47 protein-coding genes and 1 pseudogene are annotated in these 49,678 nt (G+C 28.0%); 7 read left to right on the top strand and 41 right to left on the bottom strand.

What is annotated here, in order from left to right; genetic code table 11:
- Positions 1 to 199: 199 nt before the first annotated feature.
- The 25 genes from rpoD to pssA form a co-directional block, all read right to left on the bottom strand.
- Positions 200 to 1,438, bottom strand: a complete 1,239-nt coding sequence (gene rpoD / locus ACRCZX_RS08785; RefSeq protein ID WP_438582553.1) for an RNA polymerase sigma factor RpoD — start codon at positions 1,436 to 1,438, stop codon at positions 200 to 202.
- A 43-nt stretch (positions 1,439 to 1,481) separates the two neighbouring features.
- A complete protein-coding gene (dnaG, locus tag ACRCZX_RS08780) occupies positions 1,482 to 3,263 on the bottom strand; it encodes a DNA primase (protein ID WP_438582552.1) in 1,782 nt (593 codons plus the stop codon).
- Positions 3,264 to 3,417: 154 nt separating this feature from the next.
- Positions 3,418 to 5,166, bottom strand: a complete 1,749-nt coding sequence (locus ACRCZX_RS08775; RefSeq protein WP_438582551.1) for a peptidylprolyl isomerase — start codon at positions 5,164 to 5,166, stop codon at positions 3,418 to 3,420.
- A gap of 30 nt (positions 5,167 to 5,196) precedes the next feature.
- The gene (locus ACRCZX_RS08770; protein ID WP_438582550.1) at positions 5,197 to 6,582 is read right to left on the bottom strand and encodes a sigma 54-interacting transcriptional regulator; all 1,386 of its coding nucleotides are present in this window, start codon (positions 6,580 to 6,582) and stop codon (positions 5,197 to 5,199) included.
- 158 nt (positions 6,583 to 6,740) lie between these two features.
- Positions 6,741 to 7,349: a TetR/AcrR family transcriptional regulator gene (locus ACRCZX_RS08765; RefSeq protein WP_438582549.1), complete on the bottom strand. Its 609-nt coding sequence runs from the start codon at positions 7,347 to 7,349 to the stop codon at positions 6,741 to 6,743.
- Positions 7,350 to 7,363: 14 nt separating this feature from the next.
- Positions 7,364 to 8,389 (bottom strand): M50 family metallopeptidase, encoded by a 1,026-nt coding sequence (locus tag ACRCZX_RS08760; protein ID WP_438582548.1) that lies wholly within the window; start codon positions 8,387 to 8,389, stop codon positions 7,364 to 7,366.
- Between the two features lie 13 nt (positions 8,390 to 8,402).
- Positions 8,403 to 9,098 (bottom strand): dTMP kinase, encoded by a 696-nt coding sequence (locus ACRCZX_RS08755; protein ID WP_438582547.1) that lies wholly within the window; start codon positions 9,096 to 9,098, stop codon positions 8,403 to 8,405.
- Positions 9,076 to 10,230 (bottom strand): 1-deoxy-D-xylulose-5-phosphate reductoisomerase, encoded by a 1,155-nt coding sequence (gene dxr, locus ACRCZX_RS08750; protein WP_438582546.1) that lies wholly within the window; start codon positions 10,228 to 10,230, stop codon positions 9,076 to 9,078. Before dxr ends, ACRCZX_RS08755 begins: the two co-directional genes overlap by 23 nt.
- A gap of 21 nt (positions 10,231 to 10,251) precedes the next feature.
- A complete protein-coding gene (locus tag ACRCZX_RS08745) occupies positions 10,252 to 11,064 on the bottom strand; it encodes a phosphatidate cytidylyltransferase (RefSeq protein WP_438582545.1) in 813 nt (270 codons plus the stop codon).
- Positions 11,054 to 11,746 carry an isoprenyl transferase gene (locus ACRCZX_RS08740; protein ID WP_438582544.1) on the bottom strand — a complete coding sequence of 231 codons (693 nt, stop codon included), beginning with the start codon at positions 11,744 to 11,746 and terminating at the stop codon, positions 11,054 to 11,056. Before ACRCZX_RS08740 ends, ACRCZX_RS08745 begins: the two co-directional genes overlap by 11 nt.
- Before the next feature lie 112 nt (positions 11,747 to 11,858).
- Entirely contained in the window at positions 11,859 to 12,425 is a 567-nt protein-coding gene (nadD, locus tag ACRCZX_RS08735; protein ID WP_438582543.1) for a nicotinate-nucleotide adenylyltransferase, read from the bottom strand.
- Positions 12,426 to 12,878, bottom strand: a complete 453-nt coding sequence (locus ACRCZX_RS08730) for a PTS sugar transporter subunit IIA (RefSeq protein WP_438582542.1) — start codon at positions 12,876 to 12,878, stop codon at positions 12,426 to 12,428. It lies immediately after the preceding gene.
- Positions 12,879 to 12,895: 17 nt separating this feature from the next.
- A complete protein-coding gene (locus tag ACRCZX_RS08725; protein WP_438582541.1) occupies positions 12,896 to 13,606 on the bottom strand; it encodes a hypothetical protein in 711 nt (236 codons plus the stop codon).
- Complete coding sequence (gene lpxK, locus ACRCZX_RS08720; protein ID WP_438582540.1) at positions 13,596 to 14,612, bottom strand: tetraacyldisaccharide 4'-kinase; 1,017 nt, start codon at positions 14,610 to 14,612, stop codon at positions 13,596 to 13,598. Before lpxK ends, ACRCZX_RS08725 begins: the two co-directional genes overlap by 11 nt.
- A gap of 15 nt (positions 14,613 to 14,627) precedes the next feature.
- Positions 14,628 to 18,143 (bottom strand): chromosome segregation protein SMC, encoded by a 3,516-nt coding sequence (gene smc, locus ACRCZX_RS08715; protein WP_438582539.1) that lies wholly within the window; start codon positions 18,141 to 18,143, stop codon positions 14,628 to 14,630.
- Between the two features lie 49 nt (positions 18,144 to 18,192).
- Positions 18,193 to 18,783, bottom strand: coding sequence for an XTP/dITP diphosphatase (locus ACRCZX_RS08710; protein WP_438582538.1), 591 nt, complete (start codon positions 18,781 to 18,783; stop codon positions 18,193 to 18,195).
- Complete coding sequence (rph, locus tag ACRCZX_RS08705; protein ID WP_438582537.1) at positions 18,783 to 19,514, bottom strand: ribonuclease PH; 732 nt, start codon at positions 19,512 to 19,514, stop codon at positions 18,783 to 18,785. The genes ACRCZX_RS08710 and rph overlap by 1 nt, the downstream gene beginning before the upstream one ends.
- Before the next feature lie 13 nt (positions 19,515 to 19,527).
- Positions 19,528 to 21,318 carry an ABC transporter ATP-binding protein gene (locus tag ACRCZX_RS08700; RefSeq protein WP_438582556.1) on the bottom strand — a complete coding sequence of 597 codons (1,791 nt, stop codon included), beginning with the start codon at positions 21,316 to 21,318 and terminating at the stop codon, positions 19,528 to 19,530.
- 25 nt (positions 21,319 to 21,343) lie between these two features.
- A complete protein-coding gene (gene lpxB, locus ACRCZX_RS08695; RefSeq protein WP_438582536.1) occupies positions 21,344 to 22,414 on the bottom strand; it encodes a lipid-A-disaccharide synthase in 1,071 nt (356 codons plus the stop codon).
- Entirely contained in the window at positions 22,411 to 23,214 is an 804-nt protein-coding gene (locus ACRCZX_RS08690) for an LpxI family protein (RefSeq protein ID WP_438582535.1), read from the bottom strand. The genes lpxB and ACRCZX_RS08690 overlap by 4 nt, the downstream gene beginning before the upstream one ends.
- Entirely contained in the window at positions 23,214 to 23,987 is a 774-nt protein-coding gene (gene lpxA / locus ACRCZX_RS08685; RefSeq protein WP_438582555.1) for an acyl-ACP--UDP-N-acetylglucosamine O-acyltransferase, read from the bottom strand. The genes ACRCZX_RS08690 and lpxA overlap by 1 nt, the downstream gene beginning before the upstream one ends.
- A 17-nt stretch (positions 23,988 to 24,004) precedes the next feature.
- Positions 24,005 to 24,430, bottom strand: a complete 426-nt coding sequence (gene fabZ / locus ACRCZX_RS08680; protein ID WP_438582534.1) for a 3-hydroxyacyl-ACP dehydratase FabZ — start codon at positions 24,428 to 24,430, stop codon at positions 24,005 to 24,007.
- Positions 24,430 to 25,266, bottom strand: coding sequence for a UDP-3-O-acyl-N-acetylglucosamine deacetylase (lpxC, locus tag ACRCZX_RS08675; protein WP_438582533.1), 837 nt, complete (start codon positions 25,264 to 25,266; stop codon positions 24,430 to 24,432). Before lpxC ends, fabZ begins: the two co-directional genes overlap by 1 nt.
- A 16-nt stretch (positions 25,267 to 25,282) precedes the next feature.
- Complete coding sequence (locus tag ACRCZX_RS08670) at positions 25,283 to 27,472, bottom strand: ATP-dependent helicase (protein WP_438582532.1); 2,190 nt, start codon at positions 27,470 to 27,472, stop codon at positions 25,283 to 25,285.
- A gap of 105 nt (positions 27,473 to 27,577) precedes the next feature.
- On the bottom strand, positions 27,578 to 28,288 hold the full coding sequence (gene pssA / locus ACRCZX_RS08665) for a CDP-diacylglycerol--serine O-phosphatidyltransferase (RefSeq protein ID WP_438582531.1): 711 nt from the start codon (positions 28,286 to 28,288) through the stop codon (positions 27,578 to 27,580).
- Positions 28,289 to 28,394: 106 nt separating this feature from the next.
- On the opposite strand from pssA, the gene ACRCZX_RS08660 reads away from it, so the two are divergent.
- Positions 28,395 to 29,171, top strand: coding sequence for a YlmH/Sll1252 family protein (locus ACRCZX_RS08660; RefSeq protein WP_438582530.1), 777 nt, complete (start codon positions 28,395 to 28,397; stop codon positions 29,169 to 29,171).
- A gap of 10 nt (positions 29,172 to 29,181) precedes the next feature.
- Positions 29,182 to 30,195 carry a molybdopterin-binding protein gene (locus ACRCZX_RS08655; RefSeq protein WP_438582529.1) on the top strand — a complete coding sequence of 338 codons (1,014 nt, stop codon included), beginning with the start codon at positions 29,182 to 29,184 and terminating at the stop codon, positions 30,193 to 30,195.
- A gap of 74 nt (positions 30,196 to 30,269) precedes the next feature.
- Here the strand turns inward: ACRCZX_RS08655 and ACRCZX_RS08650 are convergent, their stop codons facing one another.
- The 8 genes from ACRCZX_RS08650 to ACRCZX_RS08615 form a co-directional block, all read right to left on the bottom strand.
- Positions 30,270 to 31,157: an aldose 1-epimerase family protein gene (locus tag ACRCZX_RS08650; RefSeq protein ID WP_438582528.1), complete on the bottom strand. Its 888-nt coding sequence runs from the start codon at positions 31,155 to 31,157 to the stop codon at positions 30,270 to 30,272.
- Between the two features lie 22 nt (positions 31,158 to 31,179).
- Positions 31,180 to 31,722 carry a peptidylprolyl isomerase gene (locus tag ACRCZX_RS08645; RefSeq protein WP_438582554.1) on the bottom strand — a complete coding sequence of 181 codons (543 nt, stop codon included), beginning with the start codon at positions 31,720 to 31,722 and terminating at the stop codon, positions 31,180 to 31,182.
- Positions 31,723 to 31,848: 126 nt separating this feature from the next.
- Positions 31,849 to 32,502 carry a hypothetical protein gene (locus ACRCZX_RS08640; RefSeq protein ID WP_438582527.1) on the bottom strand — a complete coding sequence of 218 codons (654 nt, stop codon included), beginning with the start codon at positions 32,500 to 32,502 and terminating at the stop codon, positions 31,849 to 31,851.
- Positions 32,503 to 33,735: an NAD(P)/FAD-dependent oxidoreductase gene (locus ACRCZX_RS08635; protein WP_438582526.1), complete on the bottom strand. Its 1,233-nt coding sequence runs from the start codon at positions 33,733 to 33,735 to the stop codon at positions 32,503 to 32,505.
- Entirely contained in the window at positions 33,735 to 34,868 is a 1,134-nt protein-coding gene (locus tag ACRCZX_RS08630) for a THUMP domain-containing class I SAM-dependent RNA methyltransferase (RefSeq protein ID WP_438582525.1), read from the bottom strand. The genes ACRCZX_RS08635 and ACRCZX_RS08630 overlap by 1 nt, the downstream gene beginning before the upstream one ends.
- The gene (locus ACRCZX_RS08625) at positions 34,865 to 35,950 is read right to left on the bottom strand and encodes an AI-2E family transporter (RefSeq protein ID WP_438582524.1); all 1,086 of its coding nucleotides are present in this window, start codon (positions 35,948 to 35,950) and stop codon (positions 34,865 to 34,867) included. The genes ACRCZX_RS08630 and ACRCZX_RS08625 overlap by 4 nt, the downstream gene beginning before the upstream one ends.
- A 32-nt stretch (positions 35,951 to 35,982) precedes the next feature.
- Complete coding sequence (locus ACRCZX_RS08620; RefSeq protein WP_438582523.1) at positions 35,983 to 36,381, bottom strand: NusG domain II-containing protein; 399 nt, start codon at positions 36,379 to 36,381, stop codon at positions 35,983 to 35,985.
- Between the two features lie 8 nt (positions 36,382 to 36,389).
- Complete coding sequence (locus ACRCZX_RS08615) at positions 36,390 to 37,289, bottom strand: phosphatidylserine decarboxylase (protein WP_438582522.1); 900 nt, start codon at positions 37,287 to 37,289, stop codon at positions 36,390 to 36,392.
- Positions 37,290 to 37,357: 68 nt separating this feature from the next.
- Here ACRCZX_RS08615 and mgsA point away from each other — a divergent pair, with 68 nt between their 5' ends.
- On the top strand, positions 37,358 to 37,726 hold the full coding sequence (gene mgsA / locus ACRCZX_RS08610) for a methylglyoxal synthase (protein ID WP_438582521.1): 369 nt from the start codon (positions 37,358 to 37,360) through the stop codon (positions 37,724 to 37,726).
- Between the two features lie 34 nt (positions 37,727 to 37,760).
- Here mgsA and ACRCZX_RS08605 read toward each other — a convergent pair whose 3' ends face one another.
- Complete coding sequence (locus ACRCZX_RS08605; protein WP_438582520.1) at positions 37,761 to 39,269, bottom strand: nicotinate phosphoribosyltransferase; 1,509 nt, start codon at positions 39,267 to 39,269, stop codon at positions 37,761 to 37,763.
- Between the two features lie 97 nt (positions 39,270 to 39,366).
- Here ACRCZX_RS08605 and dtd point away from each other — a divergent pair, with 97 nt between their 5' ends.
- On the top strand, positions 39,367 to 39,819 hold the full coding sequence (dtd, locus tag ACRCZX_RS08600; RefSeq protein ID WP_438582519.1) for a D-aminoacyl-tRNA deacylase: 453 nt from the start codon (positions 39,367 to 39,369) through the stop codon (positions 39,817 to 39,819).
- Between the two features lie 45 nt (positions 39,820 to 39,864).
- Here dtd and ACRCZX_RS08595 read toward each other — a convergent pair whose 3' ends face one another.
- Positions 39,865 to 40,845, bottom strand: a complete 981-nt coding sequence (locus ACRCZX_RS08595) for a YhdH/YhfP family quinone oxidoreductase (protein ID WP_438582518.1) — start codon at positions 40,843 to 40,845, stop codon at positions 39,865 to 39,867.
- A gap of 146 nt (positions 40,846 to 40,991) precedes the next feature.
- On the opposite strand from ACRCZX_RS08595, the gene ACRCZX_RS08590 reads away from it, so the two are divergent.
- Together ACRCZX_RS08590 and tpx are read left to right on the top strand one after the other, a co-directional pair.
- The gene (locus ACRCZX_RS08590; protein ID WP_438582517.1) at positions 40,992 to 42,017 is read left to right on the top strand and encodes an alpha-hydroxy-acid oxidizing protein; all 1,026 of its coding nucleotides are present in this window, start codon (positions 40,992 to 40,994) and stop codon (positions 42,015 to 42,017) included.
- 36 nt (positions 42,018 to 42,053) lie between these two features.
- Entirely contained in the window at positions 42,054 to 42,560 is a 507-nt protein-coding gene (gene tpx / locus ACRCZX_RS08585) for a thiol peroxidase (RefSeq protein WP_438582516.1), read from the top strand.
- A 35-nt stretch (positions 42,561 to 42,595) separates the two neighbouring features.
- Here tpx and ACRCZX_RS08580 read toward each other — a convergent pair whose 3' ends face one another.
- The gene (locus ACRCZX_RS08580) at positions 42,596 to 43,339 is read right to left on the bottom strand and encodes a DUF368 domain-containing protein (RefSeq protein ID WP_438582515.1); all 744 of its coding nucleotides are present in this window, start codon (positions 43,337 to 43,339) and stop codon (positions 42,596 to 42,598) included.
- Between the two features lie 12 nt (positions 43,340 to 43,351).
- Positions 43,352 to 44,419, bottom strand: coding sequence for a helix-turn-helix domain-containing protein (locus ACRCZX_RS08575; protein WP_438582514.1), 1,068 nt, complete (start codon positions 44,417 to 44,419; stop codon positions 43,352 to 43,354).
- A gap of 166 nt (positions 44,420 to 44,585) precedes the next feature.
- On the opposite strand from ACRCZX_RS08575, the gene ptsG reads away from it, so the two are divergent.
- The gene (gene ptsG / locus ACRCZX_RS08570) at positions 44,586 to 46,058 is read left to right on the top strand and encodes a glucose-specific PTS transporter subunit IIBC (RefSeq protein ID WP_438582513.1); all 1,473 of its coding nucleotides are present in this window, start codon (positions 44,586 to 44,588) and stop codon (positions 46,056 to 46,058) included.
- Positions 46,059 to 46,078: 20 nt separating this feature from the next.
- Here the strand turns inward: ptsG and ACRCZX_RS08565 are convergent, their stop codons facing one another.
- The 4 genes and pseudogenes from ACRCZX_RS08565 to whiA all read right to left on the bottom strand — a co-directional run.
- A complete protein-coding gene (locus tag ACRCZX_RS08565; RefSeq protein ID WP_438582512.1) occupies positions 46,079 to 47,620 on the bottom strand; it encodes an Eco57I restriction-modification methylase domain-containing protein in 1,542 nt (513 codons plus the stop codon).
- Positions 47,610 to 48,302, bottom strand: coding sequence for a segregation and condensation protein A (locus ACRCZX_RS08560; protein ID WP_438582511.1), 693 nt, complete (start codon positions 48,300 to 48,302; stop codon positions 47,610 to 47,612). Before ACRCZX_RS08560 ends, ACRCZX_RS08565 begins: the two co-directional genes overlap by 11 nt.
- Positions 48,277 to 49,236: a bifunctional riboflavin kinase/FAD synthetase gene (locus tag ACRCZX_RS08555; RefSeq protein WP_438582510.1), complete on the bottom strand. Its 960-nt coding sequence runs from the start codon at positions 49,234 to 49,236 to the stop codon at positions 48,277 to 48,279. Before ACRCZX_RS08555 ends, ACRCZX_RS08560 begins: the two co-directional genes overlap by 26 nt.
- A 10-nt stretch (positions 49,237 to 49,246) precedes the next feature.
- A pseudogene (gene whiA / locus ACRCZX_RS08550) lies at positions 49,247 to 49,561 on the bottom strand (DNA-binding protein WhiA); the annotation flags it as partial.
- Positions 49,562 to 49,678: the final 117 nt, after the last annotated feature.

Here is a 49,678-nt window from a genome sequence, read left to right as displayed (position 1 = left end):
AAAGAATATTCTTTTTAAGGCATAGACAAGCTATGTCTTTTTGTGATATCATTTTTTTACAAAAATATTTCAAGTCGAAAATCTTTATCCCTTTTTTAGGAATTGGACCTATTTTTCATCTTTAGTTAACAGATTCTTTCTTTCTTTTTTTATTTTTTTTATAAAATATAAAATGGGGGCATAATTCTCCCCCATATTACTATACTTTAAAGTCTTCTAATTTCTTTCTTCTACTTGGATGTCTTAATTTTCTAAGAGCTTTTACTTCTATCTGTCTGATTCTTTCTCTAGTTACTTTAAATATTTTTCCAACCTCTTCTAAAGTTTTTGGAGCTCCATCATTTAAACCATATCTAAAGATTAAAACTTGTTCTTCTCTACTACTTAAAGTTTTTAAAACATCATTTAATTGCTCTCTAAGTAAAGTTCTGTTAGTTAATTCATACGGATTTTGCATTTTATTATCCTCTACGAAATCTCCTAATTCACTATCCTCTTCACTTCCAACTGGAGTCTCTAATGATATTGGATCTTGATTCATCTCTTGGATAGTTTTAATTTTTTCAACTTCCATAGTCAATCTATCTGCTAAAACTTCTGGTGTAGCATCTTTTCCTGTTTCTTGAAGATAAATTCTAGCTTCTTTTTTAATTTTATTTATTGTTTCTATCATATGAACTGGAATACGTATTGTTCTTCCTTGGTCAGCAATAGCTCTTGTTATAGCTTGTCTTATCCACCATGTTGCATATGTAGAGAACTTATAACCTTTACTGTATTCAAACTTCTCTACAGCTTTCATAAGACCTATATTTCCTTCTTGAATTAAATCTAGTAATTTTAATCCTCTATTTGTATGCTTTTTAGCTATACTTACAACTAATCTAAGGTTTGCTTCTATTAATTGTTGTTGTGAATACTCGTCACCCTCTAGAGCTGCTTTTGCATACCCTAACTCTTCTTCATGAGTTAAAAGTGGAATTTGACCTATCTCTCTTAGATACATCTTTATAGGTTCATCAACTTCCATTTCACCTGTGATGCTAAATAAATCATCATTTGACAAATCGTCTTCTGTAACTTCTTCTATTTCGTCTGGATTAAAATCGAAATCTTCTGAGTTTGTTTTAGTAACTTTTTCATCATCATCATCATCATCATCAGAATCAACATTAGGTTTTCTTACTATTGGAGTTATAATTTTTTTAGAATCTTTTTTTCCATCTGCACTTTTTTTTGTAGCTTCTTGCTTTTTAACATCTGCTAAAGAAACAATTTTAATTCCTTGCTCTGTCATTCCGTTTATTAAAAACTCTATTCTTTCTGGCGGAAAATCTGAACCTAATTTGCTATTTATCTCTTCATAGCTTATTACTTTAGTCTCCATTGCCTTTCTTAATAAAGTTAACACCTTTTCATTTTTTATAAACTCCTTCATTAGCTGAAGCCTCCTCTATTGAATAAAATTATCTCTCAAAATTTTACGCACCCATGTTTTTAAACTCAACATACAATGCTCGAAGGTTATTGAACTCTATATCTTGTTTCAATTTATCCTCTATTTTTTTCAACTTGATATGTTTTAATAAATCCCTTCTTTCTTTTAAAACATCTCTTAATTCTAGTATAAACCATGACATAAAAATAATTTGAAATCCTTTTTCAATATCTAATCTCTTAGAAAAATCATCTATAGAAAGCAAGGATATATTTACCAACTCCTTTTCCTCTTTATCAGTTAGATTTCCTGTTAAAATTATATCTTTTATTATATTAGTACTTTTTTCATTGTTTTCTTCTAGAAAGTCCACATAGTTGAATATTTTTTTCCCTAAACTACTTTTTATATCTTTATTTTTAAAGTCATTAAAATACTCGGGTTGAGAAAGAATTAAAGCTAAAGTCAACTTTTCTAAGTTATACAATCCTTTTTCGTCTAATTCCTTAGTTTCCTCTTTTTTCTCATAAGTAATTTTAACTCTTTTTTTATTATTTATTACCAAAATAGACTTTAATATATCTATATCTATACTTAAAGATTTTGATAATTTATCCATATATAAACTTCTTTCAAGGTCATTTTCTAAACATTGAAAAAATTCTTTAAACCTATTTATAAAGTTTTGTTTAGACATATGATCTTCTAAACTATACTCTGACGAATATTTAACATAAAGGTAATCAAATGCTTCGAGTGATTCTTTAACAACTTTTAAAAAAGCTTCTTTCCCATACTTTTTCAAATAATCATCTGGATCTTTTGCATCTTTATAAACTAAAACCCTTATATTAAAACCTTGTGATTTCAAAACTATTATAGCTCGTTCTGTTGCTTTTTGACCTGCATCATCCATATCAAATGATAAGATAACATTATTTGTATATTTTTTCAATAGTTTTCCTTGCTCATCTGTGAATGCTGTTCCTAAAGGAGCTAATGCTACATCAAATCCATAAGAATGAGCTGAAAGTACATCCATATACCCTTCCATTAGAATGGAATAATTTTTCTTTTTTATATTGCTACCTTTTTGAATAAAACCATACAAGTTTCTTCCTTTACTAAATATTGGATTTTCTTGTGAATTTATATATTTAGGTATATCTTTACGATCTTCTAAAGATCTTCCTCCAAAGGCTATTATTCTACCACTTACTGAATAAATAGGAAAGATAATTCTATTTCTAAATGAATCATAGATTCCTTTTTCAGTTTGTTTTGCTAATCCTAATTGAAATATCTTTTCTTTTGAAAAGCCTTTTATTAAAAGATGGTCATAAAGTGCTGTCCAAGAATTTGGTGCATATCCTATACCTGTATCTTTTATTAATTTTGGATTTATTTTTCTTTTAGATAGATACTCTAAAGCTTCTCTAGCTGTGTTTTTAAATACCTCTTCTTTATAATAGTTGTGAGCTTCTTCCATAATATCATAGTATTCTCTATCTTCATTGACATTTGTATTGCCTACTTTTTTTATTGCGACATTATATTTTTTTGATAATTCTTCTACTGCTTCAACAAAAGATATTTTTTTATACTCTGAATAGAATTTTATAGGATTTCCTCCAGCACCACAAACAAAACATTTACAAATGTTCTTACTTGGACTTACTACAAACGATGGATTATTATCTTGATGAAATGGACATAAACCCTTATAGTTTGCACCTGTTTTTTTCAAGTCTACAACCTCTCCTACAACCTCTTCAATATGTAATTGTTGCAACAATAAATCAACATCTTCTGATTTATATTTCATTAGTATTCTCCTGATCTTTAAGGCCTAATAAGTAAAAAATATTTGAGAGCAAAATGCTCTATTCTAAATTATATTATATTTCTAGTAAATATGCAATTTATTTTTTACAAAATTGAAATAAAAAAGAAGGATTTACTTATCCTTCTTTTTATATTTATTCTTTTATATTTTGTGTACTTAATTCTATTTCTCTTAATGCTTCTTGAGCTTTAGAATTTATATAGTCAGATTTTACTTTATCTTTAAAGTCTTCAAATTGAGCTTTAGTTTCATTTATTTCAAGAGTTTTCTTATAAAGAATAAAATCTTTCTGCTCTTTTATAAATTTAATTTCATCTAAATTAGAACTATATATTTCTTTTGCTAAAGTTTCGTTATATCCTAAACCTGGAATATACCCCTCTTCAGTTATCGAGCTTATATTTTCAGAGAACATAAATTTTTTGTCATTTTTTAGATCTTCAAAAGTTATTGTTTTGTTAGTTAAGTCTTTTATAATTTCTGAAACTTCTTGTGCTTTCTCATTTAAAGATTCTTCTAAAGGTTCAGGAACCATTAATATATGACTTGCTTTAACTGTTCCTTTTTCTTCGTTCTTATCTTCAACAAATATTATATGATATCCAAATTGAGTTTTAACAACCTCTGGGTATATCTCTCCTACTTTACCTGAGAAAGCTGCTTCTTCAAATGGTTTTACCATATCTCCTTTTTTGAAAGTTCCTAAAGCTCCACCAGTTGGTCCACTAGGTCCATCTGAATTAGTTTTAGCCATTTCTGCGAAATTCTGCGGAGTTAATTTTTTTAATAACTCTTCTGCCTTTAATTTCGTTCTTTCATTATCTTCTAAAGTTGGTTCTACTTTTAAGATTGCTATATCTGCACTAGCACTTTTTTGTACATCATAATTTATTTTATTCTCTTCAAAGAAAGCTATTAAATCTTTCTCTTCAAAAGTTACTTCTGATTTTAGTTTAGAGTATAAATCTTTTACTGCATTTGCAACTTGTAAGTCTAAAGGTAAAGTAGTTCCTATTTTTATTCCTTTAGCTTCAGCTGCTTTAACTAATTTTATTTCAGATTCGATTGAAGACTTTGCTAATTCTTTAGCAGCTTCAACTTCTCCTTTTGTCATAGCTAATGCATTTAATACTCTTTTAGCATATTCTACATTTGTAACTGTAACTCCATCAAATTTGAAATCTTCTTTTTCTAAATAATTTTCAAAACTTTTATCTAAATTTTCTAACTTCATATTTGATCTTGCTAGTGTCATTTCTTCAGCATAAACTTCAGCTTTTTTTTGTGTTTTTAACTCTTCTTCTATCTGAGTTTTAACTTTTTCTAAAGATTGTCCAGCAAATGTTGTGAACTTATAGTCATCATAGTATAGTGCTATCTCTTCAGCAGTTACTTTAACTTCAGCTCCTATTCCTTCTGAAACCTTCTGTAAAGTTAAGCTTTCTTTAATCTCTTTTTCTAAAGTTTTAGTTGTATAACCCTGACTTAAAAGAGCTTTTTGCAACTCTTCTTTTGTAGAGAACGACGCTTTAATTTGATCCATTTGCTCTTTTACTTCTGAACTTGAAACTTTTACTTTCAATTTTTCTGCTATTTCTAGTAAAAGATTTTTATTTATAACTTCATTAAAAGCTATTACGTTCATCATTTCTGAATCAACACTTGGCCCTAAATATCTTTTGTAATTTTCAGCCATCATCCCCATTGATCTATGTGTATCCATCATCGAAACTTTTTTTCCATTCAATTTAAAAGCAAGCTGTGAATTCATAGAATTGCTCTTAAATGACATTGAATAACCAGCTATCAAACTAATTAAGAATAATATTGTTATTATCCAAATAACAGGTTTCATATTTTTTCTAAATTTTCTAATTGCCATCTCTTTAACCCCTCCGAAAAATTTTGTAAATTATTTTGTATCTAGTCCATATTTTCTTATTTTCTCATAAAGAGTTGTTCTTCCAATTCCTAAAAGCTTAGAAGTTTCTTGCTTATTCCATCTTGTTTTTTGTAAAGCCATAGCTATTACAACTTTTTCAACTTCATCTAAAGCATAGATTTCTTGCTCTAATATATTTTTTAAAGGTCCTACTCCAATTACAGTTTTATTTTCTACTGTATCAGATTTCATTTTTATCTCTAGTGGTAAATCTTCTACATCTATAGTTCTATCATTACATAGTATTACCATTCTTTCAATCATGTTTTTTAATTCTCTAATATTTCCAGGGTATGAGTATTCCATTAAATACTTCATAGCATCTCCTGAAATTACAGGAATATCTCTTTTTAAATCTTTTACAATTTTATTTAAGAAGTAATTTGCTAACATAGGTATATCATCTTTTCTTTCTCTTAAAGGTGCAACCTCTATAGGGAAAGCTGTAAGTCTATGATATAAATCTTTTCTGAATTTACCTTTTTCAGTTTCTTCTTTTAAATCTTTATTTGTTGAAACTATAAATCTAACATCTACTCTTCTAGATTTATTTCCTCCAACTCTTCTGAATTCTCCATACTCAATAACTCTTAATACTTTAGATTGAGCTTTTAAATCCATTGCAGATATTTCATCTAAGAATACTGTTCCACCATCGGCTTCTTCTAATATTCCTTTTTTACTGCTTGTTGCTCCTAAGAAAGCTCCTCTTTCATATCCAAATAACTCTCTCTCTATTAAATCTTCTGGTAATGAAGCACAAGATATTGTAATATAGTTTTCTTTTCTTCTATCACTTTTTCTAAAGATCTCTTTTGCTGTTAACTCTTTACCTACTCCGTTTTCTCCAGTTATTAAAACTGTCAAATCACTTTCAGCAACTTTTTCAATTAGATTTTTTACTTCTTTTACTCTAGTTGATTGACCAATGATTTCATTTTCATCTTCACTGTCAGAAAGTTTTTCCTCTAATTTTCTCTTTTCTTTTACAATCTCTAAATTTCTTAAAGCTGGTATCATTATTCTGTTCATCTCTTTTATATCTACAGGTTTTAATAAGTAATTATAGATGTCTGCTTCTTTCATTTCTTGGATTAAAGCTTCATTTTCCTCATCTAATAATCCAATCACTACAAAATCCTTACCTATTCCATTTAATTTTCTTTTAGCCTCTGAGAAACTAAACCAAGTTAAGTATTCGTCTAATAACACCACATCAAAATCACTTTCTCTTAACATATCTAAAGCATCTAATAAATTATTAAATGTTATTATCTCATAAATTTCTGAAAAAGATTTTCTTACTTGTTTTAATGTTTCTTTTCTTTCTGAAACCACTAATATTGATTTTTTCATTTTTTCCTCCTGTTTTCTATTTTCGTTAACAATGTATTATAATTGATAAATTGTTTTTTTTCAAGACTTTTTTTAAAAACTCTGTTCTAGATTATTTCAAAGAGTTTGACTCTAAACATTTCTTCTAATTTTTGGAGTTTTTTCCTTTTTTATACACTTTATTTTATTAATGATTTTAAAAACATAGCATAGTATGTTTCTACTTCTGCTTCTATATCGATTTTCTTATAATTTTCTACCATTCTTTTGTAACTTTCTTCATCCGTTACTTCTACACCTGTTTTATTTATCAAGTATAACAATAAAGATGTTAACGAAGAACTTAACATTACTCTTATCTTCTCTATATCATCTCTAAACTCTTCTTTTATTTCATGTGAATTTGCATATAAAAATTCACTTAAAATAACGTCTCTTTTCATATAATCATCATAAGTTAAACTAATCTCACCATTTTCATATATTTTTGCAAATAAGAAAAGATTGTATCTATCATCTTTTAAGTTTATTCTTCTTTTTACTATCATTTTCATTTTAACTTCAAAAGGTATATCTAGATGCCCTACTTCTTCTAAAAATCCTTTTCTACTAATAACAGAGTTATCCATTATTTCTAGCAATAACTCTTCTTTACTTTTAAAATAATAATAAAACCCACCTTTTGCCATATTTAAAACATTTGCTATATCTTCTATTTTTGTATTTCTAATTCCTTTTGCAGCAAATAGTATCGTTGCCGTCCTTTTTATTCTTTCTTTTTTCGTCATTTTTTTTATCCTCTCTATTTAAAAATATTAAGCATATCATTTCCAGTTGCAAATATTATTAAACCAAATAATAATATCATTCCTGCTGTGTGCAACCTTTCTTCTAGCTTTTTATTAACTTTTATTCCTACTAATTCTAATATTACAAATAATATTCTTCCACCATCTAATGCTGGAAAAGGCAACAAATTAAATATTCCTACATTTATTGATAATAATGCTAACAACCATACTAATATTCCAGAACTTCCACTTTTACTAGCATCACCTACTACTTTCACAATTCCTACTGGTCCACTTATATCTTTTGCTTTAACTTTGCCTGTTACTAACATTTTTACTCCACCAAGAGTATTCTTAAAAATATCTCCAAATACTTTAAATGATTGATTCATTCCCTCACCGAAGTTGTATTTTTCAAATTTATATTGAGGAACTATTCCCACCATCGGTGCTCTGTCTGGGCTTATTTTTGTTAAAGGTACTATAACTGACAATAACTTTCCATCTCTTTCTATTAAAACATCTAAGATTTCTTTTTGAGCTGAAACTTTTGTTATTGTTTCGCCAATTTCAGACCACTTATTTATTTTAACTCCTGAAATCTCTTTTATAATATCATTTTCTTTTAATACTACTGATGCTTTCGCATCTTTCATTATATTTCCTATTACTGGATTAGTATTTTGAGTTCCTTTTCCAGAATAAAATGTAACTCCAATTATTACTAACAATGCTAGCATAAAGTTCATAAAAACACCTGCAAATAAAACAGTAAATCTTGCCAATGGAGATTTGCTATTAAAACCATTTTCAACTTTACTATCTATTTCCATTCCATCAATATTTACGAATCCTCCGATTGGTATTATCCTTATTGAATACAATGTTTTTCCTGTATAATATGAATATAATTCTGGTCCCATTCCTATTGCAAATTCTGAAACTGGCATCTTGAAAAATCTAGCAGCTAAAAAATGTCCTAATTCATGTATAAATATTATTACTCCTAATAGTAATAATGCTATTAATATATCCATTTTCCCCCTCCAATTATAAAGCTCTTTTTACAATTTCAAATATTTCATTTGAAATTTCTTCAATTGTTTTAAGCTGATTGTTTTCTACACACTTAACTTCTGCCCAAGAGTATTTTCTAGATATTTCTGTAGCATTTTTATGAGATTTTTTTAAATATTCAATATCTTTTTCATGTATATCTTTTTTTGATTCTCCAGTAATTTTATTTTTTCTTTCTGCCATAAGTATTTGAGCTGTTTCTGTAGGCATATTTAAAAAAATAACTAAATCTGGTCTCGGAATCCCCATTTTATTATATTCTAAATCTTCCAACCAATTTAAATAATCTTCTTTTTGAGATGGATTATCTATTTTTGAAGCTTGATGAACCATATTTGATGTTGTATACCTATCGGTTACAATAACTCCACCAGCATTATAGAAACTTCCCCAATCTTTTTTATAAGAAGCGTATCTATCAATAGCATACATTGTTGAAACTGGATATGGATTTACTGCAGTTGCATCCGTTCCAAACTCTCCAGCTAAATACATTTTCACTGGTTCACAAGCAGGGCTTTCATAATTTGGAAATGATATTTTTCTAATATTTTCAATTTTATATAATAATCTTTCAAATAAAAGTGCTGTTTGAGTTTCTTTTCCACTTGAATCAGTTCCTTCTATAACTATAAGTTTACCTTTTCTAATCTCTTCCATAATTTTCATAAACCCACTTTCTTGTTTCTTTATCTATATTTTTTATAATCTCTAAAGTTTCTATAGCTTTTAATTCATGTTGAGCCATAGCACTTTCTATAATTTCATATATATCTAAAAATTTAATTTTACCTTTTAAAAACAACTCCACTGCTACTTCGTTTGCAGAATTAAAAACACAAGGCATACTTTTTCCGATTCTTCCAGCTTTAAAAGCTAGTTGAACACCTTTGAAAACATCACTATTTATCTCATCAAAAGTTAATTCTTTTAATTTTTTTAAATTCAATTTTTCTAGTGCTGTGCTCGCTTCTCTATCTGGATACGTAAATGCATACTGAATTGGTAGCTTCATATCTGGAACTCCAATTTGAGCTATTATAGAGCTGTCTACAAATTCAACCATTGAGTGAACTATGCTTTGAGGATGTACTAAAACTTCAATGTTATCATAGTCTATATTAAACAACATATGGGCTTCTATAACTTCTAATCCTTTATTAACCAAAGTTGACGAATCTATAGTTATTTTTTTTCCCATAGACCAATTTGGATGTTTTAAGGCTTCTTCAACAGTTACATTTTTTAAATATTCTAATGTTTTCCCTCTAAATGTACCACCACTCGCAGTTATTATAAGTGTTTTAACTTCGTTTTTTCCACTTCCTTGCATACTTTGAAACAATGCTGAATGTTCACTATCAACTGGAATAACCTCTGCTTTTGGATATTTTTTTAAAAGCTTATTGATATATTCTCCTGCAGCAACCATTGTTTCTTTATTTGCTAAAGCTATTCTCTTCTCTTTTTTTATAGCTTCTACAGTTGCCTCAATCCCAATAGATCCACTTATCGCAGTTAAAACTATATCAGCTTCATCTAAAGCACCCATATTTTTCAATCCTTCATCTCCAAAATAAATAATTTTTTCTGGATAAAGTATTTTTAGTTCTTCTGCTGCTGATTTACTTCCAATGCATATATATTTAGGTTGGAACTCTTCTATCTGCTTTTTAAGAAGATCAAAATTTGAATATCCTGATATTCCTATAACTTTAAATTTATCTTTCTTCTCTTTTATAACTTTTAAAGCATTCGTTCCAATACTTCCTGTAGAACCTAAAATAGTAATATTTTTCATACTTTTCTCCTTACTTATTTTTTAGATTAATTTCAATAAATAGTACACAACTGGAACAACAAACAACATACTATCAAATCGATCTAATATTCCACCATGTTCTCCTAACAATCTTCCTGAATCTTTAACTTTAAATTCTCTTTTAAACATAGATTCCCCTAAATCGCCTATTTGGGCAACCATACTTATCAAAAATCCTACAAGTAATACTATAACGATATTTTTATCTTGAGAGAATAGTCCTAAAAATCTATTTAATAAATAGATTGCCAACATTGTAAATACTGTTCCGCCAATAGATCCTTCTATTGATTTTTTAGGGCTTATTGAACTAAATCCTCTCTTAAATATTTTTCTTCCTATTCCCATTCCTGTGAAATATGCAAATGAATCACAAACCCAAACTAAAATTTGAATTGTTAAAAGCCATTTACCTCCATTAGGAATATTTTTCATCAATAATAAATGTGAGAATAATCCAGAAATATAAATCACTCCTAAAACAGTGATTCCTATATCTCTACTTGAATTTTCAACTTTATTTTGTAAAACTCTTTTTCCTATTAAAAGTATTGTTAATAGAATAACTGGCATGAATATTAATGTTAAATTATCTACAGTTGAAAAATAAATTATATTTGGAATAGCCAATCCCGCTAAGTAACCTAATCTTACCTCTGGTTTTTTACCACCTATCTCCGCCATTTTAAAGAACTCAAAAAGTCCTACTAAAATTATAAAGTTTACAAACAATAATAGTAAAAACCCTCCTTTTAATAATATCATCATTAAAAGTGGTATTCCTATTAAAGCCACCAATATTCTATTTAACATTTACTCCTCCAAAACGTCTGTCTCTTTTTTGATAACTTTCTATTGCTTTTAATAATTCAGCTTCATTAAAATCTGGCCAATGAGTATCTGTAATATATATTTCAGAATAAGCTATCTGCCACAATAAAAAATTAGAAATTCTTATTTCTCCACTTGTTCTTATCAACAACTCTGGATCTGGTAAATGATTATATAAATATTTTTCTACAGTTGATTCTGTTATATCTTTTTCACCATTCTCTACAATTTTTTTTATAGCATCAACTAATTCGGATCTCCCTCCATAGTTAAAAGCTATATTTAAAGTTATTCCTGTATTTCCAGATGTTGCATCCTCCAACTTTTTAATTTCATTTAATAATCCTACACTAACCCCTTCTTTTCTACCTGAAACTATAAACTTCACATTTTTTTTCATCAAAACTTTTTTTTCGTTTTTCAAATAAGTTTTAAAAAGAAACATCAATGCGTCTACTTCTTCTTTAGCTCTTTTCCAATTTTCGGTTGAAAAAGCATAAACTGTTAGATATTCAACTCCTAATTCGCCACAAGAAGTCAATATTTTTCTTAATGTATCTGCACCAGCTTTATGACCGTAAGTTCTAGGCATATTTTTTGATTTTGCCCAACGCCCGTTTCCGTCCATAATTATAGCGATATGTTTCGGTACTAATAAAGTCATTTTTCTTTCTCCTCTCACTAAATCATTAAATTTTACCATATTTAGAAAGAAAATTCCATAAAAAATATGGCCTTTAAATGAACAAAAGAGGTAGTTTTTATTCTACCTCTTTTTAATCTTTATATAACTTTTTGTTTTTTATAAATTCAACAACATTTTTAGGAAGCATATTATCTACGCTTTCTCCTAATAAAATTGCTTTTCTAACCATTGTTGAAGAGTAATTTAAAAATGGATTTTTCAATTGAATTAAATTTCTATTTTTTAAATTTGTTTTGTAGCCTTCTCTTTTTAGAACTACTACTTTTGCTATTTTTAAAATATCCTTGTAGTTTTTCCATTTGTCAAAATATGCCAATGAGTCTTCACCAATAATTTCAAAATACTCTGAATCTGGATATTTTTTTACAATTTTTAAAAGAGTATCATAAGTATATGAAACTTCATTTGAATTTATTTCAATATCCGAAACTTCTATTTTTGTATTTTTTTGAAAAGCTATTCTGCACATTTCTAACCTTATATTTCCATCTAACAATATATTTTCTCTATGAGATGGCTCTCCTACTGGAATTATCAACAACTTATCCAACTCTAAATATTTTATCATCATTTCTGCTATATAAACATGCCCGTTATGGATAGGATTAAAGCTTCCACCATAAATACCAATCTTCATCTAAGACAACTCCTGAACAGCCTTTATTAGTGATTCACTCGTGCTACACTCCAAGATGCTTTCTCGATTTTTTTTATTTCTGAACATTTTAGATAAAGATGATAACAGCTCTAAATATTTTTTACTTTCCTCTTTTGGTGCTGCAACTAATATTACTATTTTGACTTTTTCACCATCTAAAGAATTAAAATCTATAGGATTTTTCAATATATAAATTGATACAATAATTTTTTTTACAACTTCAACTCTTGCATGTGGAATTGCAACTCCAACTCCAATAGCTGTCGAACCTATTTTTTCTCTTTCTAAAACCGCTTCATAAAAAACTTCTTTGTCTAAAATAAAATCTGAATTATGACATATATTTTCCACCATTTTTTTTAATACATCTTCTTTTGAAATATATTTATCATCTAACATTTTTATCATTTTCACATCAAAATATTTCAACAATTCCACAGCTCCCATTTTTAAAATTTTATATTTTTTAATATTTGTTTTTCTATTTCTGACATTTCTTTTTCTTCATTTTTTAAAATTTCTGTATTTAAAATATTTTTGTATTTTTTTTCATTTTTATAGCTATAAGCATTTAAAACTTTTTTATAAGCTACTAGAGATAAATTTTCAATGTCATTACTTAAAACTGTTTCTGTTTCAAGAGCATTCTCTAAAGCATTTAAATCATATTTTTGTTTTGTAAAGTAACTTATTACTAAATAACCAATTTCATCAATCCAACCTACACTATTCAGAATTTCTTTCATTGCTAATGCCATTAAAGGCTTGTTAAACTCGGGATTATCCATTAGTGATAAATTAAACAATACTTTTAAAAACTCTTCTGAATTTCTTAAAGCTAATTCTTTTCCATATCTTTTTGAAAATTCAATTTCACCTTTTACAACCAATTTAACAAAATTATCTTTTAATTTTTCTAAAGAGATATTTGAAAGTCTATCAATCTTCTTTTCTTTTTCTCTCTCTATTTTATTTGATTCTTTTTCTAATATTGTATTAAAAATACTATCATCTTCACAAAAAACCATTCCTGGTATTGTATAATTCATATTTTTTCTTTTTACAACTCCATCTACATCTAGGGTAAAGTATGCTCTTTTATCTAAAATTTCTGCATTTTGAACTACTTTTGCAATTCTGTTTTCAATTCTAATTTTCATTTTTTTCACCAAATCCTTTTAAACTATTATCTTCTAACATTGTAAACTCTATTTTAAGAACAAATAAATTGTCCATTTTTAGATTTTTTGGTAATTTTACTAAATCTTTTTCAGTTGTTATTATAAAATCTGCATCCATAGATTTTGCTCGCTTTTTTATAACTTCAAAATCTTTTTCTTTAAAACTATGGTGATCCATAAAATCAACTCTTTCAATATACTGAGGGTTTAATGATATAACCGTTTTTTCAAAATTAAGAGGATTTGCTAACCCAGAAAAAAGTAAAACTCTTTTTCCAGCTACCCAAAACAATGGCTTTGCATTCCCTTTTATATCACAAAGTGATGTTACTCCATGTTTTGCAACTGAAACTGGCTTTTTAAATTTTACTTTTAAAAATCTTTTTATTGTTTCTAATTCACTTTCAGATATTAAATCTGATTTTGTAATTATAAACTCAGTTGCTCTCTCTCCAGCTTTTTGAAAATCTTCTCTTAAAGTTCCTTTTGGTAATAACGCACCCCATCCAAATGGATTGGTAGCATCAATAAGTACTATATCTCTGTCTCTTTTAAGCTTTCTATGTTGAAAACCATCATCTAATATTATAGTATCTACTCCAAACTTTTCAACTGCTAATTTACAAGCTGTGTGTCTATTTCTTCCTACTATAACAGGTATTTTTAAATTTAAAGCGTGAATATATGGCTCATCTCCACTTTCTTTTGGTGATACCATTATTTTTTTTCCATCACTCACTATTAGTGGGTCGACTTTTCTTTTTCCCCTATATCCCCTTGATACTATTGCCACTTTCCTATCCATTTTCAGAAGTTTTTTTGCAAAGAATTGAACTGCTGGAGTTTTACCTGTTCCTCCAACAGTTATATTTCCTACACATAAAATGTCAACAAATGGTATCTCATTTATTTTAAGATACCTTTTATCGTAAAGCCAATTTCGTATTGAGGTTATTAAAAAATATATATACGATAAAAGTTTCATTTTTTCCTCTCTTCACTAAATTTTTACTTGAACCAATTTAGATATACCTATTTTTTTATTCATTGTTACCCCATAAAGAGAGTCTGAAGCTTTCATAGTTTCTTTATTATGTGTTATTAAAATAAATTGAGATCTATCTGTAAACTCTTTTAATTTCCCTATTAACTTTCTAGTATTTTTTTCATCAAGAGCTGCTTCTATTTCATCTAGGAATGTAAAAGGACTCGGTTTATACATAAATATTGCCATTATAAACGCTATAGCTACCATTGATTTTTCTCCACCTGATAATAATGATAGTGCTTGTTTCTTTTTATTTTTATGTTTTACAGATATTTCAACACCACAGTTTGTAAATTCCTCACTATTATGAAGTGATAAACTTCCTTCTGAGTTATCTAATGTTTGCATACACATCTCATTAAAGTTTTTATTTATATCATCATATGCTTCATAGAATTTTTGTTCTATCTTTTCATTTATCTCTTTTATTAGAAATGATAAACTTTTTTTACCTTTCGCTAAATCTTCTCTTTGGATATCAATAAATTTATATTTATTATCTAACTCTTTAAACTCTTCAATAGAAAGAAGATTTACAGAATCAAAGCTTTTTAATTTTAATTCTAACTCTCTTACTTTAGCTCTTGAAACTTTAACATCAGATTCTTCTAAACAATAAACCTCTACTTCTAGTAACTCTTCTAGTTGAACTAAGATTTCTGATATTTCTTTAGATATTCTATCTTTTCTCTCTAACTCTCTATTTAAAATTTCTCTATCTTTAAATAAACTTGATTCTATCTCTCTAGATATCTTTACTAACTCTTTTGATTTTGTTTCTAAAATATGGTCTTCTTTTTTCATCTCTTTTAATTCAGCATTTTCATTTTCAAATTTTGAATTTTTATTCTCAATTTGAGCTATTATAGTATGAGCCTTTTTCTCTAATTTTTCAAGCTCTTTTTTTATTTCTATTAAAATATTTTTTAGTTTATCTTTTTTCTCAATAATTTCAATAATTTCATTTTTTTCTTTATCTTCTTCTTTTTGAATTTGAATAAACCTATCTTTACTATTTAAATATAATATTCTTATATCTGAAAATTGATCTTTTAATCTATTTATTTCAGCGTTTAAATTTACAATGAATATATTTTCATTATCAAGTTCATTTTTTAAATCAACGACTACTTTTTCTGTTATATTCTTTTCACTTTGAGAGTTATTTACTCTTTTAGCATATTCTTTACTATAATTTTCCTCTTCTGCAATTTCTATAAGAACAATTCTCTCATCTTTTTCTAATTTTTCTAATTTTGATTTCAAATCAGAATAACTTTCTTCAGCTATTTTCGTTTGTTTTCTTAAAGAATCTTCTAAGGCATCTATATTTCCAATTTCGTCTTCATATTTTTGAAGTTTTTCACTCATTAATTCTACGCTTTCATTCCACTCTTTTAATTTAATTTTCATATTATTTATATTATCTTCTAAAGCTTTAATCTCTTTTTTTCTTTCAAATATTTGACTAACAATTGAATTGCTATTTTCTCCACCAGTTATTCTTCCTCTAGAACTCAAGAGTTCTCCAGAAAGAGTAACTATATTTCCTGTATAACTATTTGATTTTAATATTTTTAAAGCTACATCCGTTTCTGTTACAATCAAAATATTTCCTAATAACATATCTAAAATTTTAGAATATCTTTTTTCAAAACTTACTAATTCAGAAGCTCTTCCTATAACTCCTTCTAGCTTTGGTATCTCTTTTATCGAATTTACTTTAATTGTATCTAAAGCTAAAAATGAAGCTCTTCCAGCTTTTTTTTCTTTTAAAATAGTGATACACTTTTTAGCAACTTCACTATCACTTACAACAATATCCTGTAGATTTCCTGGTATTGCTGCTTCAATAGCTTTTTGATAACTCTCAGGAACAGTTATCAAAGAAATTACAGCTCCTTCTACACCAACTATTTTAGCATTCAATACTTCTTTAACACCTTTATAGAAACCTTCGTTGCTGTCTTGTATTCTATATAGCCCTCCAAGTCTAGCAGAAGCTCTACTCTCTTCAAACTCAGTACTTCTTATTAATTCTGATGACTTATTCATCTCTCTACTTAAATCACTTATCTCTTGTTCTAACTTTATTTGTCTTTCTTCTGTTTCTTTTAATTTTTTTAACTTTAAATCTCTATTTTTTAAAGCTTTATCTAACTCAGCTTTATTCTCATCTATTTTTTGAACAAAAGTATTGCTTTCATCTTTTAAAGAATTTATTTTAAATTCACTATTTTTCATTCTTCTTGTTGAACTTTCAATTTCATTTAAAAGCTTTAACTTTTCTACTTCTAAATCCATTATTTTTCTTTTTTTAAGTTCTATTCCAATCTCTTTATCTTTTTTTAGATTTTCTTTTTCACCTATAGATTTTTCAAATTCTTTGTTCTTGCTTTCAATTTCTGATACTTTTTCTAAAACTCTTTGTTTTTCTATTTTTAATTTTTCAGAGATTTCATTTTTTGAAGTTATTATTTTATCTAAAGAGATAATTTCCTCTTCTCTTTGATTTAATTCTCTAGTATATGAAGACATTCTCTCTCTTGCTCTAATCTCTTCTTTTTCCAAACTCTCTATTTCTGATTTTAAAAATGTATTACTCTCTGAAAAATTATCTATTTTTTCATAAAGTTCTTTTCTTCTTTCTTCAATCTTGTTTATCTCTAGCTCTGCTGTTTTTAACTCCTCATCTAAAGTTCCAGTTATACTTTGAAGTCTTTCTTTCTCTTTTTCACTAGACTTTACAGTTTCTTCTTTAGAGTTTAAATCAAAAGTTAATACTGCCTTTTGCAGCGAGTTTTTTTCATCTTTTACTGTTAAATACTCTACAGCTTTTTTAGATTGTTTTTCTATTCTAAATCTATTTTTTCCAATTTCATTTAAAACAAGTTCTATTTTTTCAAGTTCATTTTCAACTTTTTCTAATCTTTTTTCAGCTTCTAACTTTTTATATTGAAATTTTTTTACTCCTGCTGCTTCTTCTATTATGCTTTTTATCTCTTTGTTTGAAGATGAAATTATTCTTTCGACTTTTCCTTGTCCTATTACAGAGTATGCACTTTTTCCTACTCCAGTGTCTAAAAATAGTTCTCCTATATCTTTTAATCTAACTTTTTTATCATTTATTAGATAATCATTGTCACCATTTATCGACATCTTTCTTGTTATTTTTATATTTTCAGCTTCAATTGGGAAAAATTGATCTTTATTGTCTATAAAAAGTGAAACTTCCGCATAATTAGCTGCTTTTTTTCCCTCTCCACCAGAAAATATAATATCTTTCCCCTCTTTTGCTCTTATATTTTTATATGATTGTTCTCCTAAAACCCATAGTATACCATCTAATATATTTGATTTTCCACTTCCATTTGGACCAACAATTGATGTTATCCCACCATCAAAGTTAATTTTTATTCTTTCGCCAAAAGATTTAAATCCATAAATCTCAACACATTTTAAGTACATTTTTTCTCCCTAACAACCTTTATCGTAAAAAAAGCTAACCTATTTTAGGTTAGCCTCTATTTAATATCTTATCAATTCCATTATTTAAGGCTTTTAAAGCTTTTGCTCTATGGCTAATTTTATTTTTCATCTCAGGCATTTCTGCAAATGTTTTTTCATACTCTGGCAAATAAAAGTGTGGATCATAACCAAATCCTTCTTTTCCTTTTGCTGTATCTATAATTATACCTTCAATCTCTCCTCTGAAAGAGTATGACTCTCCATTTGGTTTTCCTAAAGTTATAACCGTTACAAATTTAGCTTTTCTATTTTTTATACCTTTTAAATCATGAATAAGCTTTTCATTGTTATCAGAATCACTAGAACCTTCACCTGCATACCTAGCAGAATAAACTCCTGGCGCTTCATTTAGAGCCTCTACACAAAGTCCAGAGTCATCAGAAATAGTAATCATATTAGTAAACTTTGCTATTTCTAAAGCTTTCTTTCTTGAGTTTTCTTCAAATGTATTTCCATCTTCTATAACTTCAGGAATATCTATTCCGTCTTTTATTGAAAGAATTTCAAACTTTGAATTTTCCAAAATTTTTGCCATTTCATCTATCTTTTTTTTATTTCCTGTGGCTAAAAATATCTTCATTACTTTGAGAACTCCTCTTCTATCTCTTTTTTTTGAAGCTCAATTAACTCATAAATTCCTTTTTCAGCTAAATCTAGCATTAAGTTTAAATCTCTTCTAGCAAATGTAGCTTCTTCTCCAGTTCCTTGTATTTCTATAAATTCACCTTTATCATTCATTATTACATTCATATCTACTTCTGCTACTGAATCTTCAGTATACATTAAATCTAATACTGGAGTTCCTTTTACTATTCCAACTGAAACAGCTGCAATGTTAGAAACAATTGGATTCACTGTAAGTAAACCTTTCTCTATTAATCTTTTCATAGCCATCTCTAAAGCTATAAATCCACCTGTTATAGATGTTGTTCTTGTTCCACCATCAGCTTGAATTACATCACAATCTATTGTTATTGTTCTCTCTCCTAGCTTCTCTAAATCAATACAAGCTCTTAAAGCTCTACCTATTAATCTTTGAATTTCCATAGTTCTTCCACCAAGTTTACCTTTAGCAGCTTCTCTCTGATTTCTTTCACCTGTTGCTCTTGGTAGCATTGAATATTCTGCTGTTATCCATCCTTTACCTTGGTTTCTTAAAAATGGTGGTACCTTCTCTACAACTGATGCTGTACAAATTACTTTCGTATTTCCCATCTCTATCAATACAGACCCCTCTGCATACATTGTGTAATTTCTTGTTACTTTTACTACTCTTTTTTCGTTTGTTTGTCTTCCGTCTTCTCTTATCATCATCTCATCCTTTTTATACATATTCCTTTACGATATCTAGTTTTTTAGATTCAATCTTACCAAACTGAATTTCGTAAAGTTTTCGATATATTCCATTTTTTTTCAATAATTGTTCATGATTTCCAACTTCTTTTATCTCTCCATTTTCCATTACAACAATTTTATCAGCATTTAATATTGTTGAAAGTCTGTGAGCTATAACAAATGTTGTTCTTCCATTCATTAATTTATCTAAAGCATCTTGTACTAATCTTTCTGATTCTGTATCTAATGCTGAAGTTGCTTCGTCTAATATCATTATACTCGGATTTTGAATTAAAGCCCTAGCTATTGCTATTCTTTGCTTTTGTCCTCCAGAAAGAAGTACCCCTCTTTCTCCTACCTCTGTATGAAATTTATTTGGTAATTCCATTATAAAATCATAAGCATTTGCCATTTTTGCTGCATTCATTATTTCATCATAAGAAACAGAATCTTTTCCAAAGCCTATATTTTCTCCTATAGTTCCGCTAAATAAAAATGTTTCTTGAGGAACAATTCCTATATGATTTCTATATTTTTCTAATGACATCTCTCTAATATCTACATTATTTATTTTTATACTTCCAGAAGTTATATCATAATATCTTGGTAGTAAATTTACTAGTGTTGTTTTTCCACTTCCACTTTTACCTACTAAAGCTACTACTTCTCCAGCTTTAACATCTAGATTAAAGTTTTTTAAAACTTTTTCATCTCCATCATCATACTTAAAATCTACATTTTTAAAATTGATTGTATTTATAATCTCAGGTACATCTTTTGGAGCTTCTCCAATATAATCTGCTTCTAAATCTACATCTAAAATTTCTATAACTCTATCTGCAGACGGCAAAGCTTCTTGTAACTCACTGTTTCTTTTTATCAATGTTTTTAAAGGTTGTTGCATAAGACCTATTGCTGTTATAAACGATATTAAATCTCCTGGTGTCATTGTTTCTGTTATAATTATTTGATATCCACCATAAGCAGCAACTAAAAGTATCATTATAGTTGAAAGAATCTCATTTATTGGAGAAACTTTTGCTTTTATTTTTGTAGCTTTATAAATCTTATCAAACTCATCTTGAGTTACATCTCTATATTCATTTATTATTTTATCACTTCTATTAAAACCTTTTATAACAGAAATCCCAGATAACGCTTCTTGAACAAATGCAGTTACATCTCCTACTGTATCTTGTCTAATTCTTCCAGTTTTTCTTATTTTTTTAGTATATTTTTTTACCAATGACAGTATTGCTGGTAACACTGTTAAGGATATTAAGGCTAACACTACATTAACTTGAAACATTCTAACTAAAAGAGCTAACACTGTTACAAACTCTTTTAACATATCAAATAGCATAAAACCTATTCTTCCAAGAGTTGTTGAGTCTCCAGAAAGTCTTGCCATTAAATCTCCAAGTTTATTTTGTTTGAAATAAGCTATTGGTAATTTTTGTAGATGTGAAAAAACATCTATTTTGATATCTCTTCTTATTTTTTCTGTTATATAACCTGATGATATATCAGCAAAATAATTTGCAACTACTTTTATAATTGTAGATAAAAATATTCCTCCAATTACCATTGTCATCATTTTGGAATTTTTTTTAACTAAAACATCATCTATTAAGTATTTACTTAACCATGCTGGAACAGCACTCATTAAAGAGGTTACTGTGGATAAAATTATCACTCCTATCATAGCTACTTTATACTTTAAACTATATTTTAAAAAAGTTTTTAAAGATTTATTTTTAAAAAACCCCATTATTTTCAAATCAAATTTATTCTTGTTTTCCATTTTATTTTCCTTTCAATAAAAATTCAGCATACTTTTTTGTAATATCTACTCCTGAAAGTTTTTCTCTTATTCTTTCAATATTTTTATTTACAGATCTCAAATCTTTTAAAAGTATATTTATTGTTTTTTCTATTTCTGATACAACACATTTATTTTGAAGTAGTTCTGGAAATACTTCTTCATTCAAAGTAAGATTTGGTAATGATACAAATCCAACTTTTAGTATATGCTTTGCTATAAAGTAATTGATTGCACTTGTTTTATACACTACAATAGTTGGTATCCCCATTAAAGCTAGCTCTAACGTTACTGTTCCTGATGCTGCTATTGCTATTTTACTTTTTGCTACTGCAGTTTCTAAACTTAAATCATAACTTACTTCTAAGTTTTTATATTTTGTTAAATCTTCATCAATCCATTTTAAATGTTCTTTTGAAGATAGTTTTAAAAGATATTTTTTATTTTTATTTTTATTTACAATTTCTAAAAAATGAGGCATCAAAGATTTTATTTCTTGCTTTCTACTTCCAGGAAGTAATAGAATTTTATCTTCACTTCTATCTATTTTTTTGTATCTTTCTGTAAATGGATTTCCATAATATTCTACTTTTACACCGTGTTTTTTATAGAAATCAACTTCCCAAGGAAATATAACCATAATATGGTCTGCTCGTTTTAATTTGGTTATTCTTTTCTCTCCCCATATCCAAAGCTTCGGAGGGATATAAAAGAAAACTTCTATATCTTTAATTTCATTTTTTAACATTTGAAGAAATTTAAGATTAAAACCTCCATAGTCAACCATGATAACTTTTTTTATATTTTCTTTCTTTATAAATTCTAAATACTCTTTTGCTTTGTTTTTTAAATAACTATATTTTTTTATCGCTTCTACAAATCCCATTAGAGCCAACTCATCTATATCTTGAATTATAGTAACTCCCGCTTTTTCAGAGTGCTTTCCAGCAACTCCATAAAATTGAACTGTAGAATCTAGCTGTTTAGCTTCTTTAACTAAGTATGATAAATGTAAATCTCCTGAAACTTCTCCTGTTGAAACAAATATTTTCATATTTTCACTCCAATAATAAATATATTATTTTTTTCAGCTAATTCGATACATTCTTCCATATCTAAAAATAACATTTTATTAGCTTCAGCTACTATCCCTTTTGCTTTTATTTCTACTGCTTTTTTTATTGTTCCTATTCCAACTGCAGGTATATCTACTCTCATATCTTGCTGTGGTCTCGCCATTTTTATTATAATACAATCTTCTTTTGCATATTCTCCAGCTCTTTCAATAGTTTTATCTGTTCCTTCTATTCCCTCTAAAGCAACTACAGAAGAATCTTTACACACTACTGTTTGACCTGCATCGACTAAACTTAAAGCTTTTGCTGCTTCAATACCTATTTTTACTGTTTTTTGATCTTCTTTAGAAAGAGTGTTTTGTGTATAAGTTACTGCTTTAAACATCATATCTCCTAAAAGATGATTTTGAGGTAAAACCTTTATTTTATTTAATCTTAAAAAAGATATTACTCCAAATAACAATGTTTCATCCTTTTTATCTGGAAGTTTTTTCATCAACTCTTCGCCAAAATAATCTAGTTTCATATCTCCAAATAATATTGATTTCTCAACTTTTCCAAGCATTACTACTTCTTTAACATCATTTAAAAGTAAAAATTTTACAATCTCGCCTATCTCGCCTATGTTAAATTTTCGGTAGTTTTTATGAGCTTTTATTTCGTCTTCAATACTATCAAAAAGACCTATTAAGTATACCTCTATTCCTTTCGATACAGCTTCTCTAAGGAAATATAGAGGTAACTTTCCGTTACCTACTATTATCCCAATTTTTTTCATTATCTTGTAATCCCCCTATTACTACTTCTAATAAATTCTACAAGATATTTTATATTTTTATCCTCTGAAAATTCTACTTCTAACTGAGCTAAAGCATCTTTCAAAGGAGCACCATTTCTAAAAATTATTCTATATGCTTTTTTTAAATTCAAACGATCCTCTTCAGTAAATCCTTTTCTTCTAAGTCCTACTGAGTTTAAGCCTCTTATAACAGCTTTGTTGCCCTCTGCCATCACAAATGGACATATATCTTGGTTTATAGCACTTCCACCACCAATCATCGAATAAGATCCTATTCTACAAAATTGATGAACTGGTGTTAAACCACCAATTATTGCGAAATCATCTACAGTTACGTGACCAGCTAAAGTTACTCCATTTGCCAATATACAACTATCTCCCACTATAACATCGTGTGCTACATGAACATAAGCCATTAATAAGTTGTTTGAACCTATTCTTGTTTCCCATCTATCATCTGTTCCTCTGTGTATTGTTACAAACTCTCTTATATTATTATTGTTTCCAATTATAGTTTTTGTAGGCTCGTTTTTATATTTTAAGTCTTGTGAAGCCTTTCCTATAGAAACAAATGAATAAATTGTATTGTTTTCTCCAATCTCTGTTATACCTTCAACTACAACATGTGATTGTAAGATTGTATTTTTTCCTATTTTTACATCTTTTCCTACTATGCAAAATGGACCTATTTTTACTCCTGCTTCAAGTATTGCTCCCTCTTCAACTATAGCGGTATTATGAACTTCAATCACTTTTTTCACCCTACTCTCTATTTTTCCATAATTGTAAACGTAAATGATACCTCTGTTACTACTTTACCATCTACTTTTGCTACTCCTGTAGCTTTTACTATATTTCTTCTTAATTTATTTACTTGTACTTCATATATTAATTGGTCTCCTGGTCTAACTGGAGCTTTAAATTTTACATTTTCTATCGCTGCAAAATAAGGTACTTTTTCTCCTGTATCATCTAAAACAAGCACTCCTAAACACTGAGCAATACCTTCAACTATTAAAACACCTGGCATTATTGGATGTCCTGGGAAATGTCCATTAAAAAATTCTTCGTTTATAGTTACATTTTTTAATCCAACTATTTTTTGTTCTTCTTTATCCAACTCTAAAATTCTATCAACTAATAAAAATGGATATCTGTGGGGTATTCTTTTCATTATTTCCATAACATCTAACATTATTTTTCCTCCTGATTTTTAAGTAATTTTGCAAATTCTATATCTAAAGCATGACCTGCTTTTATAGCTATAATATGACCTTTAATTGGTCTGTTTAAGACTTTTAAGTCTCCAATTAAATCTAAAATTTTGTGTCTCACAAATTCATCTTCGTATCTCAATCCATCAGGATTTAAAACGCCATCTTCTTTTACAACAATTGCATTATCTAAAGTTCCACCTAATGCTAGATTATTCTTTTTTAAGTAATCAACTTCATAATCAAATCCAAATGTTCTAGCATTTGCAATTTCATTTTTATAAGATTCTTTATTTAAAATAACTTCTAACATCTGACTTTTTAAAAATGTATGATCAAACTTTATTGTGTAAGTTATTTTGTAACCATCAAATGGTAAAGCTACTATGTGCTTGTCTCCAAGAGTTAAACTTAATGGTTCTTTTATTACAATTTCATCAACATTTTCTTCTAACTCTTTTATTCCTACACTCTCAATAACTTTTAAAAATATACTAGCACTACCATCACCTATAGGCAATTCATTTCCATCTAATTCTATAACTAAATCAGTTATTTCTAGTATATAAAGAGCTGATAAAAAGTGTTCAATTGTATAAATCGCTGCGCCGAATTCATTTTTTAAATTTGTTCCTCTTGTTAAATCAAAAGTATTTTCTAAATTCAATAGAATTATATTCTTTCCAGCTTCTAAATCAACTCTTTTAAAAACTATTCCACCAGTTTCTGCTGGAACAAGATTCATCTTTATTCCCTCTCCTTTATGAAGTCCTATACCACTATATTGAACAGCTTTATTAAGAGTTTTTCTTTTCATACCTTTCTCCTTTGAACTATGCTTTAGTTAAAAACTTTGTTGCTAAAACCAAAGCGATATCTTTTTTTCCATCTACAAATTGAACTCCTATTTTTTTCTCTGATATTTCAACTACTTTTCCCAATCCAAATTTTGAATGTATTACTTTTTCACCCATTCCAAACGGAGAATTGGCAATATTCTTTAGTGTTTTTAAATCATTTGCATCTATAATATTTTTAAATCCTGTTAATTTAGTTCCTACAGGTGAAAGTCTCGTTTTTGGAAGCATCTCTTGAGCTCTTTCCATTCTTTCTAAAACTCCTTCAGGAAGTTCATCTATAAATCTAGACTTCATCTTTCCTAAAAGTTCTCCATATACAAATCTACTTTTAGCATGAGTTATATACAATTTTTCTTCAGCTCTTGTTATTGCAACATAACATAGTCTTCTTTCCTCTTCAAGCTCTTCTGGATTAAATAAAACTTTCTTAGATCCTGGGAAGATATCATCTTCTACACCTGTTAAGAATACAACTGGAAACTCTAATCCTTTAGAGTTATGAATCGTCATAAGTTTAATATAGTCTGCATCTCCTTCTAACTCATCGGTTGCACTAACTAAAGATATATTCTCTAAATATTCTCTAAGATTTAAGAAATCTACTGTTTTTTCTAATTCTACTATTGAATTTTTAAGTTCTTCTACATTTTCAATTCTTCCTTCAGCTTCTGATCCATAAGTTGAATTTAAGTATGTAAAGTATCCAACTCTTCTTATCAGTTCATCAAACACTTCGCTAACTGATCCATCACAACTAACTGCTATTAAATCTTTAAGTGTAGTATATAGCTCATCTAGAGCTATTTTTACTCCCGCTGTTAACCCTGATATTTCTGTTCCTCTTCCAAGAGCTTCAAACATTGGAATTCCTTGTTTATTTGCAAAATCTCTTATTTTTTCAATTCCTTTATCACCAATTTTTCTCTTTGGAACATTTATAATTCTATTCAAATTTATTGTATCTTGTGGGTTATTTATTACTGTCAAATATGCAATTATATCTTTTATCTCTGCTCTTTGATAGAATTGCATTCCACCAAAAACTTTATAAGGTATATTATATTTCAATAACCCCTCTTCAAAAAGTCTAGATTGAGCATTTGTTCTATAAAGAATTGTAAAATCTTTATAATTTTTACCATAATTTTTTCTTTTTACAATTTCTTCAATTATGTAATTAACTTCTGATCTTCCATCCATACACTCTTTTATTGTTATTAATTCACCTTGTGGTTTTTTAGTCCAAAGATTTTTATCTTTTGAAGTTTTATTATTTCTTATTATTTCATTAGCTGCTGTCAGTATTGCAGATGTCGAACGATAATTTTCTTCTAATTTTACAACTAAGGCGTCTTTATATTCTTTTTCAAAATCTAATATATTTTTTATATTAGCTCCTCTAAATCCATAAATACTTTGGTTTTCATCTCCAACTACACATATATTTCTATATTTTGAAGCTATTTTAGTTATTATATTATACTGAATATTATTCGTATCTTGATATTCATCTACCATGATATATCTAAATTTTTCTTGAAGTTTTTCTAATATTTCAGGTATTTCTAAAAGTTTATATAGATTTACTAATATATCTGAAAAATCCATTCCATTATTTTCTTTCAAAACTCCTATATATCTTCTATAACATTCTAAAACTATTTTATAATGAGTATCAAATTTATTATCTTTTTCATAATCTGAAACAGTTATACTATTTTCTTTCAATTTTGAAATTATAGATACAACAATTCCTTCTGTTAAAGATTTATCTGTTAAAACAAGTTCTTTCATTATATTTCTAACAACTCGTTTTTGATCGTCCATATCATATATTGTAAAGTTTGAACCATAACCTAATTTTTCACCATAAACTCTTAATAACCTTACTCCAAAAGAGTGGAATGTTGAAATTATAGCTTTGTGAGCATCATCTCCAACTAAATTTTCAACCCTCTCTCTCATCTCTTTAGCAGCTTTATTCGTAAAAGTTACTGCCAATATTTTATAAGGTGAGATTCCTTTTTCATTTATCATATGAGCTATTCTATAAGTTATTGTTCTTGTTTTTCCAGAACCTGCTCCTGCAAGTATTAGTAATGGTCCTTCGATTTTTTGAGCCGCAGCTCTTTGTTTCTCGTTTAATCTATCTAATATACTCATATTTTCTCCCTTAAAATTATACCATATAATTATATAACTATTCAAATAAAATACCCGATTTTCCAATAGTTTTTTGGACTTTATCGGGTATCACTAACATTTTTTCTATTCAAGTTCTTCTTTTGATCTCTCTGAGAAAAATTTTGTTAAATTTACTAATATGTAATAACAAGTAATTATAAACATACTATATTTTAATGTTGCTAATACTAAAATTATAAACGGTAATAAAAGTTTTTTAGGAATAAATTTAAATACTTTATCAGGTGTTTTAAATGGAATTGTACTTACCATTAATATTGCAGCTAATAAAGTAATTCCTACAAATGCCTCGACTGAAAATAGATCAATACCTGTACTATTTCTCAATGTTTCTACAAATAAAAGATATGAACATACTACAGATGCTCCTGATGGGATTGGCATTCCACTGAAATCATCTTTTTCACTTGATGCTGTTGTCACTATATTAAACTTTACTAACCTCATAACTCCACAAAGTGCATAAATAAAAGAAACCGGAATTACAAAAGATTTCATACTATCTGTACTTTTTAATACTGAATAAACTAATATTCCAGGCGCTAATCCAAAAGATATTGCATCACAAAAAGAGTCAAACTCTTTCCCAAATTCACTAAATGCATCTAGTTTTCTTGCTGTCTGGCCATCTAGACCATCACATATCATCGCTAATATTATAAACCAAATAGCTTTTGAAAAATCCCCCGCTATTGAAGCCGTAATACTAAGATAACCTAAAAACATATTCGCTGCTGTAATTGCATTAGGTGCAATATACTTTCTTTCTACCATTTTCAACCATCTCCCTATTTTTACAAATCTATTTGATTTTATCATAAATATAGGATAAAATCAACTTATCTATACTTTTCAAATATTTGAACGAAAGAGAGAAACTATGAATAGAAAAAACTTTTTAAATTTTTTTAAAAACGAAGATGAATTTTTAATAGCTTCAATCTTTGAAGATATATCTCTTTGTTTAGAGATTGAATACCCCGTTTATGGAAACTGTTTTTTAACACCTCAAATTTGGTTGAAATTAACCAATCTTTGCGAAAGTATTGATTTGAGTGTTTTTAAATATGGCTTAACATCATTAAGTGAAAAACAGCTTATCGTTTTCACTCCAAAAAATTTCGATTCAAATTTATTGGAATCACCAATTACTTTTTTTAAAATTGATGCTTTTAATAAATTTAAAGAATTACAACACAAAGATTTTTTAGGCTCTATCATGAGCTTAGGTTTAAAAAGAGAGACTTTAGGAGATATATTAGTTAAAGATAATATCGGTTTTTGTATTGCTTTAACTAGTACATACAACATTATCAAAACTTCTCTTCAACAGATCAATACTATCCCTATAAAAATTTTAGATATTTCTCCTAATGAAATACCTGAACCTCAATTTAAAGATTTTTCAGAAACAATATCCTCTTTTAGGTTAGATTCTATTATATCTTCTATATCTAATTTTTCTAGAACTATCTCAGTAAATCTAATTGAAAGTGGTGATATTATGGTTAATTATACAGTTGAAAAAAGTAAAAGTAAAATTGTAGAGATAGGTTCTGTTATTACAATTAGAAAAAAAGGTAAATTTATCCTATATAAAACTCTAGGAGAAAATAAAAAAGGTAAATTTAAAATATTAATAAAACAATATATTTAAGGAGGGTTTTATGAAAACTGTCAAAACTATAGATGCTATAGGAATGATTTTATGCCACGATATTACAAAAATTGTTCCAGGTGAATTCAAAGGTGTCGCTTTTAAAAAAGGACATATCATTATAGAAGAAGACATCCCTGAACTTTTAAAATTAGGAAAAGACAATCTTTTTGTTTGGGAACATAAAGAGGGAACTCTTCACGAAAATGATGCTGCAATTAGAATAAAAAATCATATTGCTGGTTCTGGCTTAGAATTTTCTAGCATTAAAGAAGGGAAAATAGATTTTATTGCTGCTCAAGATGGTCTTTTGAAAGTTGATGTTGATGAACTCTTTAAAATAAATAGTCTAAGAGAAATTATCGTTGCAACTTTACACAACAATACTCCTATAAAAAAAGGAACTAAAGTTGCTGGAACAAGAGTTATACCACTTATTATAAAAGAAGACAAAATTTTAGAAATGGAGCGCATTTCTATAAAAGAAATAATTAAAATTTTACCTATAAAACCAAAAAAAATTGCAATTATTACAACTGGAAACGAAGTTTTTTATGGTCGTATCAAAGATAAATTTGGACCTATTTTAAGCAACAAAGTAAAAGAATACGGTTGTGAAATTGTTTATCATACTTTCTCTTCAGATGACAAAGAGATGATAAAAGAAAAAATTAATGAAGCTTTAAAAAGTGATGCTGAAGTTATCTTGTGCACAGGAGGAATGTCAGTTGACCCTGATGATAGAACACCTCTTGCAATAAAAGAAATGGGTGGAGAGTTGATTACTTATGGTTCTCCTGTTCTTCCTGGAGCTATGCTATTACTTGCTTATTATAAAAACAAATCTATTTTAGGGCTTCCTGGTTGTGTAATGCATTCAAAAAGAACTGCTTTTGACTTGATTTTACCGCGTATTTTAGCAGATGAAAAAATATCTTTTTCAGATATTTCTAAATGTGGACATGGTGGTCTTTGTTTAGACTGTCCAACATGTTCTTTCCCACATTGTTCATTTGGAAAGTAATACATCAAATCAAATATATATAGGAAAAGAGACTCTAGCAAAGGTTAAAAAACCTTTTACTAAAGTCTCTTTTTTTAATAAACTCTTATTGTTTGAGAATATTTTTTATGTTCATTTGAATTTAATTTCTGAATATTTCTTTTACTTTCTACTGTATTAGAGTTCTCTGTAAAATCTGTTATTCCAGCCCAAGGCTCTAAACATATAAACTCACTTGAATCAGTACTAGTCCAGATTGTAAGAGTTGATAAATTTTCGAATCCAAATTCTACTCCATGAGTTGAATTTAGATGCTTTATATTTATTTTATCGTTCTCTAATCCTTCAAATACTAAAGCATCTTTTTGGAATTTTTCTTTTGATAATATAAACTTTTGAGAGAAAGTGTATTTTTCTGTATTAGATGATAAAAAACTATTGTTTTTTTCATCTATTTTGTATAAATCACACTCTTTATTTGAAAATTCTAAATAATAATTTTCAAAATTCTTATCTCCATTATAGTTGCAATAAAAAGCTGTATGTCCTCCTATATGATAATACATCTCAATAACTCCATTGTTTTTAACTATATAGTTATGATGTAAAATATCATCTTCCAATACATATTCAACTATTAAAGAAAAGTTATAAGGATACATTTTCTCTATAAATGCACTTGGTTTCAATTCAAATTTCACAGTAGTTTCAGTTTGTTCTAAAATTTCAAAATTTACATCTCTTGCAAAACCATGCTTTGTCATTGGAAGAGTAACTCTTTCATCTTTACCTAAAGTATAATCAATTTTTCCAGTTACAATATTTCCTATAAATGGAAATAGATTAGGTGCACTTTTCTTAAAGCTACCTTCTTTTCCTGGCCAAATATATTCAATATCATTACTTTTATTTTTTATACTTTTAAGTTCAGCACCAAATTTATTTATAAGTATAACTAACTTTTTATTTTCTATTTTTATCATGAGATTATCCCCCTGTGTAAAATTAGTATTGAACTAAATTTGGAAATTGAGAATCTAAAATTTCATCCATGTTAGATGTAAATTCTGCATTCTCCTCGTTCTTCAAGAATTCAACTACATCTCCAGTAATTTCTATTCTCTCAATAACATCTCCTTGTTTTACAGCGTCTACAACTTTTTGATCTGCTTCAGAAACAACTTCTCCAAATATTGTATGCTTATAGTTTAACCATGGAGTTTCTACATGTGTAATGAAGAATTGAGAACCATTTGTATCTGGTCCTGCATTAGCCATTGCTAAGACTCCTTTTTTATCAAAAACTACACCTTCTTGGAATTCATCTATAAAGTTGTATCCTGGTCCACCTGCACCAGTTCCTGTAGGGTCTCCTCCTTGAATCATAAAGTCTTCAAGTACTCTATGGAACTTAATTCCGTTGTAATATTCTCTCATAGCTAAATGAGCGAAGTTTAAAACTGTTACTGGAGCTACTTCAGGGAAAAGAACTAAGTTTATTTCACCTCTTTTTGTAACTATTTTAGCGTTTAATTTAACTTTGTTCATAATTTTTACCTCCATATTTTTTCCTAATATAATTTTTGGTTTTGCAAACATCTTTTTCGAAAGAAAAAATACAATAAATACTGCCAATAAAATTAAAATCTGTCTGAATCCTTTTTCCATTCCTACCTAGTCCTCCATTTTAAAAGCTTCTTTATATGTTTCTAAAAGTTCTTCCTCTGAAATGACCCCATAAATTTCATAAGGCCATTTTGATTCAAACTTTCTTTTTAGTTGATTCATATCTTTTTCTATTAATAGATATTTTTCTTCTATTTCTCTAAGTTTCTCTCTAATCGGTTGTAGCTTATAGATTATATCAAATTGTTCCTCTTCTTGTATAGTATCTTTTAATAAATTTTCTAAATTTTGTTCTTCAGCCGCTAAAACATTATATATTTCTAATATTTTTTCCTTTTTATCTAAAATTCTATTTAAATTGTATTTAAAGAATTTTTTTACAACTGATGCTCCTGAATTATTTTTAAGTAATTCTCTTCTAGAAATATCTTTTTCAATTTTTTCTACTGACAGCTTATTTTTTTCTCTTATTTCTTCTAGCATATTTTGAAAAGCTACAAATTCATCTTCAGACATATTCTCAACTTTCATTTCTAAAAGTGCTCCATATATTCTTTCATATGATGTTATTACTTTTTCTTCTAAAAGTTCAACTCCCGAAAGATCTCCCAACTCTTTTAATTTATCTATTTGTGCTGATGTTATTTTTAGAACTGTTAAAATAACTTCTTGTGCATATGCTCTAAATTTTTCCTTTTCCATCTATTTTTCCTTTCCTCTTTTCATAGATTTTCCAGCTAAAACTCCCATAGAACATGCTGCTTGAATATTGTATCCACCTGTATCACCGTCTACATCAAGTATTTCTCCAACTAGATATAAACCTGGAACTTTTTTGGACTCCATTGTTTTAGAATTAACTTCTTCAAGAGCTACTCCACCTTTAGTTACCATAGCTGTTTCAAAACTTCCTACCTTTGATATTTCCATCTTATTAGATGTTAAAAGTTTAACTAATATTTCTCTCTTTTCTTTTGATAATTGAGCTAGTTTTAAATCTTCTGCTACTTCTGCTGCAGTTAAAATTCTTCTGATAAATCTTTCAGGTAAAAAGTATTGTCCCAATACTTTTTTTACTGTTTTTTTTCCATCTAAATTCATTTCATCTATAATTTCTCTATTTAAGAATTCATAATCTTTACCTATATAATTTATTTCTAAACTAGAACCATTCTCTATATATCTAGAATTATCTAGAATACCTGGACCACTAAAGTTTGTATGAGTTAATAAAACTGCTCCTTTATTTTGAATCACTTTTTTATTATCTTTCCAAATAGTAATTTTAGTATCTTGGAAACTTATTCCTGATAACTCCTCAAACATATAATCTTTTACAAAGATAGGTGCTAAAGCTGGTGCTGGAGGAACTATTTTATGTCCTAACTCTTTTGCCATTATATATCCGTCTCCTGTTGTTCCAACTCCAGGATATGATTTTCCACCTGTAGCTATAGCTACTTTATCACATATATAAGTTTCGTTCTCTGTATTTATTATGAATTCATCGCCATCTTTAGAAATATTTTCAATTTTTACATTATGAACTATTGTAACCTTTAATTTTTCTAACTTCAATTTTAAAAGGTTTACAACATCTAAAGAACTAAATGTTTCTGGAAAATACTTTCCACTTTCTTCAACTAAGATTAAAGGTAATCCATTCTTTTTAAAAAATTCTATAAATTTTTCTGGTGAATATTTATTTAAAGATTCTTTTAAAAATTTACCATTCGCTCCATACTTTTCTAAAAATTCTTTTGTTGCACCTGTATGAGTTAGATTACACTTTCCACTACCTGCAATTAATATTTTATTTCCAATACGTTTGTTTTTTTCTAATAAAGCTACTTTTAAATTGTTTTCTGCTGCTGTAATAGCTGTGAAAATTCCAGCAGGACCTCCACCAACTACTATCAAATCAAAACTATTCATTATCTAGCTCCATAATATTGGTAGTAATGACACTTTATTCCACCGTTGTATAGTTTTCTATTTTTTGTGGCTTTTCTTCCAAAAGCTTTTTCAAATGTTTCAAATGATGTTATTATATAGTAAGACCATTTTGGATATCTCATTAAGAATATATCTCCCATTAGCCCATATAATCTTTCAACTGCATCTTCATCTAAAAGACGATCTCCATAAGGAGGATTTGTTATTATACACCCTTTTTCAATATCGTTTTCTAATTCTAAAAAGTTCATACATTTAAACTCTATCTCTTCATCTACTCCAGCTTTTATTGCATTTAATTTAGCAACCATCAATGTTTCTTCATCTATATCAGAAGCATATATTTTTACTTCTTTATCATAATCTTCTCTAGAAAAAGCTTCATCTCTTAAATCAACCCATAATTGTTCTTCAATAATTGGCCATTTTTCTGATGCAAAGTTTCTATTTACTCCTGGAGCGATATTTCTAGCTATCATAGCACCTTCAATTGCAATAGTTCCTGTTCCACACATTGGATCTAAAAGAGGTCTATCTCCACCTTTCCAACGGCTTAACAGCACTAATGCAGCTGCCATAGTTTCTTTTAAAGGAGCTTCGTTTATTAAGTTTCTATAACCTCTTTTATGTAATCCTTCTCCACTTGTATCAATCATAACTAAGAATATATCATTATGTGCTTGTATTTTAACTCTATAAGCTCCCGCAGTTTCTACAAGGCTATCTGTTTGGTAAGCTACTCTAAGTCTTTCAACTATTGATTTTTTTACTATTCTTTGAATATCTGATTTTGAGAATAATTTACATTTTACTGAACTTACCCAACTTATTGGAAACTCTCCATCTACTGATATTATATTCTCCCATGGTAATCTCTTGATATTTTCAAATAAACTATCAAATGTCAGAGCTTTAAATTCTCCCATTTTTATAAAAACTCTATCTGCACATCTTAAATGTAAATTAGCTTCTACTATATCTTTTTCGTCTCCGTCAAATTCAACTCTACCATTAAAAGTTTCAATATTTTCAAATCCTAATGCACTACATTCATCTTTTACAACACTCTCTAATCCCATTGTTGCTGATGCTATTAATCTGTATTTTTTCATTTATTCGCTCTCCTTTTTTTTAAACAATCTAAATATATAAATTTTATAACTACAAATATTGGAACTCCTAAAAACATTCCAAGAGGACCAAAAAAACTTCCGCATACCATGACTGCAATAATAGTCCAAAAACTACTCATTCCAACTGACTGCTGCATTATTTTAGGCCCTATTACAAAACCGTCTACTGCTTGCCCTAGTGATATAGCTGCAAATAGATATACAACTTTAAACGGCGCTGCTAATAATATTAAAAATGTAGCTATTGCTCCTGCAACTATTGAACCTACATAAGGAATCATATTGCCAACTCCTACCATAACTCCACTTAATAGTGCATATGGAACTTTAGCTATAAACAAAACTAAGAATACTATCAATCCTACAACAGCTGAAGTTAAAACTCTCCCGAGTATATATTTTAAAAATACATCATTTACTCTTCTTATAAAATTAACTCCATATTCAGAGTTTTCTTTTGTTGTAAAAAGTAAAAATATATTTTCTAAAAACTTCATAAAATATTCTTTACTATACATTAGATATAGCGATATAAATACTCCTATGAAGAAATTTAATATACCCACTAGACTTTTTAATACTCCTGCTCCTAAATCAAACGCTAAATTTTTGAAGTTTCCTAAATTAGTTTTTATAAATTTTACTAGATTTTCTTCAATCTCTGCTGGGTTAAAAAAAAGAAGATTTTTAGATTTTAAAAAAACTAACAAGTGTTCTGTATTTGAAGTTAAACTACTAACCATAGTTGGAAACTTTTCTGCTAAATCAGAAATACTAGTTATTATATTCGGTATTACTATTAGAATCAAGCCAATTATAACCGTAAAAACTATTATTAAACTCAATAAAATAGACCAAGCTCTTTTTAATTTGAGTTTATTTTCAAATACTTTAACTAATGGACTTACCAATATAGCTATAAATATAGCATATATAAATGGCTTGATTGAACTTACTAATTCATTTACAATCAATCCAAAAGAGCTATTATACTGAAAAAAAGTTTGTAGTAATACTAATATAAAACCTATAATAAAAATATGTATATGCTCTTTTTTCATTATTTTTTCATCTCCATTAATTTTAAAATTAACTATTTTATTATAAAGTCTACATCATCTAAATTATCACTGACTTTCCCAACTACTTTCACTATAAGTTTATCTGGAACACCAATTATAACCTCTCCTGGTTCATTTATCCATCCTTGTTTTACATTTAACTTTAAGGGAGAGTTTGATGTTGTAACCCTTATTTTCTTATCTTTAATTTTTATATTAACCCCCCCAATATCTGTTGGAACAAAAAAATCTTTTTCGTCAACTTGTAAAGGATAAACGTACTTCAGTTCATTATTTACATATATTTCAGCAGTCGCAGCGTCTACTGTTTTGAATTTTGTGATTTTATACCCCAAAACAGAAAACATTCCTATTAAAACAATATAGATTAGTATATCACCTTTTCTAAAATATCGCTTTTGTTTTTTCACAAATTCACCTACTTTGGTTCTCCTATTTTTTCACCCATATAAACTTTAGTTTCTATTCCTTTTTTACTATTTTCTAAAATATCTATATCAAATTTTATTTTATTCTTTTGAAATAATAAAACACAAGATGATCCACCAAAAAAGAAGTACCCTTTTTCATCTCCTTTTTTTACAAAAGTATCAGCTTTATAAGTTTGCTTTATTCCTCCAACCATAGTTGCTCCAACTTCACTTAAAACAACATCTCCAAAATCTTCTGTTTTAAGAATTGAAACCTCTCTTTTGTTTTCACAATAAACTCTAAAGTTTTTCTTAATTGCATAAGGAGAAACTGAATAATAATAACCATCTATCAACTTAGATTTACTTATATATCCATCTGCTGGAAAATGAAATCTATGATAATCAACTGGTGCTAATCTAATTACAAGAAATGTTCCTCCTATAAACTTTTTAGCGTCTTCTTCATCCATTAAAAATTCTTCTAATGTGAATTCATCTCCTTTTAAAAAAAATTTAGTTGTGTCTTTTAAATTATCAAAAACTAAAATTTTTCCATCCGCTGGTGAAACAAATGAATTTTTATTAATATCAATTTTTCTAGCATCAGCTTTTAGTTCTCTTATAAAAAAGTCATTAAACGATGTAAATTCTTCTATTTTTTTTTTAGATTCATTCATGTCTATATTATTTTCTTGAACAAATGGCTTTATTTTATTTTTCGATACTAATTCAGACATCTTTTTTCCATAATAATCTGTTAAAAACTTTTTTCTAACAACTAAATTCAAAGGTAATTTTCCTAATGGATTATAATATAAAAACTTTAAAAAAACTTCTCCAGGAGGTTTTTCTGTCTTTAATTCTCCGTTTTTTCTCTCAATATAATTAATTTTATCAAATTTCATACACTTACTCCTTTTATATCTTGATGTTTTGTTGTATAATACATATAGTAAAAATTCTGGAGGTTACAATGAAAAAAATAGCATTAATCGCTCATGATAATATGAAGCCCGAAATTGTTAGTTTTGCACAAAGACATGAGCATATTCTTGCAAAATACCCACTTGTTTCAACTGGTACAACTGGCCTTAGAATCATGGAGGCTACTAATTTAGAAATTTTTCGCTTTAAATCTGGACCTATTGGTGGTGATCAACAAATAGGAGCAGAAGTTGCTGTTGATAATATTGCAGCTATTTTATTTTTTAGAGATCCATTAACTTCTCAGCCCCACGAACCTGATATTACAGCTCTTATAAGAATTGCAGATGTTCACAAAGTTCCCATTGCAACAAATTTAGCTACAGCAGAACTTTTGATTTTAGGATTAAATAAATAATCACAATAATAGGCTGACTTATGCCAGCCTATTATTAAACTATTTGACTTTTTATCTCTTTTATCAAATTATATTTCAATTCTAAAAGATCTTTTGATAAATCAACTTTATATTGGTGTGGATTTTCCAACCTTTTTCTTTCATCTGAAACCTTCGCCAAAGAATCTAAATAATATTGTCTCGAACCCATAACATTTTGCAATGTTAAAGCTTCTTCTTTTATAACTCCATTTTTTACAAACTCATTAGTTATTTTTCTATAACTATATTTTCCTGTTACTAATAAACTTGTTTTAAATTCATATTTTTCATCTCTTATAAGTATATTTTCTACATTTAATAACTTTTCTTTATCAATATCATTTTCTACAAGTGTTAGCAAATCTGCATAAGCGAACCCTTCTTCGTCATATATTCTATAAACTTCTTTAAATCCAGGATTTGATATTTTTATTACATCTTCTGAAAGTTTTATGACTGGTTTTTTTTCTATTTGTACAATTTTATAAACTCCTCCAAAACATGGATTTGATTTACTTACAGCTATTGCATCTCCAACACCAAAAATATCGACTGCTGCTTCTTGTTCTTTTAAAGATTTTATTAAAGACTCATTTAATGAGTTTGTTAAAAATATTTTTGCTTTTTTAAACCCTGCTGCATCTAAAGCTTTTCTACATTTTTTTGATAAATATGCTAAATCTCCAGAATCAATTCTTATTCCATAATTCCCTGGATACGAATCATCTATTGCATTATCTTTAAAACTTTGAATTGCATTTTTCAAACCTATTCCTAAAGTATTATAGGTATCTATTAATAAAATTAATGTATTTGCTTTTCTCTCACGTCTATGTTTAATAAATATATCAAATGCTTCTTTTTCTGCTATTGATCCTACTCCAAAAGCTTGAATATACGAATGAGCCATTGTTCCTACACTCGGAATTCCATATTTATACTCTGTCATCATATTTGAATGTGATAAACATCCACCTATAATTGAAGCTTTCGTTCCCGCTACAGCACTATCAAACCCATGAGCTCTTCTGCTTCCGAAAGATGTTACTGGTATAGGATATGCAGCTCTTGTTACTCTTGATGCTTTTGTAGCAATTGCTAGTTGCATATTCATTAAATTTAGAATCGGTGTTTCTAAAATTTTCGCTTCAATTAACGGTGCTTTAATTGTAATTATCGGCTCATTTGGATATACAATCTCCCCATCTCTCATGGCATATAGATTACCTGTAAATTTCATTTTAACAAGGTATTCTAAAAGATGTTCTTCTTCTATTATTTTAGAAAAATACTCTCTTTTTTCTTCTTCACTTGTTTTGTTTAAAATGTTAATTAATTCAATAACTTCTTGAACTCCTGAAACAACTGCAAATCCACCATCTTCTGTTTTTCTAAAATACATATCAAATACAGCTTCTTTTTCTTGCATATTCTCCATTAAAAATATATCACTCTCAGTATATTGATATCTATCTGAATTGATAACCTTTGCAAAATCTGTTAAAATTCTTTCTCTCCCCATTTTTACCTCTTTTTAAATTGTTTATTTTTAATTTTTTCTTCATAATTATATCATTTTTATGATATAATTACCAATAAAAATACAAAAGGGGGGCTTCATGAGAGCCGTTATACAAAGAGTTAAACATGCAAGTGTTAGTGTAGATAATGAAATTGTTGGAAAAATAAACCATGGATTTCTAATTTTATTAGGTGTTACTCATTCTGATACTGAAAAAGATGTTGAATGGTTAGCTAAGAAAATTACAGATTTAAGAGTTTTTAATGATGCTGATGATAAAATGAATTTAGGATTAAAAGATGTTGAAGGTGAACTTCTTGTTATATCACAATTTACTCTTTATGGAAATTGTATTAAAGGACGTCGTCCTGCATTTATAGATGCTGCTAAACCAGATGTTGCAACCGTACTTTATGAAAAGTTTTTAAAAAAATGTAATGATTTAGGATTTAAAACTGAAGCTGGAATTTTCGGTGCTGATATGAAAGTTGAGTTATTAAATGATGGACCTGTAACTTTAATAATTGATACTGTAGATCTTAAAAAATAACAAAAAAAGTGAAGACAAAACATCTTCACTTTTTTTGTTATTTTTTTATATTTTTACTATTACTCTTCCTATGTTTGTTCCTAATAAAACATTTTCTATTTTTTGATTAAGACCATCTAAATTTATTTCAGTTACAATCTCGTCTATATTTTCAATTTTCCATTCTTCAGCTAATTTTCTCCATAGAATTTCTCTTTCTTCTAGAGTAATCTCAACAGAATCAACTCCATAAAGAGTAATTCCTCTTAATATAAACGGAAATACTGAAGACTCAAATGAAGCTCCTGCTGCATTTCCACAAGCTGTTACTACCCCGTTATACTTCAATGATTTTATTACTGTTGATAAAATATTTCCGCCAACTGTATCTATAGCACCTGCATAAACTCCTCTTAACATCGGTCTTGAAGTATCATTAAATTCCTCTCTTTTTATAACTCTTTTTGCTCCTATTTTTATCAAATATTTATCTTCTGATTTTCCTGTAATTGCTACAACATCATAACCTAACTTTTTAAGTATTTTAATTGCAACAGATCCAACTCCACCAGTTGATCCAGTAACTAAAATCTCTCCGTCCTCTGGTTTAACCAAGCCTTTTACAACTAGCTTATAAACTGAAATAGCTGCAGTTAAACCCGCTGTTCCGTAAATCATACTTTCTTTTAATGTCATCTTTTCTGGTAATTTTATAACCCATGCCGCAGGAACCTTTATATACTCTTGGTATCCGCCAGATGTATTCATTCCAAAATCAAATCCTGTAACAATAACTTTATCTCCAGGTTTAAAACTTAAATTTTTACTTTCAACAACAACTCCTGCTGCATCTATTCCTGGTGTATGAGGATAGTTTTTTGTAACTCCTCTATTTCCAGAAGAAGATAATGCATCCTTATAATTTAAAGAACTATATTCAACTTTTATTAAAACTTCATATTCTGGTAAATCTACAACATCTTTTTCAATTATACTTCTATTAAATTTCCCATCTTTCTCTGTTACTAAAAATGATTTGAATTTCATATTTTTCCCTCCATACTTTTCTTTATATTTTATACTATACCATTTACCCTAAGGTTAATGTCAATTATTTTTTTCTTGTTTCTGAGTTCAAAAAAGCATATAATTATTTTAATTCAAAATATTTAAATACAAAGGTAGGTCTAACTGTGGAAATTAAAGAAATTAGAAAAAATGCAAAGGAAAGAATGAAAAATATTTGTATACTATGCTCAGAGTGTAATGGCCGTTGGTGTGCTGGTAAAGTTCCTGGAATGGGTGGAGCTGGTACTGGTGGAAGTTTTCAAAGAACATACGAAAAACTTAAAGAGGTTAAAGTTACTTTGAGAACTCTACACAGCGTTTATGAACCAAATTTGAATTGTAATCTATTTGGTGAAGAGTTGTCTTTTCCTGCTTTTGTCGCTCCCATCACAGGAACTCAATTTAATATGGGTGGATATGTAAACGATTCTGAATATTCAAATGATGTTGTTTTAGGAGCTATTGAAGCTGGAACTATTGCTATGATTGGTGATACTGGTGATCCAAAATGTTTTAGTGCTGGAATAGAAGCTATTAAATCTGCAAATGGAAAAGGAATTGCAATTATAAAACCACGAGAAAACTTTGAAATAATAAAACGAATTAAAATTGCCGAAGCTGCGGGTGCAATAGCTGTTGGAGTTGATGTAGATGGTGCTGGTTTAGTTACTATGAAACTTTTTAATCAACCTGTCGGTCCTAAATCTTTAGATGACTTAAAAGAAATTATCTCTTCAACAAAATTACCTTTTATTATAAAAGGTGTTTTAAGTGTGGATGAAGCTAAACTTTGTGTTGATGCTGGTGCATCAGCAATTGTTGTTTCAAATCATGGTGGAAGATGCTTAAATGAAACTTACGCCCCTGCTGAAGTTCTAAAAGATATCTCAGAAGCAGTTGGAGATAAAATTATAATTTTAGCTGACGGTGGTATTAGGGAAGGTGTTGATATTTTAAAATATTTAGCTCTTGGGGCTAAAGCTGTTTTAATTGGTAGACCCATTATTTGGGGATCTATTGGTGGTAGACAAGAGGGAGTAAAAATTACTTTAGACACTCTTAAAAATCAGCTTTTTCAAAGTATGATTCTTACTGGAGCTAAAGATGTTAAAGATTCTAAAAAATTATCTTGCATTTTATACACTAAATAGGTATAATTTATAAAAAGAGTTATGGAGGTTTATTTTATGGAAAGAAAAAATGTTATTACGTTTGCTGGAAGTCCGTTAACATTAGTTGGAAAAGAGATTTTAGTTGGAGATTTAGCTCCTAACTTTACTGTTAGTAAAACTGATTTATCACCTCTTTCTTTAGCAGAATTAAAAGGAAAAACAATCGTTATTTCTGCTATGCCATCTGTTGACACTTCTGTTTGTGAATTACAAACAATAAGATTTAACAAAGAAGCTGCCAAATTAGAAAATGTTGTTATTTTAACAGTATCAATGGATTTACCTTTTGCTTTAAGTAGATTCTGTGGTGCTAAAGACATAAAAAATGCTATAACTACATCTGATTACAAAGATAGAGAGTTTTCACATAACTATGGATTATATATAAAAGAGTTAGCTTTAGTTTCTAGAGCTGTTATCATAATTGATAAAGATGGAAAAATTGCGTATACAGAATATTTAAAAGAGATTACTGACGAACCTAAATATGATTTAGCAATTGACGCTTTAAAAAAATTATAAAAAAATTACCCCTAAATTTTTTAGGGGTAATTTTTTTATATGAATAAAGTTTGTAATATTTCAATTAAAGAAACTATTATAACTCCTACTATAAAGTTAAGTGTATAGCTTCTATATTTATTTAAGACTATATTTATAGCTTTTGAAACTACAACTAAACCTATTCCTGTGCCTGCTGAAAAAAATATTAAAGGAATTATTGTAAATCCTTTAATATAACTTAAGATATTGTAATACTCACCCAACACTATTAAAAGTAATGATCCTGAAATACCTGGAATTACCATGGCTCCTGCAGCAATCAGACCACAAAAAAATAATTTTGCACCATATCCAAGTGTAAATACCATTTCTGAAGTTCTAACTATTTCTTCTCCTGCTAATATTTTGGTTAAAAACATAAATAACACTGTAAAAGTAACTCCTGATGAAAAAGCTATTAAATTATTTCTTTTAAAAAATTTTTCTCCTTTTAATATTACTGGAATTGAAGGTATTATTAAAAATAAAAATCCTATCGTTGTTCCTTTTGGATATAATTCAAAAACTTTAGATATAATCCCTGCAAAAGATAATATACCTATTACTGCTCCTGCTCCTATTTGAGATAAAAATTTAGCATACTCTATTTTTTTTTTCACTGGTGCTGTTAAGAAATTTCCTACAGCTTCTGTTAACTGGTCATAAACATTTAATACTACAGCTAATGTCCCTCCTGAAACTCCTGGTAAAACATTTGCAACTCCAATCACAATTCCTTTTAAAAAATTAATTAACATAACTTTCTCCTATTATTCTTTTATCAACTCTGCAGCAACTAAAAAATCCCCATTTATATATATCTCTACAAAATTTTTTTGAAACTCATTATAAAAAACATCTGCTATATAACTTTCATAGTCTTTTAAAATTGAATTATTATACTGATTATTCTTTACTATTACTCCATTTTTATAAATCTTTCTTTTATATTTAGAAATGAAATATAAAAGTTTATTTAAATTATCTGCATTTAAACTTTCACCTCTATTTTCATCTATAAAAAAATATCTTTTTAAAAATATAGATACTTCAATTTTTGTTTTTGGTTTCTTGTATTGAAATTCTTTTAATACATCAATTTCAATATATTTTAAAAAATCTAATATATTTTGATCTAACTCCTCTTGTATTAAATCAATTTTTGTTTTAAAGTAAATTTCTTTTAATAAATTTTTTGATACTCCTTCTACATTATTATCTAAAGATATATTCCTAGGGTATTCTCCTTCTATTATAATACTTTCTCTTATAAAATTAAATAATTTTTTTAAGTTTCTTTTTTTTTCTTCAAATAAAAAATTTATAATTTTATAATTTTCTTTATTATAAAATATAGTTAAATAAAAAATTTCATTTTTATTATTAAAAAAAGGTAATGGTAGTATTTTTTGAATAATTCCATATTCAAAAATTTTATCTTTTTTTAGTGATTTTATTGCTCCAAGTTTTATACTTTCATCTAAATTATTAACTATTCTAAAAAAAGTTGGATAACTTATCATATTATTATACGATAATGTCGTTGTTTTCGCTTTTTCATATAGTTTTGTTATTGGTAAATTATTATAATCATTATAGAGTTCTTTTAAATATTGTAGTGTGTCTTTGTTTACTTTTTTAAAAGTATTTTTATCCACTCGTGTTTTTTTTATAAGGCCATTCTCTCCTGACTCTTTATATTGACTAACCCATCTTTTTAGAGTTGCATAGGATATATTACTTTCTTTTTCTATATCCCGAAGCTTTTTTTCTCTATTAAGAAAAGGTTCTATTATGTTATATTTTTTATCTTTTTTATCTTTTTTATCTTTCTCCAAAGAATAACTCACCCCCTTTTAAAGTTTTTTGTTAAATTATAACACAAATAATGCGTAAAAAAAAGGCTCATTTATTTCGATAATTTCCTTGACTTTTTTTAGAATAAAATGTATTCTCTTAGTGAAGAAACTATTTTTTATTACTATATTTTATTATGGAGGGTTTATGAAAATATTTGCTGAAGTTCAAAAAATCGGTAAAGCATTGATGACACCAGTTGCAATTTTACCTGCCGCTGGAATTTTCCTTGCTGCTGGAAACAAATTAGGGTTCCCTTTAATGGAACAAGCTGGAGGAGTTATCTTTGGTAACTTACCATTACTATTTGCTGTTGGAGCTGCCATCGGTCTTGTTGGTGGAGATGGAATTGCTGCACTTGCTGCTATTGTTGCTCTTTTAATTATGAATACAACTATGGGAAATCTTACAAATGCCGCTGCTGGTTTAGCTGCTCATGATCCACGTTTTGCTGAAGTTCTAGGAATTCCGACTCTTCAAACTGGAGTTTTTGGTGGATTAATAGCTGGTATAATCGCTGCAGTTTGTTATAAAAAATTCTATAAAACAGAATTGCCTGCTTTTTTAGGATTCTTTGCTGGAAAAAGACTTGTTCCTATTATGACTGCTATTGTTGCATTCTTAGTAGGTTTAGCAATGCCATATATTTGGCAACCAGTTCAAGCTGGACTTGCTCAACTTTCTTTCTTAGCTAACGAAACTAACACTAATATTTCTACTTTATTATTTGGTATTACAGAAAGAGCATTAATCCCATTTGGATTACATCACATTTTCTACTCACCATTCTGGTTCCAATTTGGTGAATATACTAATGCTGCAGGACAAGTTGTTAATGGTGACCAAGCAATCTGGTTTGCAATGTTTAAAGACGGAGTGAAATCATTCAATTCAGATACTTATTCTGGAGCTGCTAAATTTATGACTGGTAAGTTCCCATTCATGATGTTTGGATTACCTGCTGCTGCTCTTGCTATGTATCATGAAGCTAAATCAGAAAATAAAAAAATGGTAGCTGGACTTTTATTATCTGCTGCTCTTACTTCATTCTTAACAGGAATAACTGAACCTTTAGAGTTCTCATTTATCTTTGTTGCACCTATTCTTTATGGAATTCACTGTTTATTCGCTGGTTTATCATTCATGTTAATGAATATATTCCAAGTTAGAATTGGTATGACATTCTCTGGTGGAGTTTTAGATTATATTATGTTTGGTGTTTTACCTGGAACTGAAGGATTTAAAACTAACTGGCCTATGGTTATAGTTGTTGGTGCTGGTTTAGCTGTTATCTATTACTTCGGATTCAGATTCTTTATTAGAAAGTTTAACTTAATGACTCCTGGTAGAGAAGACATGATTACTGATGATCAACCTAAAGCTGAAGGAAGTGAATTAGCTGCTTTAGTTTTAACGGCTCTTGGTGGTAAAGAAAATGTAATTTCTGTTGATGCTTGTATCACAAGATTAAGACTTGAAGTAAAAGATTCTTCAATTGTTAATGATGCTGAGTTAAAGAGATTAGGTGCTTCTGGAGTTTTAAAAGTTGGAAAAAATGGAGTTCAAGCAATTTTTGGTGCAAAAGCACAATTTATTGCTAATGATATAAAATCAATCTAATATAAATACAGAGGAGGAGCTTAAACGAGCTCCTCCTCTATATTTATATCCATAACAGTACTAAAATACTTATCTATTTCATCTTGAGTTTTATCATCATAAGTTTTCAATTGTTGTTTTACTAAACTTACCAAATATTCTATTTCATTTCGATTTTCTGGATAATAGAGAGGACATTCTTTTAACGGTGTTGAATAAAACTCTAAGTTTTTACCTTTCTTTTTTCCTATATAATTAAACCAATGAAAAAATACTTTTGAATTTAAATAACCCAAAATATAAAAAAGATTTATCGTTTCTATTTTTGCTGTTAAATAATAGACATCAGCACTACTGTAAAAAGGTCTTTCTGTATATCCGAAATTATTAGTTTTACAACGCTGTCTTACTACTATTTTAGGTTTTAGAAATATTTCCTCGTCTCTCGCCCATTGTAATTCCCACCAATTAATTCTATTTTTCATAACTTCTCTTCTTAAAGAAAGTTTGTTTTTATATTCTAATAAATAATTCATTAAGTTTTCATCAATTTTTGATTTTCCATTTAAGTATATTATCCAAAAAGGGGGAGTTTTAGATACTTCATATTTCCCAATGTCTTTATTCTTATAGAATGGTCTTAAATATTCTTTGAATTCCTCTCTGTAACTTTCAAATACAAAAACTTTATCTGCTCCACTTACTATACCTTGATTAACATTAACTAATTCTCCTAGTATTGAGTTACTTTTTTCTCTAATTTTTTCTATGCTTTTTTTACAAAAAGGTGGTATTAGTGCTATATTGTTGTGTTCTTTTGTAAATATATTTTCTTGTTCAATTAAATATTCTAAATCATCATCTTTTATAGAGACAATATTTTTATTTTTACATTTTTGCCAATAAAACAAAACATTATGCTGACCAATTGCATTTTTAAAAATTGAATGATTATAATTCTCTATTCTAAAAAATTCTCCTTCTGCCTTTAACTTATTTCTTAGCCCTTCTGCACTATCAGCTTTTAACCAATAGTTTGTAGTTAAATAAGCAAGTATTCCACCTTCTTTCAATATATCCATTCCTTTTTCAATAAAAAAATAAAAATAATCCATTTTAGGCTTATAATACTTCTTTCCAAAATCTGTTTCTTTTATTGTTTGAAAAATTTCTTTATGATTTTTTTCTCCTAAATATGGAGGGTTTCCAATAACTATATCATATTTTCCATTTATATCTTCATATAGCGAATCACACTCTTTTAAATTAAGAACACCTTCTATATCATATTTAAAAAAGAGAGTAGCTGCTCTCTTTTTTAAAGTTTCTAGTGCTTTTGAATCTATATCATATCCTGTTAGCCAACCTTCACTATATATATATTCACCAAATACTTCTTTCGAAATCTTTAATAATTCTTCTAATAATGCCAGTAATAAATTACCAGAACCACAAGATATATCTATTATTTTAAGATTCAAAATTTCTTCTTTAGAATTATTTTCTAGATATTTGTTTAAAGCTGTTTTTCCTAAACTAATTGCATACTTTTCTGGAGTATATATTTTATAATTATATTCCAATGACTCCCCTCCCTAAAAGCTTTAAATTTCCAGCAGGCTCTATTAATATAAAGCCATCTCTATACAAATCTAAAATTGCCAAAAATATATACACCAAATGAGTTCTATTTTCTGCTCTCATAAACAGTTCAACTATTGTTTTTTCCGTTGAATACAAAACAACTTTTATTCTATCCATCTCTTCTTTTAACGAATATCTTTTTTCAATTTCAATTTCTAAAAATTCTTCATCTTTAGGAAGATATTTAACATAACTATTAAATACATCTTGAAGCTTTAATGTTGTTAAATCAAACTCGTTTGGAATATTTTTAGTTATCTTTCTTCCCTCTCCTCTTGTATAAGCTATATTATATTCACACTCTATAGTTGATATCACAGAAGCAACTTCTTTAAATATTTTATAATCTTCTAATCTTCTTTTTAAATCTTTCTCTTTTTCTTCTTCTTTATTTACATTTAAAATAGATACTGCCTTTATCTCTAGGAGCTCTGATGCAATTTCTAAAAATTCAACTTTTATGCCCAGATTATCAGTTTGTGCTTTTTGAATAAACTGAAGGTATTCATCTATAATTTGTGAAATTTTAATTTCCGATATTTTCATTTTTTTCTTTTCTACAAGATGTAACAGAAGATCTAAAGGACCCTCAAAATTATCTATCTTTAATACTATCTCCATTATCTATTACCCTAACCTTAGCTCTCCAATTAAGAACATCTTTTTTTATTGTTTCTTTCAATTCATCCATTGAATTAAATTTTTTTTCATCTCTTAAAAACTGAACTAAAGAAACATAAATTTTCTTTCCATATATATCTTTATCAAAATCTAATATATGTACTTCTATGCTTCTTTCATCAGGTTTTAGAGTTGGATTTTTACCTATATTTATAACTGCATCTCTATAATGATTTTCATCTTCCACTCTTACCTTACCACCATATATTCCAAATGGAGGATAAACTTTATTTAAAATTTTCAAATTAGCTGTTGGAAACCCCATAAGTCTTCCAAGTTTTCTTCCGTGAACTACTTCTCCAATTATCAAGAAAGGTTGTCCTAAACACCTATTTGCTATATCTAAATTCCCCAATATAAGCATTTTTCTTATAAATGTAGAACTTATTACTTTATCTTCAAGTTTTATTGGATCTATTATATTTGTATTGATATCTAATTTTTTTCCTAATTCTTTTAAACTTTGAATACTTCCTTTCCCATCTTTTCCAAATGAAAAATTAAATCCTACATAAATTTCTTTCGTTTTTAAAATATTCTTCAAAACTTCTTGAACAAATCTATCAGGAGTCATACTTGAAAACTCTTTTGTAAAAGGTTGAAGGATTAAATAATCTACATTTAATGATTCTACTATATGTATTTTCTCTTCTAAAGAACTAATCAATTTAGGAGCTTTTAAATTAGCTGTTATCTCCATTGGATGATTCAAAAAAGTAAACACAACTGATTTACCCCCTATTTTTTTAGCTTTTTTTACAGCTTCAGATATAAGTTCTCTATGCCCTAGATGAATTCCATCAAAAGCTCCTATAGCCACGCAAATATTTTCAAACTTCTCTTTAGTTAATAAAATATCATCTATTATCTTCATCCCACGCCCCTTATGCTTCTCTTTCTTTTTCTACAAGTTCGTTGTGTGTATCTTCTAATCTTCTAAATCTGTTTCTAATGCCTGACTTAGATATTCCAATCATCTCTCCTAATTCCTGTAAAGATGCTTCTGGATTTTCTAGTCTTAAAAATGCAATCTCTTCTAAAACAGGAGTCAGGTTATTTAAACCCATCATTTTACCAATTACATTTATCATCTTTATCTGCTTTCTAGCTGTATCTAGAGTTTTTGTTTCATTTGCAACTTCCCAATTCATCTCTCTGAATAGCAATAGGTAAGGTTTTGACATTATCTCCACCTTTTCCCCTGCTCCACACCGTGCATGCGACTTTCACCGCACACGGCGCTCCATCATAATTTCAAATTAAAACAATCTTAAAATTATTGACTTGGGGCTATCCGTCCACCACTTATTATCATG

Source organism: Cetobacterium sp. (assembly GCF_051658645.1).
In the GTDB taxonomy this organism is placed as follows: domain Bacteria; phylum Fusobacteriota; class Fusobacteriia; order Fusobacteriales; family Fusobacteriaceae; genus Cetobacterium_A.
This window is presented reverse-complemented; position numbering and strand designations above follow the sequence as displayed.

What these genes read in the sequence shown, in the direction of transcription:
- rpoD (WP_438582553.1), bottom strand. Translation starts at nt 1,438, where the DNA reads ATGAAGGAGTTTATAAAAAATGAAAAGGTGTTAACTTTATTAAGAAAG.
- dnaG (WP_438582552.1), bottom strand. Translation starts at nt 3,263, where the DNA reads ATGAAATATAAATCAGAAGATGTTGATTTATTGTTGCAACAATTACAT.
- ACRCZX_RS08775 (WP_438582551.1), bottom strand. Translation starts at nt 5,166, where the DNA reads ATGGCAATTAGAAAATTTAGAAAAAATATGAAACCTGTTATTTGGATA.
- ACRCZX_RS08770 (WP_438582550.1), bottom strand. Translation starts at nt 6,582, where the DNA reads ATGAAAAAATCAATATTAGTGGTTTCAGAAAGAAAAGAAACATTAAAA.
- ACRCZX_RS08765 (WP_438582549.1), bottom strand. Translation starts at nt 7,349, where the DNA reads ATGACGAAAAAAGAAAGAATAAAAAGGACGGCAACGATACTATTTGCT.
- ACRCZX_RS08760 (WP_438582548.1), bottom strand. Translation starts at nt 8,389, where the DNA reads ATGGATATATTAATAGCATTATTACTATTAGGAGTAATAATATTTATA.
- ACRCZX_RS08755 (WP_438582547.1), bottom strand. Translation starts at nt 9,098, where the DNA reads ATGAAAATTATGGAAGAGATTAGAAAAGGTAAACTTATAGTTATAGAA.
- dxr (WP_438582546.1), bottom strand. Translation starts at nt 10,230, where the DNA reads ATGAAAAATATTACTATTTTAGGTTCTACAGGAAGTATTGGAACGAAT.
- ACRCZX_RS08745 (WP_438582545.1), bottom strand. Translation starts at nt 11,064, where the DNA reads ATGTTAAATAGAATATTGGTGGCTTTAATAGGAATACCACTTTTAATG.
- ACRCZX_RS08740 (WP_438582544.1), bottom strand. Translation starts at nt 11,746, where the DNA reads ATGACTTTATTAGTACCGAAACATATCGCTATAATTATGGACGGAAAC.
- nadD (WP_438582543.1), bottom strand. Translation starts at nt 12,425, where the DNA reads ATGAAGATTGGTATTTATGGTGGAAGCTTTAATCCTATCCATAACGGG.
- ACRCZX_RS08725 (WP_438582541.1), bottom strand. Translation starts at nt 13,606, where the DNA reads ATGAAAATTAGAATTGAAAACAGAATTGCAAAAGTAGTTCAAAATGCA.
- lpxK (WP_438582540.1), bottom strand. Translation starts at nt 14,612, where the DNA reads ATGAAACTTTTATCGTATATATATTTTTTAATAACCTCAATACGAAAT.
- smc (WP_438582539.1), bottom strand. Translation starts at nt 18,143, where the DNA reads ATGTACTTAAAATGTGTTGAGATTTATGGATTTAAATCTTTTGGCGAA.
- ACRCZX_RS08710 (WP_438582538.1), bottom strand. Translation starts at nt 18,783, where the DNA reads ATGAAGATATTTTTAGCCACAGGAAATAAAAAAAAGATAGATGAAATG.
- rph (WP_438582537.1), bottom strand. Translation starts at nt 19,514, where the DNA reads ATGATAAGAGAAGACGGAAGACAAACAAACGAAAAAAGAGTAGTAAAA.
- lpxB (WP_438582536.1), bottom strand. Translation starts at nt 22,414, where the DNA reads ATGAAAATATTTGTTTCAACAGGAGAAGTTTCAGGAGATTTACATTTA.
- ACRCZX_RS08690 (WP_438582535.1), bottom strand. Translation starts at nt 23,214, where the DNA reads ATGAAAAAAATTGGGATAATAGTAGGTAACGGAAAGTTACCTCTATAT.
- fabZ (WP_438582534.1), bottom strand. Translation starts at nt 24,430, where the DNA reads ATGTTAGATGTTATGGAAATAATGAAAAGAATACCCCACAGATATCCA.
- lpxC (WP_438582533.1), bottom strand. Translation starts at nt 25,266, where the DNA reads ATGAAAAGAAAAACTCTTAATAAAGCTGTTCAATATAGTGGTATAGGA.
- ACRCZX_RS08670 (WP_438582532.1), bottom strand. Translation starts at nt 27,472, where the DNA reads ATGAGTATATTAGATAGATTAAACGAGAAACAAAGAGCTGCGGCTCAA.
- pssA (WP_438582531.1), bottom strand. Translation starts at nt 28,288, where the DNA reads ATGGTAGAAAGAAAGTATATTGCACCTAATGCAATTACAGCAGCGAAT.
- ACRCZX_RS08660 (WP_438582530.1), top strand. Translation starts at nt 28,395, where the DNA reads ATGAATAGAAAAAACTTTTTAAATTTTTTTAAAAACGAAGATGAATTT.
- ACRCZX_RS08655 (WP_438582529.1), top strand. Translation starts at nt 29,182, where the DNA reads ATGAAAACTGTCAAAACTATAGATGCTATAGGAATGATTTTATGCCAC.
- ACRCZX_RS08650 (WP_438582528.1), bottom strand. Translation starts at nt 31,157, where the DNA reads ATGATAAAAATAGAAAATAAAAAGTTAGTTATACTTATAAATAAATTT.
- ACRCZX_RS08645 (WP_438582554.1), bottom strand. Translation starts at nt 31,722, where the DNA reads ATGAACAAAGTTAAATTAAACGCTAAAATAGTTACAAAAAGAGGTGAA.
- ACRCZX_RS08640 (WP_438582527.1), bottom strand. Translation starts at nt 32,502, where the DNA reads ATGGAAAAGGAAAAATTTAGAGCATATGCACAAGAAGTTATTTTAACA.
- ACRCZX_RS08635 (WP_438582526.1), bottom strand. Translation starts at nt 33,735, where the DNA reads ATGAATAGTTTTGATTTGATAGTAGTTGGTGGAGGTCCTGCTGGAATT.
- ACRCZX_RS08630 (WP_438582525.1), bottom strand. Translation starts at nt 34,868, where the DNA reads ATGAAAAAATACAGATTAATAGCATCAGCAACAATGGGATTAGAGAGT.
- ACRCZX_RS08625 (WP_438582524.1), bottom strand. Translation starts at nt 35,950, where the DNA reads ATGAAAAAAGAGCATATACATATTTTTATTATAGGTTTTATATTAGTA.
- ACRCZX_RS08615 (WP_438582522.1), bottom strand. Translation starts at nt 37,289, where the DNA reads ATGAAATTTGATAAAATTAATTATATTGAGAGAAAAAACGGAGAATTA.
- mgsA (WP_438582521.1), top strand. Translation starts at nt 37,358, where the DNA reads ATGAAAAAAATAGCATTAATCGCTCATGATAATATGAAGCCCGAAATT.
- ACRCZX_RS08605 (WP_438582520.1), bottom strand. Translation starts at nt 39,269, where the DNA reads ATGGGGAGAGAAAGAATTTTAACAGATTTTGCAAAGGTTATCAATTCA.
- dtd (WP_438582519.1), top strand. Translation starts at nt 39,367, where the DNA reads ATGAGAGCCGTTATACAAAGAGTTAAACATGCAAGTGTTAGTGTAGAT.
- ACRCZX_RS08595 (WP_438582518.1), bottom strand. Translation starts at nt 40,845, where the DNA reads ATGAAATTCAAATCATTTTTAGTAACAGAGAAAGATGGGAAATTTAAT.
- tpx (WP_438582516.1), top strand. Translation starts at nt 42,054, where the DNA reads ATGGAAAGAAAAAATGTTATTACGTTTGCTGGAAGTCCGTTAACATTA.
- ACRCZX_RS08580 (WP_438582515.1), bottom strand. Translation starts at nt 43,339, where the DNA reads ATGTTAATTAATTTTTTAAAAGGAATTGTGATTGGAGTTGCAAATGTT.
- ptsG (WP_438582513.1), top strand. Translation starts at nt 44,586, where the DNA reads ATGAAAATATTTGCTGAAGTTCAAAAAATCGGTAAAGCATTGATGACA.
- ACRCZX_RS08560 (WP_438582511.1), bottom strand. Translation starts at nt 48,302, where the DNA reads ATGGAGATAGTATTAAAGATAGATAATTTTGAGGGTCCTTTAGATCTT.
- ACRCZX_RS08555 (WP_438582510.1), bottom strand. Translation starts at nt 49,236, where the DNA reads ATGAAGATAATAGATGATATTTTATTAACTAAAGAGAAGTTTGAAAAT.